At 60.6% G+C, this 56021-nt stretch carries 58 protein-coding genes and 1 pseudogene (2 of these 59 only partly in view); 18 read left to right on the top strand and 41 right to left on the bottom strand.

What is annotated here, in order from left to right:
* The 4 genes from C8K63_RS11425 to C8K63_RS11410 form a co-directional block, all read right to left on the bottom strand.
* Positions 1–195, bottom strand: the 5' end (the start) of a protein-coding gene (locus tag C8K63_RS11425; RefSeq protein ID WP_108216798.1) for a DUF4142 domain-containing protein. Its footprint begins 309 nt before the window's first position; only the first 195 of its 504 coding nucleotides appear in the window; its start codon is at positions 193–195; its stop codon lies beyond the left edge, outside the window.
* A gap of 72 nt (positions 196–267) precedes the next feature.
* The gene (locus C8K63_RS11420; RefSeq protein ID WP_108216797.1) at positions 268–426 is read right to left on the bottom strand and encodes a KGG domain-containing protein; all 159 of its coding nucleotides are present in this window, start codon (positions 424–426) and stop codon (positions 268–270) included.
* Between the two features lie 117 nt (positions 427–543).
* Positions 544–1890 carry a GGDEF domain-containing protein gene (locus C8K63_RS11415; protein ID WP_108216796.1) on the bottom strand — a complete coding sequence of 449 codons (1347 nt, stop codon included), beginning with the start codon at positions 1888–1890 and terminating at the stop codon, positions 544–546.
* Positions 1891–1969: 79 nt separating this feature from the next.
* Positions 1970–2608, bottom strand: a complete 639-nt coding sequence (locus tag C8K63_RS11410; RefSeq protein WP_108216795.1) for a LysE family translocator — start codon at positions 2606–2608, stop codon at positions 1970–1972.
* Between the two features lie 153 nt (positions 2609–2761).
* Here C8K63_RS11410 and C8K63_RS11405 point away from each other — a divergent pair, with 153 nt between their 5' ends.
* Positions 2762–3001, top strand: coding sequence for a CopG family ribbon-helix-helix protein (locus tag C8K63_RS11405; RefSeq protein WP_108216794.1), 240 nt, complete (start codon positions 2762–2764; stop codon positions 2999–3001).
* Positions 2991–3275, top strand: a complete 285-nt coding sequence (locus C8K63_RS11400) for a type II toxin-antitoxin system RelE/ParE family toxin (protein ID WP_108216793.1) — start codon at positions 2991–2993, stop codon at positions 3273–3275. The genes C8K63_RS11405 and C8K63_RS11400 overlap by 11 nt, the downstream gene beginning before the upstream one ends.
* Here C8K63_RS11400 and C8K63_RS30770 read toward each other — a convergent pair.
* From C8K63_RS30770 to C8K63_RS11375, 5 genes and pseudogenes are all read right to left on the bottom strand, one after another.
* Positions 3231–3473 (bottom strand): annotated as a pseudogene (locus tag C8K63_RS30770) (hypothetical protein); the annotation flags it as partial. The gene C8K63_RS11400 and the pseudogene C8K63_RS30770 overlap by 45 nt on opposite strands.
* 111 nt (positions 3474–3584) lie before the next feature.
* Positions 3585–4916 (bottom strand): MFS transporter, encoded by a 1332-nt coding sequence (locus tag C8K63_RS11390; protein ID WP_108216792.1) that lies wholly within the window; start codon positions 4914–4916, stop codon positions 3585–3587.
* A 170-nt stretch (positions 4917–5086) separates the two neighbouring features.
* The gene (locus C8K63_RS11385) at positions 5087–6013 is read right to left on the bottom strand and encodes a hydroxymethylglutaryl-CoA lyase (RefSeq protein ID WP_108216791.1); all 927 of its coding nucleotides are present in this window, start codon (positions 6011–6013) and stop codon (positions 5087–5089) included.
* Positions 6010–7203, bottom strand: a complete 1194-nt coding sequence (locus C8K63_RS11380; RefSeq protein ID WP_108216790.1) for a CaiB/BaiF CoA-transferase family protein — start codon at positions 7201–7203, stop codon at positions 6010–6012. Before C8K63_RS11380 ends, C8K63_RS11385 begins: the two co-directional genes overlap by 4 nt.
* Before the next feature lie 239 nt (positions 7204–7442).
* Positions 7443–8351, bottom strand: coding sequence for a LysR family transcriptional regulator (locus tag C8K63_RS11375; protein WP_108216789.1), 909 nt, complete (start codon positions 8349–8351; stop codon positions 7443–7445).
* A gap of 131 nt (positions 8352–8482) precedes the next feature.
* On the opposite strand from C8K63_RS11375, the gene C8K63_RS11370 reads away from it, so the two are divergent.
* Positions 8483–9502, top strand: coding sequence for a DUF4917 family protein (locus C8K63_RS11370; protein WP_108216788.1), 1020 nt, complete (start codon positions 8483–8485; stop codon positions 9500–9502).
* Between the two features lie 71 nt (positions 9503–9573).
* On the opposite strand, the gene C8K63_RS11365 is transcribed toward C8K63_RS11370, so the two are convergent.
* The 3 genes from C8K63_RS11365 to C8K63_RS11355 form a co-directional block, all read right to left on the bottom strand.
* The gene (locus C8K63_RS11365; protein ID WP_108216787.1) at positions 9574–9918 is read right to left on the bottom strand and encodes a YegP family protein; all 345 of its coding nucleotides are present in this window, start codon (positions 9916–9918) and stop codon (positions 9574–9576) included.
* A 164-nt stretch (positions 9919–10082) separates the two neighbouring features.
* Positions 10083–10388: a ribbon-helix-helix domain-containing protein gene (locus C8K63_RS11360; protein WP_108216786.1), complete on the bottom strand. Its 306-nt coding sequence runs from the start codon at positions 10386–10388 to the stop codon at positions 10083–10085.
* A 14-nt stretch (positions 10389–10402) separates the two neighbouring features.
* Complete coding sequence (locus C8K63_RS11355; protein WP_108216785.1) at positions 10403–10984, bottom strand: DJ-1/PfpI family protein; 582 nt, start codon at positions 10982–10984, stop codon at positions 10403–10405.
* A 335-nt stretch (positions 10985–11319) separates the two neighbouring features.
* On the opposite strand from C8K63_RS11355, the gene C8K63_RS11350 reads away from it, so the two are divergent.
* A complete protein-coding gene (locus C8K63_RS11350; RefSeq protein WP_108216784.1) occupies positions 11320–12237 on the top strand; it encodes a DMT family transporter in 918 nt (305 codons plus the stop codon).
* Between the two features lie 60 nt (positions 12238–12297).
* Here C8K63_RS11350 and C8K63_RS11345 read toward each other — a convergent pair whose 3' ends face one another.
* From C8K63_RS11345 to C8K63_RS11335, 3 genes are all read right to left on the bottom strand, one after another.
* On the bottom strand, positions 12298–13512 hold the full coding sequence (locus C8K63_RS11345; RefSeq protein ID WP_108216783.1) for an SAM-dependent methyltransferase: 1215 nt from the start codon (positions 13510–13512) through the stop codon (positions 12298–12300).
* A gap of 132 nt (positions 13513–13644) precedes the next feature.
* Complete coding sequence (locus tag C8K63_RS11340) at positions 13645–14007, bottom strand: hypothetical protein (RefSeq protein WP_108216782.1); 363 nt, start codon at positions 14005–14007, stop codon at positions 13645–13647.
* Between the two features lie 2 nt (positions 14008–14009).
* Positions 14010–14288, bottom strand: a complete 279-nt coding sequence (locus C8K63_RS11335; RefSeq protein WP_108216781.1) for an ogr/Delta-like zinc finger family protein — start codon at positions 14286–14288, stop codon at positions 14010–14012.
* Positions 14289–14588: 300 nt separating this feature from the next.
* Here C8K63_RS11335 and C8K63_RS11330 point away from each other — a divergent pair, with 300 nt between their 5' ends.
* Entirely contained in the window at positions 14589–15014 is a 426-nt protein-coding gene (locus C8K63_RS11330) for a helix-turn-helix domain-containing protein (protein WP_178086784.1), read from the top strand.
* Positions 15015–15095: 81 nt separating this feature from the next.
* Here C8K63_RS11330 and C8K63_RS11325 read toward each other — a convergent pair whose 3' ends face one another.
* The 5 genes from C8K63_RS11325 to C8K63_RS11305 form a co-directional block, all read right to left on the bottom strand.
* Positions 15096–15452, bottom strand: coding sequence for a putative holin (locus C8K63_RS11325; RefSeq protein ID WP_108216780.1), 357 nt, complete (start codon positions 15450–15452; stop codon positions 15096–15098).
* The gene (locus tag C8K63_RS11320) at positions 15439–15741 is read right to left on the bottom strand and encodes a helix-turn-helix domain-containing protein (protein WP_108216779.1); all 303 of its coding nucleotides are present in this window, start codon (positions 15739–15741) and stop codon (positions 15439–15441) included. The genes C8K63_RS11325 and C8K63_RS11320 overlap by 14 nt, the downstream gene beginning before the upstream one ends.
* A gap of 130 nt (positions 15742–15871) precedes the next feature.
* A complete protein-coding gene (locus C8K63_RS11315; protein WP_108216778.1) occupies positions 15872–16489 on the bottom strand; it encodes a TPM domain-containing protein in 618 nt (205 codons plus the stop codon).
* Positions 16490–16517: 28 nt separating this feature from the next.
* Complete coding sequence (locus C8K63_RS11310; protein ID WP_108216777.1) at positions 16518–17273, bottom strand: YgcG family protein; 756 nt, start codon at positions 17271–17273, stop codon at positions 16518–16520.
* A 37-nt stretch (positions 17274–17310) separates the two neighbouring features.
* Entirely contained in the window at positions 17311–17916 is a 606-nt protein-coding gene (locus C8K63_RS11305) for a LemA family protein (protein WP_108216776.1), read from the bottom strand.
* Between the two features lie 262 nt (positions 17917–18178).
* On the opposite strand from C8K63_RS11305, the gene bglX reads away from it, so the two are divergent.
* Positions 18179–20470 carry a beta-glucosidase BglX gene (gene bglX, locus C8K63_RS11300; protein WP_108216775.1) on the top strand — a complete coding sequence of 764 codons (2292 nt, stop codon included), beginning with the start codon at positions 18179–18181 and terminating at the stop codon, positions 20468–20470.
* Positions 20471–20602: 132 nt separating this feature from the next.
* Here the strand turns inward: bglX and C8K63_RS11295 are convergent, their stop codons facing one another.
* From C8K63_RS11295 to C8K63_RS11275, 5 genes are all read right to left on the bottom strand, one after another.
* Positions 20603–21760: a phosphatidylserine/phosphatidylglycerophosphate/cardiolipin synthase family protein gene (locus C8K63_RS11295; protein ID WP_108216774.1), complete on the bottom strand. Its 1158-nt coding sequence runs from the start codon at positions 21758–21760 to the stop codon at positions 20603–20605.
* 1 nt (position 21761) lies between these two features.
* Positions 21762–22352: a YceI family protein gene (locus tag C8K63_RS11290; RefSeq protein WP_108216773.1), complete on the bottom strand. Its 591-nt coding sequence runs from the start codon at positions 22350–22352 to the stop codon at positions 21762–21764.
* Between the two features lie 118 nt (positions 22353–22470).
* The gene (locus C8K63_RS11285) at positions 22471–22794 is read right to left on the bottom strand and encodes an amidase (protein WP_108216772.1); all 324 of its coding nucleotides are present in this window, start codon (positions 22792–22794) and stop codon (positions 22471–22473) included.
* On the bottom strand, positions 22791–23885 hold the full coding sequence (locus C8K63_RS11280; protein WP_108216771.1) for a serine hydrolase: 1095 nt from the start codon (positions 23883–23885) through the stop codon (positions 22791–22793). The genes C8K63_RS11285 and C8K63_RS11280 overlap by 4 nt, the downstream gene beginning before the upstream one ends.
* 186 nt (positions 23886–24071) lie before the next feature.
* Positions 24072–24950: an acyl-CoA dehydrogenase family protein gene (locus C8K63_RS11275; protein ID WP_108216770.1), complete on the bottom strand. Its 879-nt coding sequence runs from the start codon at positions 24948–24950 to the stop codon at positions 24072–24074.
* 155 nt (positions 24951–25105) lie between these two features.
* Here C8K63_RS11275 and olsB point away from each other — a divergent pair, with 155 nt between their 5' ends.
* Together olsB and C8K63_RS11265 are read left to right on the top strand one after the other, a co-directional pair.
* Complete coding sequence (gene olsB, locus C8K63_RS11270) at positions 25106–25861, top strand: L-ornithine N(alpha)-acyltransferase (RefSeq protein ID WP_108216769.1); 756 nt, start codon at positions 25106–25108, stop codon at positions 25859–25861.
* Complete coding sequence (locus C8K63_RS11265; protein WP_108216768.1) at positions 25861–26652, top strand: 1-acyl-sn-glycerol-3-phosphate acyltransferase; 792 nt, start codon at positions 25861–25863, stop codon at positions 26650–26652. Before olsB ends, C8K63_RS11265 begins: the two co-directional genes overlap by 1 nt.
* A gap of 110 nt (positions 26653–26762) precedes the next feature.
* Here C8K63_RS11265 and C8K63_RS11260 read toward each other — a convergent pair whose 3' ends face one another.
* On the bottom strand, positions 26763–27341 hold the full coding sequence (locus tag C8K63_RS11260) for an ACP phosphodiesterase (RefSeq protein WP_108216767.1): 579 nt from the start codon (positions 27339–27341) through the stop codon (positions 26763–26765).
* Between the two features lie 170 nt (positions 27342–27511).
* Between C8K63_RS11260 and C8K63_RS11255 the strand changes: the two genes are divergently transcribed.
* From C8K63_RS11255 to C8K63_RS11245, 3 genes are read left to right on the top strand one after another with little or no spacing between them, the layout of a single operon-like run.
* Positions 27512–27814, top strand: coding sequence for a helix-turn-helix transcriptional regulator (locus C8K63_RS11255; RefSeq protein WP_108216766.1), 303 nt, complete (start codon positions 27512–27514; stop codon positions 27812–27814).
* 46 nt (positions 27815–27860) lie between these two features.
* A complete protein-coding gene (locus C8K63_RS11250) occupies positions 27861–29027 on the top strand; it encodes an MFS transporter (protein ID WP_108216765.1) in 1167 nt (388 codons plus the stop codon).
* A gap of 21 nt (positions 29028–29048) precedes the next feature.
* On the top strand, positions 29049–30098 hold the full coding sequence (locus C8K63_RS11245; RefSeq protein WP_108216764.1) for an alkene reductase: 1050 nt from the start codon (positions 29049–29051) through the stop codon (positions 30096–30098).
* A 362-nt stretch (positions 30099–30460) separates the two neighbouring features.
* Here C8K63_RS11245 and emhR read toward each other — a convergent pair whose 3' ends face one another.
* Positions 30461–31093, bottom strand: a complete 633-nt coding sequence (gene emhR / locus C8K63_RS11235; protein ID WP_108216762.1) for an efflux system transcriptional repressor EmhR — start codon at positions 31091–31093, stop codon at positions 30461–30463.
* Between the two features lie 266 nt (positions 31094–31359).
* Between emhR and C8K63_RS11230 the strand changes: the two genes are divergently transcribed.
* From C8K63_RS11230 to C8K63_RS11215, 4 genes are all read left to right on the top strand, one after another.
* The gene (locus C8K63_RS11230; RefSeq protein WP_108216761.1) at positions 31360–32517 is read left to right on the top strand and encodes an efflux RND transporter periplasmic adaptor subunit; all 1158 of its coding nucleotides are present in this window, start codon (positions 31360–31362) and stop codon (positions 32515–32517) included.
* A 3-nt stretch (positions 32518–32520) separates the two neighbouring features.
* Positions 32521–35682, top strand: a complete 3162-nt coding sequence (gene emhB, locus C8K63_RS11225) for an efflux RND transporter permease subunit EmhB (protein WP_108216760.1) — start codon at positions 32521–32523, stop codon at positions 35680–35682.
* Entirely contained in the window at positions 35682–37142 is a 1461-nt protein-coding gene (gene emhC, locus C8K63_RS11220; protein WP_108216759.1) for an efflux RND transporter outer membrane subunit EmhC, read from the top strand. The genes emhB and emhC overlap by 1 nt, the downstream gene beginning before the upstream one ends.
* 361 nt (positions 37143–37503) lie before the next feature.
* Positions 37504–38763 (top strand): OprD family porin, encoded by a 1260-nt coding sequence (locus C8K63_RS11215; protein WP_108216758.1) that lies wholly within the window; start codon positions 37504–37506, stop codon positions 38761–38763.
* 66 nt (positions 38764–38829) lie between these two features.
* Here C8K63_RS11215 and pcaC read toward each other — a convergent pair whose 3' ends face one another.
* From pcaC to pcaR, 11 genes are all read right to left on the bottom strand, one after another.
* Entirely contained in the window at positions 38830–39222 is a 393-nt protein-coding gene (gene pcaC / locus C8K63_RS11210) for a 4-carboxymuconolactone decarboxylase (protein ID WP_108216757.1), read from the bottom strand.
* A gap of 10 nt (positions 39223–39232) precedes the next feature.
* Entirely contained in the window at positions 39233–40024 is a 792-nt protein-coding gene (gene pcaD, locus C8K63_RS11205; protein ID WP_108216756.1) for a 3-oxoadipate enol-lactonase, read from the bottom strand.
* An 11-nt stretch (positions 40025–40035) separates the two neighbouring features.
* Entirely contained in the window at positions 40036–41400 is a 1365-nt protein-coding gene (locus tag C8K63_RS11200) for a 3-carboxy-cis,cis-muconate cycloisomerase (protein ID WP_108216755.1), read from the bottom strand.
* A gap of 43 nt (positions 41401–41443) precedes the next feature.
* Entirely contained in the window at positions 41444–42748 is a 1305-nt protein-coding gene (locus tag C8K63_RS11195; RefSeq protein ID WP_108216754.1) for an MFS family transporter, read from the bottom strand.
* 193 nt (positions 42749–42941) lie between these two features.
* Positions 42942–43508: a protocatechuate 3,4-dioxygenase subunit alpha gene (gene pcaG / locus C8K63_RS11190; protein ID WP_108216753.1), complete on the bottom strand. Its 567-nt coding sequence runs from the start codon at positions 43506–43508 to the stop codon at positions 42942–42944.
* A 1-nt stretch (position 43509) separates the two neighbouring features.
* The gene (gene pcaH, locus C8K63_RS11185) at positions 43510–44214 is read right to left on the bottom strand and encodes a protocatechuate 3,4-dioxygenase subunit beta (protein ID WP_108216752.1); all 705 of its coding nucleotides are present in this window, start codon (positions 44212–44214) and stop codon (positions 43510–43512) included.
* A gap of 37 nt (positions 44215–44251) precedes the next feature.
* Entirely contained in the window at positions 44252–45457 is a 1206-nt protein-coding gene (gene pcaF / locus C8K63_RS11180; protein WP_177413311.1) for a 3-oxoadipyl-CoA thiolase, read from the bottom strand.
* The gene (locus tag C8K63_RS11175; protein ID WP_108216750.1) at positions 45454–46233 is read right to left on the bottom strand and encodes a CoA-transferase subunit beta; all 780 of its coding nucleotides are present in this window, start codon (positions 46231–46233) and stop codon (positions 45454–45456) included. The genes pcaF and C8K63_RS11175 overlap by 4 nt, the downstream gene beginning before the upstream one ends.
* Positions 46233–47090 carry a CoA transferase subunit A gene (locus C8K63_RS11170; RefSeq protein ID WP_020798340.1) on the bottom strand — a complete coding sequence of 286 codons (858 nt, stop codon included), beginning with the start codon at positions 47088–47090 and terminating at the stop codon, positions 46233–46235. The genes C8K63_RS11175 and C8K63_RS11170 overlap by 1 nt, the downstream gene beginning before the upstream one ends.
* Positions 47091–47310: 220 nt before the next feature.
* The gene (locus C8K63_RS11165) at positions 47311–48657 is read right to left on the bottom strand and encodes an MFS transporter (protein WP_108216749.1); all 1347 of its coding nucleotides are present in this window, start codon (positions 48655–48657) and stop codon (positions 47311–47313) included.
* A gap of 123 nt (positions 48658–48780) precedes the next feature.
* A complete protein-coding gene (gene pcaR, locus C8K63_RS11160) occupies positions 48781–49623 on the bottom strand; it encodes a pca regulon transcriptional regulator PcaR (protein WP_108216748.1) in 843 nt (280 codons plus the stop codon).
* Between the two features lie 690 nt (positions 49624–50313).
* Here pcaR and C8K63_RS11155 point away from each other — a divergent pair.
* The gene (locus C8K63_RS11155; protein WP_007986337.1) at positions 50314–50514 is read left to right on the top strand and encodes a hypothetical protein; all 201 of its coding nucleotides are present in this window, start codon (positions 50314–50316) and stop codon (positions 50512–50514) included.
* Positions 50515–50891: 377 nt separating this feature from the next.
* The gene (locus C8K63_RS11150; protein ID WP_108216747.1) at positions 50892–52367 is read left to right on the top strand and encodes an inorganic phosphate transporter; all 1476 of its coding nucleotides are present in this window, start codon (positions 50892–50894) and stop codon (positions 52365–52367) included.
* A gap of 271 nt (positions 52368–52638) precedes the next feature.
* Here the strand turns inward: C8K63_RS11150 and ccoM are convergent, their stop codons facing one another.
* The 3 genes from ccoM to C8K63_RS11145 all read right to left on the bottom strand — a co-directional run bounded on the left by ccoM (position 52639) and on the right by C8K63_RS11145 (position 53502).
* Positions 52639–52755, bottom strand: coding sequence for a cytochrome c oxidase subunit CcoM (gene ccoM, locus C8K63_RS31100; protein WP_305729722.1), 117 nt, complete (start codon positions 52753–52755; stop codon positions 52639–52641).
* Between the two features lie 144 nt (positions 52756–52899).
* Positions 52900–53061, bottom strand: coding sequence for a hypothetical protein (locus C8K63_RS30465; RefSeq protein ID WP_177413310.1), 162 nt, complete (start codon positions 53059–53061; stop codon positions 52900–52902).
* Between the two features lie 99 nt (positions 53062–53160).
* Complete coding sequence (locus C8K63_RS11145) at positions 53161–53502, bottom strand: aspartate-semialdehyde dehydrogenase (RefSeq protein ID WP_108216746.1); 342 nt, start codon at positions 53500–53502, stop codon at positions 53161–53163.
* A 216-nt stretch (positions 53503–53718) separates the two neighbouring features.
* Between C8K63_RS11145 and rapA the strand changes: the two genes are divergently transcribed.
* Positions 53719–56021, top strand: the 5' portion of a protein-coding gene (rapA, locus tag C8K63_RS11140) for an RNA polymerase-associated protein RapA (protein WP_108216745.1). Its footprint extends 544 nt past the window's final position; 2303 of the gene's 2847 nt are visible here — the first part of the coding sequence; it begins with the start codon at positions 53719–53721; its stop codon lies beyond the right edge, outside the window.

The raw sequence follows: 56021 nt of genomic DNA, 5'->3' as shown, positions 1-56021 counted from the left end.
GACGATGGTGTAGTCCTTGACCTCTTTGGACTCGGATTTCTGGTGCGCCAGGCGGCTCGCTTCGATATCGGCGATACCTTTTGCCGAGGCCTCGTCGATGAATTCGGCGGGCGACTGGGCAAAGGCGCTGCTGGCAATCAGGCCCAGTAACGTGGCAAAACTGGCATTACATAATCGGGTGGCCATCCGGTTCATGGTCGCGCCCTCCTTGAAAAGTTCAAACGGGAGCGTTCGCCCCCGCCTCTCAATCAAAACCACCTGCATCCTTTAGCGGGTTTTCTGACCGCCCTTGCGGCTCATGTCGGGTTTCGCCGGGTCTTTATCGACGGTCGTGGTGGTGGTTTTCCCACCCTTGCGACCGGCTTCAGAGGCCTTCGTTCGATCGTTAGCGAAATTCCCCGAGTTCGAGTTTCTTGAATTAGGCATGATTCTCTTCCTCCTGGTGATGATCGCGGCGAGCTGTAGCCCCCATAGAATCTGAAGTTGCGCGTCCCAAAAGGTTTAGAAAATTGCATGGATACCACGACGAACGGTGCCCGGTTTTCAGACCAGTCGCAGGTGATGCTCGCGTTTGGCGCAGTACATTGCCTCGTCGGCATGCCGGAACAATTGCTTCTCTTCGGTGCCGTGATCGGGGTATCGGGCGACGCCGATACTTGGCTGGATGTTCACGCTGTGCCCGTCCAGGCGCAGGGGCTGGACCAGGACCTGACGGATTTTCTCGACCACGATGTCGGTATCGCCCGCAGCGCGAATGCTGTGCAACAACACCACGAATTCATCGCCGCCGATGCGGGCCACGGTATCGGTTTCCCGCACGCAGCCCTTGAGCCGGTTGGCCACCGCTTGCAGCAGCATGTCGCCGACCGCGTGGCCATGGGTGTCGTTGACTTGCTTGAAGCGGTCGAGGTCGACGTACAACAGCGCCATGCGCCCGCGGTCCTCCCGGGCCGCTTGCAGTGATGCCTTGAGCCGGTCGCGCAGCAATTCGCGATTGGGTAACTGGGTCAATTGGTCGTACTGGGCCATGTATTGCAGGCGGGCATGCAGTTGCTTGCGCTCGATGGCGGTTGCGACCTGGGCGCAGACGTATTGCAGCAGTTCCTTGTCTTGCTCGGTGTAGCGCTCGCCGCCCGGAATGCTTTTGACGATCAACGCGCCAATGGTGCCGTTTTGCGAGTTCAGCGGCACCCCCAGCCAACACGGGGCGTTCTGCCCGGTCAACAGCACTTCGAAGCCGGCAGGCGGTGTGTTCTGGTCCGGGGTCAACAGGATCGGCTGCCCCGTGCGGATCACTTCGGTGCACAGGCGCCCGGTCATGGTTCCGGGCTGTTCGGGCTGTGGCTCGTGGTCATCGACGTGATAAGGGAAATTCAACTGCGCGCAGCGCTCGTCGTACAGCGCCACGGAAAAATTCAGTGCCGGCAGCCATTCGCCGATGATCATGTGGATGCGCTTGAACAACGCCAGCAGATCCTCCGCCGCGTGGGCCGCTTCGGAAATCGCATACAGCGCGGCCTGCCGGGATTCGGCCTGCTTGCGTTCGGTGATGTCGCGGGCCACCGCGATGCGCAATTGATCGTCCTCGGACCAACGTGCCGACCAGAGGATGTGCACCACGCGACCATCCTTGCGCAGGTAGCGGTTTTCGAAGTTGAGCTTGGGTTCGCCGCCCATGATTTCCCGGGCGGCGTCGAGGGTGCGCTGGCGATCGGCCGGGTGCACCATATCGATCATCGTCTCTCCGATCATTTCATCGGCGCTGTAGCCGAAAATGCGCTCGCACGCCGCACTGACAAAGACGAAACGGCCTTGTTTATCCACCGCGCAGACGGCGTCCAGCAACAGATCGATATAGCTCGCCAGCGGCGCGGAGTTTCGGTTTTCCATGGTTCAGCGTGGGTGTCCCGATTATGCAGTGCTCATCAATCATCCCTGCCCTGTCGGCCTTGCGTCCTTGTGATCACATTCAAGCCTTGTTCGGCATCAGCCCCGGCAACGCATGGACCAGCGCGTTGATGGCAAACCCGATGAACATCACCCCGCACAACCGGGTAATTGCCAGTTCATGACGCTGGTACAGGCTGCGCACTCGCCGCGCACCGACAACGCCAATGAGAATAGCGTAGGCGAGCAACCCGCCGACGAAACTCAGAGCGATCAGCGCCGGCAGCATTGACCAGTGGAGCAGTTCCGCGCGGCTCGACAACAGTGCCGTGAACGTCGCCACCGCCACCGGATAGGCCTTCGGATTGGTCAAACCGAACAGAATGCCGTGCCAGAACGGTTGCCGCGCCGGCCCCTGTGGCGCATCAACGCTGCTGCGCCGGGCGCGCACCGCACGCCAGCCGAGCCAGAACAGGTACAGGCCGCTGAGCACACCGAGCACGTCGAACGCGGTACTGCCGATCTCCCGCGCACCGACAATCGCGATCAGCGCCGTGCTGCACCAGAGCACATCGCCGAGCAAATGCCCGCACAGAAACCCCGCCCCGGCCCGTCGCCCATGGGCCGCACCAATGCCGAACACCGCCAGCACACCCGGCCCCGGGGTGATGCCGTAGATAAAACCCGAGGCAAGCACGGCCATTAGCAACGATGGGGTCATGGGGAATCCTTTTGAACGGCTTGGTAAATGGTGGCCAGTCTATATCAGGTCATTGCCTGTCGACTGAAACATCTCGACAGACGAACGGGCTGGCCCCGCCCCACAGATGACGGTGTAGTATGTTGTATTACAAACCACTACATCGAGACCACCATGTCAGTTATGTCCCTGCGCATACCAGACGATATCGCCGATACCCTCGCGAGTCTTTCCAAAGCAACGGGCCGCAGTAAATCATTTCTGGCCGTGGATGCGCTGCGTGAATACCTGGCCCGTGAAGCGTGGCAAATCGAGGAAATTCAGAAAGCCTTGAAAGAAGCCGATGAAGGTGACTTCGCGACACAAGAAGAAGTGAACGCAATGGCTGACAAGTGGACGGCGAATGCGCGTTGAGTGGTTGCGTACGGCGTTAAAGAATCTGGATGACGAAGCCGCGTACATCGCCATCGAGAACCCAAAAGCTGCTGCAGATTTTGTCCAGGCAATTCTCGCCAGTGTCGATCACCGTGCCCGATTTCCAGCGACAGGTCGTGAAGGACGCTTACCCGGTACCCGGGAATGGATCATGCCTGATCGCCCCTATTTGATTCCCTACCGGGTTCGCCAAGGTCGGCTTCAGGTACTACGAATTTTTCATACGCGTCGCCTGCCACCTTCCAATTGGTAAAGGCCATTTTAGAAAAGCCTCTAGCGATCGCTCCCCCTCCTCAATCCTGCGATTCAACCAGTTCAACGCCTGATCCCCGCCCCGCCGCTTGTGCCAGACCAGTACAAAGGTGAACGACGGAATCTGAAAGGGTGGCGGCACAACGACCAATGTCGACTCATGGATATCGCGCAGACCTCGAGAAGCGCAACTCGTGACGCTGCGGAAAAAGCGATGACAGCGACTTCTTGAAGATCAAAAGATCGCAGCCTCCGGCAGCTCCTACGGGGATGCGTGGTCCGAGTAGGAGCTGCCGAAGGCTGCGATCTTTTAAAACTTGTCGAGTGTGCGCAACTTCTGCGGCAACCCCCACAGCAGCAACGCCACCGCGATCAGCGCACAGACACCAATGACATACAGCGCCGGCGTGGTGCTGCCGGTCAGGTCCTTGATCCGGCCGACCATCACCGGGCTGACGATGCCGCCGAACTGGCCCAGGGTGTTGATCACCGCAATCCCGCCGGCAGCGCCCGCGCCGGCACCGGCCAGCAGTTTCGGCGGCAGGGTCCAGAAGCTCGGGATAGAGGCGATGATCCCGGCACCGAGCAGGCCCAACGCGACAATCAGGAAGGTCGTGTGGTTGGCGAAAATCCCTGCACAGAAGAAACCGATCGCGCCGACCGCCACCAGACCGGCGACAAACTTGCGCCGCTCGCCAGAAGCATCGGACAGGCGTCCGATCACCACCATGCTGATGGCACCGCAGATGTACGGGATGGCCGTGAGCAAGCCGATCATCACCGGACTTTCGGTGCCGGCGCTGCGGATCAGTTGCGGCGCCCAGAAATTCAAGCCGTAGGACGCCACCTGAATCAGGAAATAGATCAGGCCCAAGGTCAGGAAACCTGGAATCCGCAGCGCGGCGAGCAGCGACCCACCGCTCTTGTGCGGCTCATGCCGGGCGATGCGGCTAGCCAGCAGGGTCTTCTCCGAAGACGTCAGCCAATGGGCGTCTTCGATGCGGTCCTTGAGCAGGGTCAGCACCAGCAAACCAAGGCCGATGCACGGCACGCCACCGAGCAGGAACAGCCAGTGCCAGCCACGCATTTGCAGGAAGCCGTCGAGGTGTTGCAGCACCAGCCCGGAGAACGGCGCGCCCACCAGGCCGGCAAATGCCGACGACAGGAACAGCATCGAGGTGATGCGCCCGCGGTAGTGCTGCGGGAACCACAGTGTCAGGTAATACAGCACGCCCGGGGCGAAACCCGCCTCCATCGCACCGATCACGAAGCGCAGCACGTAGAACTGCCATTCGCTGTTGACGAACACCATGGCCGCCGTGGCCAGGCCCCAGGACATCATGATCCGGGCGATCCAGCGGCGGGCGCCGACCTTGTACAGCATCATGTTGCTCGGCACTTCGAAAATCACATAACCGACCACGAACAACCCGGCGCCGAGGCCGTAAGCGGTGTCGCTCAGGCTCAGGTCGGTCTGCAGCTGAAACTTGGCGAAGCTGATGTTGATGCGGTCGAAAAAGGCGAACAGGTAGCAGACCATGATCAGCGGCATCAGACGCCAGGCGACTTTGCTGACCAAGGCTTTTTCGGTGTCGTGGCTAACGGCCGGGCTCGCGCCCGCCTCCAGTGCATTAAGGCTCATTGCGGTTCTCCAGGCGGACTTCCCGTGGGTGTCCGATTGTTTTTGTTGTCTGGTTGAGGTGCTTTTTACTGTAGGAGCGAGCCTGCTCGCGATGGCTGAGTCACATCCAACATTGATGTTGACTGACCCACCGCTATCGCGAGCAGGCTCGCTCCTACAAGGGATTGGTGTCAGGTGGGGATCGGGTGCAGATCGCAATTGCGCCCGGCCTTGACCAGTTGCCCCGGTACTTCGTGGCCGAGCAGCGCCGGAAGTCCTCGGGACAGTTTCAGCAGCAGCGGCAGATCGATACCGGTATGAATGCCGACTTCATCGCACAGGTTTACCAGATCCTCGGTGCAGATGTTTCCCGATGCCCCCGGTGCAAACGGACAGCCACCGAGGCCGCCGAGGGCCGCGTCGAAGCGTCGGGCACCGGCCTCGTAGGCCGCCAGCACGTTGCACAGGCCAAGGCCGCGGGTGTTGTGAAAATGCAGGGTCAGGTCCGCCGGGGAGACCCGTTGCAGCACCCGACGCACCAGCCGGTCGACCTGACGCGGGTTGGCCATGCCCGTGGTATCGGCCAGGGTGATGCCCTGGATGCCGAGTTCCTGATACGCCTCGACGATTTGCAGTACACGGTCCTCATCGATCTTGCCTTCGAACGGACAGCCGAAGGTGGTGGCGATGCTGCCGTTGAGTCGCACGGGACCGTCGTCAACGAACTGCACAATCTCGCCGAACGCGGCCAACGAATCCTCACAACGCATGCGCATGTTCGCCAGGTTGTGGGTCTGGCTAGCGGACATCACCAGGTTCAGCTCATCGGCACGGCACGCCAGTGCCCGTTGCGCGCCTTTGAGGTTGGGGATTAGCGCAACGTAGATCACCCCCGGTTGCCGGGCGATGCCCTTGAATACCAGTTCACCGTCGCGCAGCGCAGGAATGGCCTTGGGTGACACGAACGAACCGGCTTCGATGCGGCTGAATCCGGCCTGCGACAATTGATCGATCAGGGCAATCTTGTCGTTGGTTTCAACCCAGGTCGGCTCGATTTGCAAGCCGTCGCGCGGGGAGACTTCCTGCACGATAAGGCTATCGGAATAGTCGGTGATCATTGCACCACTCCTTCGACTTTCAGGCGCTCTATGTCGGCAACGGTAAGACCCAGTTGCGCGAGGATGCCATCGGTGTGCTGGCCCAGCCCGGGGCCGGACCAGTTCACGCCGCCGGGTGTCTCGGAGAGTTTCGGCACGATGCCCGGCATCTTCACCGTGGCGCCACCGGGCAGCTCGGCATTGAGCAGCATGTCCCGCGCCTGATAGTGCGGATCGGCGACGATGTCGGCCACCGAATAGATGCGTCCGGCCGGGACTTCAGCAGCCTCCAGCGCGGCCAGTACCTCGTCGATGGGCAGGCTGCTGGTCCAGTGGGTGATGGCGGCGTCTAGCACATTGCTTTTGGCTGCACGCCCGTCGTTATGGGCGAACTCCGGGGCTTCGGCCAAATCAGGGCGGCCGATGGTTTGCATCAGGCGCTTGTAGATCGGATCGCTGTTGCCGGCAATCACCACGTAGGCGCCATCGGCGGTCAGATAGGTGTTGGACGGCGCGATTCCCGGCAAGGCGCCGCCGCTGCGTTCACGCACATGGCCCAGCATGTCGTATTCCGGCACCAGGCTTTCCATGACGTTGAACACGCTTTCGGCCAAGGACACATCAACGATTTGCCCGCCACCCTGCCCGGTCTTGACCCGCAGCAGCGACATCAGCGCACCGATCACCGCATGCAGCGAAGCCAGGGAATCGCCAAGGCTCACGCCGACCCGCGCCGGCGGCGAACCGGGCGTGCCAGTGGTGTAGCGGATGCCGCCCATGGCCTCGCCGATGGCGCCAAAACCCGGACGATCGCGGTACGGGCCGGTCTGGCCGTAACCGGAAATCCGCACCAGCGTCAGGTTGGGATTGAGCGCGTGCAATACCTCCCAACCGAGGCCCAGTTTCTCCAGGGCGCCGGGGCGCAGGTTTTCGATCAGTACATCGGCGCTGGTTGCCAGTTGCTTGACCAGTTCGATGCCTTCGGGGGATTTGAGGTTCAGCGCCAGGGACTTCTTGTTGCGCGATTGCAGGTACCACCACAGCGAGGTGCCTTCGTGCAGCTTGCGCCATTTGCGCAGGGGATCGCCCTGGCCCATGGCTTCGATCTTGATCACCTCGGCGCCGAACTCGGCCAGCATGCGCGCCGCAAACGGCGCGGCGATCAGCGTACCGATCTCGATCACTTTGATCGCACTCAAGGGGGCAGTCATCGCGGGGTACCTCTTGTTCTTGGAATATGTGCCAAGGCTAGAGGACAGGGGGCTCGGGAATCCAACCTTCAGTTGGCAACGGGCGTTCGCCAAACGCGAACGCTCGACAAGAGGATTATCGCGACCTTCAGTCCGCCATCGCGAGCAGGCTCACTCCTACAGTTGATTCGTGGCGATCACACATCCCCTGTAGGAGCGAGCCTGCTCGCGATGAGGCCCGCCCATTCAGCCGAGAACTATCAGGCTGAACCCCGCAAATGCTCAAACAACATCCGGCTCACCGGCGACAGCAACGCCTCATCGCGCACCACCAGAATCAACGCCCGATCGGACCATTCGTCCGTCAATGGCACCGCGTGCAAACCCAGCGCCCGGCCAAACAATTCATAGGCCCGCTGCGGAAGGATGCCGATCCCCATGTTGGCCTGGATCATCCGGCACATCGCATCGAACCCCGGAACATGAATACGCACCCGCAACACCTTGCCGGCCTCACGGGCTGCGGCATGGGTACGCATGTTGATCGAACTGGCGGCATGCAAGCCGACGTAATCGCTGTCCAGCGTATCGGCGAACGCCACGCTCGAGCGGCTCGCCAATGGATGGTGCGGCGGCATCAACACCACCAGTTTGTCCTGGCGATACAGCTCGCTGTGCAGGCCCTTGATGTCACTGTCGATGGAACAGATCCCGAGGTCGGCCACCCCGTCGAGCACGCCCTGAATCACCCCGGCGCTGGGCCGTTCTTCGAGGTCGGTCTTGACCTGTGGATGACGTTCGGAAAAATCCCGCAGGTCCTCGGGCAAAAACTGAATGATCGCCGACAGGTTGGCGAGCATCCGCACATAGCCGCGCACACCGTGGCTGTGCTCGCCCAGTTCAAGCCCGATTTTCTCGACGTTGAACAGCATCTGCCGGGCATGGTGCAGCAAGGTTTCACCGGCCGGCGTCAGGGACATGCCCTTGGCCTGGCGCACGAACAGGCTGATGCCCAACGCCTCCTCCAGCTCCATCAAGCGCTTGCTCGCCGCCGAGACGGCAATCGCTTCGCGCGAGGCTGCACGGGTCAGCGTGCCCTCTTCATGCACGGCGACGAACAGTTGCAGAGTGATCAGGTCGAGACGGCGGATCAGGCTTTTTTGCAGCATCGGGTACTCGGCGAAGTCGGCTCAGGCGAAGTCGCAGCATAGCGTTCTTCACCCGCGTCGTGCCGTGGTCCGGGCACCGGTCGTGATAAAGTCGCCGCCCACAGACCTTTTGCCGTGAGACGAAGACCGCAATGACCGATTTCCAGGATGTCGATGCCCAACTTGAAGACTGGAACGTCTTGCGCAGCACCACTTCGTTCAGTGGCTTGCTGGTGGGCAACGGCGCCAGTCGCGCGGTGTGGGACGATTTCGGCTACGAGTCGCTGTTCGAAAACGCCCGCACCGTTGAAGAGAAACCCCTGAGCCCGTCCGAGCTGAGTGTGTTCGATGCGCTGCAGACCCGCAGTTTCGAGCAGGTACTGAGCGCCCTGAAAACCACCAGCCGGGTCAACAAGGCCCTGGCTGTCAGCTCCGCCGCCCCGCGCAATCGCTACTACGCGATCAAGGAAGCGCTGATCAACACCGTGCATGCGGTGCATATCCCGTGGCGGCTGGTGGTGCCTTCGACGCTGGTTACCATCAATCAGGAACTGGCCAGCTACCGCACGGTGTTCACCACCAACTACGACTTGCTCAACTACTGGGCGGTGCAACACCAGCCAGAGGCGATCACCGACCTGTTCCAGGGCGCCGAACCCGGTTTCGACCTGAGCGACACGGCCACCGACAAAACCCGTTTGCTGTACCTGCACGGCGGTCTGCACCTGGTGCGCAACCAGGACGGCACGGCGCGCAAGCTGATGTCGACCGAGGGCACGTTGCTGGGCAGTTTCGCCATCAACAACACGATCAAGACCCTCGACGACGTGCCGCTGTTCGTCAACGAAGGGCCGAGTGCGGACAAGCTCAAGACCATCCGCAGTTCGGACTATCTGTCGTTCTGCTACGAGCAACTACTCGGTCACGGCCAGGCGCTGTGCATCTTCGGCCATGCGTTGGGGGAGCAGGACAGCCACATCATCCACGCCCTGCGCCTGGCAAAACCGCAGGTGGTGGCGATCTCGATTTACCCACGCAGCAAGGCATTCATCCAGCACCAGAAGCGGCATTACGCGAAGGTGTTTGAGGGGACGGGGGTTGAGTTGCGGTTTTTTGATTCCAAGAGCCATGCGTTGGGTGGCCCGAAGCTGGCGGTTCCGGTCGAGGTTTAGCGGCGACTGATCTGACGCTTTCGCGAGCAGGCTCGCTCCCACAGGGATATCGGTGAAGTTGAAACGTTGATTCAAAGCACCGGCAACGTCTTGTCCTTGACCACCTTGGACGGGCCATTAGCCTTCACGCTGGCGATACCTTTCTCCATGGCTGCAGCGGAGGAAAAGGCCTCGCTGCTGCCGATGATCTCGTGGTTGCCCGCCTTGAGGTTGAAATACGGGTGGCCATCCTTGGTGGTTTTCTTCTCGTAACGCTCATCCAGCGGGCTGTTGGCCTGGACCGAGGCGATGCCGTTGTCGGCGGCGGCGTGGGTGGTGTACAGCTCGCTGGTCAGAATGGTCTCGGCGTTGGCTGCCTTGAGGACAAACCTGAACTGGCCATTGCTGCTTTTGCTCACTTCATACCATCCGGACATGCTCTTTCTCCTGGGCGATTGAGAGGTTGCGCGCTTCACAGTAAAGACCAGCCTGGTGTTTCTGTCGCCTGTACCGGCCCCATCGCGAGCAGGCTCGCTCCCACAGGTTCAGCGTGATCCCTGTGGGAGCGAGCCTGCTCGCGATGGAGTCGACACAATCTTCCTTACTTGGCCGCAGCCCGCACCACCGACAACTCCGGCGCCGACGCCCGCCGCTGGCTCAGATACCGCGTACAACTGACCCGCAGGAACGAAGCGAAATTGACCACCTCGCCACGATAATCCATCACCTCATCATACAGCTTGGCGATCAATTGGTTGGTGGTCATGCCGTCGACCTCGGCGATTTCACTGAGGATGTCCCAGAACTGATTCTCCAGCCGCAAGGTGGTGACCACCCCGCAGATGCGCAGCGAGCGGGAGCGCGATTCGTAGAGTATCGGGTCGGCTTTGACGTACAGCTCGCACATGGATATGTCCCTCGTTACAGCGTGATTTGGGTGCCCAGCAACCCCAGGAAACCGGCCAGCCAGTTCGGGTGCGCAGGCCAGGCCGGAGCCGTGGCCAGATTGCCTTGAACGTGGCCGTCCGTCACCGGAATGTCGATATACGTACCGCCCGCCAGGCGCACTTCCGGGGCGCAGGCCGGATAAGCGCTGCATTCGCGACCTTCGAGAACACCCGCTGCCGCCAGCAACTGCGCACCATGGCACACGGCGGCGATAGGTTTGCCGGCCTTGTCGAATGCGCGTACCAGTTCCAGGACTTTTTCGTTCAGGCGCAGATACTCCGGCGCACGGCCGCCCGGAATCAGCACGGCGTCATAATCGGCGGCGTTGACCTTGGCGAAATCAAAGTTCAGGGCAAACAGGTGACCGGGTTTTTCACTGTAGGTCTGGTCGCCTTCAAAGTCATGGATCGCCGTGCGCACAGTCTGGCCGGCGGCCTTGTCCGGGCAAACGGCGTGCACCGTGTGGCCGACCATCAGCAGCGCCTGGAACGGCACCATCACTTCATAGTCTTCGACGTAATCACCAACCAGCATCAGGATTTTTTTCGCAGCCATGGGGAGGACTCCTCTGGAAGTGGGCGTGCAAGAGTATTCAAGGTAGTCCGATTCCGGCGGGTCGGGTAACAACCGGCTACTACGAATGCACAGAACCACTGTAGGAGCTGCCGAAGGCTGCGATCTTTTGATCTCGATCTTGATCTTTGGATTTATTGGATTTGTTGGATTTGTGGCGCGACGGGTAAAAGATCGCAGCCTTCGGCAGCTCCTACGCGTTGCTCGCATTACTCGCAACTGTACGGATAACTCTGCACCCAGCTGTAACAGCGGCTTGCACCCGGTTTATGGCTAGATAACACCACCTCCCATCACCCACGATTCTGGTTGCCATCATGTCCTCGCGCGAAAACACCGGCATGGCCCTGGGCCTGCTCGGCGTTGTGATCTTCAGCCTCACCCTGCCCTTCACGCGGATCGTCGTGCAGGAGCTGCACCCGCTGCTCAATGGCCTGGGCCGGGCACTGTTTGCAGCGGTACCGGCGGCGTTGCTGTTGCTGTGGCACCGGGAAAAATGGCCGACCTGGAAGCAGGTCAAAGGCCTGACGCTGGTGATGGCCGGGGTGATCCTCGGTTTCCCGGTATTGTCGGCCTGGGCCATGCAAACCTTGCCGGCGTCCCACGGTGCGCTGGTCAACGGTTTGCAGCCGCTGTGCGTGGCGCTGTATGCCGCGTGGTTGTCCCATGAACGGCCGTCGAAAGCCTTCTGGGCCTGCGCCGCATTGGGCAGCGCGTTGGTGCTCGGTTATGCACTGATCAGCGGTGCCGGCAGCATTCAGGCCGGTGATTGGCTGATGCTTGGTGCCATTGCAGTGGGCGGATTGGGCTACGCCGAGGGAGGCCGACTGGCCAGGGAGATGGGCGGCTGGCAGGTGATCTGCTGGGCACTGGTGCTATCGACGCCCCTGCTGATCGGGCCTGTGGTGTATCTGGCGCTGCAGCATCAGGGCGAGATCTCGGCCAAGACTTGGTGGGCCTTCGGTTATGTCTCGCTATTTTCGCAGTTCATCGGCTTCTTCGCCTGGTACGCCGGGCTGGCCATGGGCGGCATTGCCCGGGTCAGTCAGATCCAGTTGCTGCAGATTTTCTTCACCATCGCCTTCTCGGCGCTGTTCTTTGGTGAACATGTGGAGCCGATTACCTGGCTGTTTGCGGGCGGGGTGATCGTGACGGTGATGCTGGGACGCAAGACCGCGATCAGCCGCCCTGTAGGAGCGAGCTCGCTCGCGAAGGACTTGAAACCGACGCGTTGATTCAGAAAGTACGCGTTGTTGTTGACGTCCCTCGCGAGCTAGCTCGCTCCAACAACAGGATTAGAGGTAACCGTCAGCGCGCAGCAACGTTTCCAGGCAATGCTCGCTGATGTGATAGAAGTCCTTCAGCTCCTGAATCTTCGCCAACAACCGGGCCGGGGCCACCGGCTCGGCGCGTTTGACCGCCAGGATCATCTTGTTCTTGTTGGTGTGGTCCAGGGAGATGAACTCGAACACCTTGGTCTCGTAGCCGCAGGCCTCAAGGAACAACGCGCGTAAACTGTCGGTGACCATTTCCGCCTGCTGGCCAAGGTGCAAGCCGTATTGCAGCATCGGCTTGAGCAGCGCCGGGCTCTGGATTTGCAGGCGGATCTGTTTGTGGCAGCACGGCGAGCACATGATGATCGCCGCACCGGAGCGGATGCCGGTGTGGATCGCATAGTCGGTGGCGATGTCGCAGGCATGCAGGGCAATCATCACGTCCAGCTCGCTCGGCGCCACGCTGCGCACGTCACCGCACTTGAACACCAGGCCTGGGTGCTCAAGCTTGGCGGCCGCTGCGTTGCACAGGGTGACCATGTCTTCACGCAGCTCGACGCCAGTCACTTCGCCTTCGGCCTTCAAGGTGTTGCGCAGATAGTCGTGGATGGCGAAGGTCAGGTAACCCTTGCCCGATCCGAAGTCCGCCACACGCACCGGTTTGTCCAGCGCCAGGGGCGACGAGGTCAGCGCATGGCTGAACACTTCGATGAACTTGTTGATCTGCTTCCACTTGCGCGACATCGCCGGGATCAGTTCATGCTGCTTGTTGGTCACACCCAGGTCGGCGAGAAACGGCCGGCTCAGGTCCAGAAAACGGTTTTTTTCACGGTTGTGCTCGGTCGACGGCACTTCGCGCAATTGTTGAGGTTTGCTCTTGAACAGCGATGACTTGCCCTTTTTGCTGTATTCGAGCTGGGCTTCGTCGGTCAACGCCAACAAATGCGCATTTTTGAACGACGCGGGCAGCAGCTCGGCAATGCTCGCCACGCCTTCGGCCAGCGGCAGGTTCTTGGTGATGTCGCGGGTCTTGTAGCGGTAGACGAAGGATAGGCAAGGCAGCGTCTTGACCGTCACCGGTTTGATGATGATCCGCTGCAGGTCCGTTTCATCGCCCACGTACTTGGCCAGCACCAGTTTGATGAACGCATTGTGCTCGAGGCTGGTTTGCACCAGGTCGATGAACTGGGCGTGATGATCCGGCGCGAGGCTGGCGGGAGTGGCGGTGACGGACATGGAAAAACGGCCTCAGGCGATGCAAATCGGAGAATGCCGGTATTTTAAGGGGGACGAAGACTTTGGGCACGGGGTTATTTTGCGGCAGGTCCCAGTCATGGTGCCCAGGACCTCAATACCACCGCTGAAAACTCAGGGTTCCACCAGGCGAAGCCTGCGGTTGTTCGGCGAGTTGATGATGTGTTTGACGATCAGCCCCACTGGCACCGCCCACGTCAGGCCATTGGCAGGGTCAGTCACCACGGCGACCGTTTCGGAACTTGCCTCGATATCCAGGCGCCGCCGGTCGTCGCACGACTTGAGTACGCCGTAGGCACGGCTAACCAGCCTTTCCGCCAGGTACATCGGTACATCCAGATTCTGCAGATGCTTCACCGCGCGACAAAACAGGACTTGATCATCGTTCCCCCCTTCACTTTCATGGCGTCCCAGAAACGCCTGGGCTATAGCCAATAGTTCCTCATTCATATCTGCATTTTCATCGATGACCTTCATGCTCACGTCTCCTGCGGCACGTCTGTGGTGGCAGGACTGACTGCTACGGGCCGGGCGGCACGACGCAAATCGGGGCCGGCGCAAGGCAGGCGTACGGCCGGATTGGGCATGCCACTGGGCGAAAGTTCATGGGTCATTTCAAATTCGGCACGCACGGACCAACCGCAAGCTTCCGACGTGCATTGCAGATACGCCACCCGCAGGAAAATATGTCGGCCTTCGCTGGTGCGGATGCGCATCCTGTTCAAGCAGTGCGGGCACACCATTTTATAGGTACTCATGCTTGATTCCCGACGGTCATTGGGTGGCAATCAACCTGATCAAACGCAATACTGCTTGAGAGTTTCATCGCGGCGCTCCGGTCTTGCGAACAGTGTCTGCCAGACATAAGGAAGTGCATCGGGCAGACGCGTAATGGGTTCGAGCCATGCTCGTAGGAAATCACCCTGATAGCATTAGGAAGTTTCGACATCGTATTCTTCTGACTCATCTTTGATGATTGATTAGTTACAAGAAAAAAAGTACTCATTACGCATAAATTAGGCACTCAAAAAGCATATGTCAAAAGGAAGAGGCTCAAATTGCGTAGCAAAAAATCACAAGCTGTTCTGGCTCGTTTAAAGCAAGTTACAGGTACTAAAACCGATATTTCTTTATCTTCGGCGCTAAAGATCAGCCCGCAAACCCTTAGTAGCTGGAAAGGCCGTGACAGCACGCCGTACTCATTATGCGTAGAAATTGCTCAAACTCGGGGTATCTCCCTTGACTGGTTGCTGCTGGGCGAAGGTCCGATTTTGAGACAAACAGTTACTAATTCTTCGGAAGCCAATCAGGAAAGCACAACACGGGAAAACACCATTCTCACGCTCTGGCGATTGCTCGACGAAGATGATCGCTGCGCGATACAAAACGCACTCGTGGAAAAGCAGCGACTGCGTGATATGGAACTCAGGCTTTGCGAAATGGCCTCCATTCTGGCAACACTTAAACCTTCGAATGAAACTTGATGACCCATGTAATCCGAAGTTTCATTGCTTCAAGACATGCCGCGCCCGCCACCCACACCAGAGCAACCCATTCACGGACCCTCATCTTCGCCCTCGCAGGTGTCGAATGATTTCGCCGATACCGACGCTATCGATCCATTGCATGAGCTTGATGCTGATAGGAATAACAACCAGTGCGCAAAGAAAGGCTGTCACGCCTGCGGTCAGAAAAGGCACCAGCGGATGTGCGACAGGCGTGAAGAGGTAACCGACACCTGCAGACAGCAACCAGGAACCGATGCGCTGCCAGGCCTTGAAGTCAGTGCGAGTGGTTGTGACCAGCCACGCGCCGAGCATTGCACCGAACAGTACCTCGCCATCAACCACTGGCAGCGATGCAATCCCCATTCCCAACATGAGCCCACTGATACCGTTGTAGGTCGAATCAGTCAGGCTCATGCGCACCTCGCGCAACGACCGAATCCACGATGATCGCTCCCGACTCGATCGCCTTGAGCAGGGCGGAACTGCGAGAGCTGACGTCGAACTTTCGGCGAATATTGGCGAAGTGAAAATTGACGGTAGATTCCGCGCAATTCTCGATCCTGGCGATTTCCCAGGAAGTCTTGCCCTTGAAACACCACATCAGGATTTGTGTTTCTTTCGCCGTCAGCTTCGCCGTTGGTGTACTTGCCTCTGCGCCGGGCGCCACCCGTGCCAAAGAGTCATTCGATTGTTGGGTTGTCATAAGAATCCCTCTTCGCGGGAACACCCGTCGCTGGGCGTCCACTGTTAGAGAGAAATACTGACGATCAGGCCGAACCCGGACAATCGACGGGAGTTGTAGCGATGGGCGCTACACAACGCCATGGCAAGACTTAGCCGAGCACCACCAACCGGTTCGGCAACTCATTGCGTACATGGGTCACTGGCACATGCACCTTGAGTAGCTCGCCGCAGGCTTCGATGCAGCTGACAAACCCTTGCAGCGTCTGCCCCTGCTTCACCTGCTGGGTGAATGTGGCGACGATGGCGTCCCAGTTCTTGTTGTCCAGGCGACTGGAAATCCCTTCATCCACCAGGATCTCCACGTAACGCTCGGCTTCGGAAACGAAAATCAGCACGCCAGTGCTGCCCTCGGTGTGGTGCAGGTTCTGCTCCAGGAATTGCCGGCGCGCCAGGTTCGAGGCGCGCCAGTGGCGCACCGAGCGCGGGATCAGATGGGTGGTGACTTTCGGCAGACGGAACACCAGGCACAGCACAATGAAGAGCGCCCATTGCACCATCAGCAGGCTGTGCAGGGTCAGCCAACCGGTGAGGTAATGCACGATGCCCGGCACCAGCAGCGCCAGCAGGCTGGCCCACAGCAACGGGATGTACACATAGTCATCGGCGCGGGCCGCGAGCACGGTCACCAGTTCCGCGTCAGTATCGCGCTCGACCCGGGCAATGGCCTCGGCGACTTTGCGTTGTTCGTGTTCAGTCAGTAATGCCATGTCGTGAATTGCCTGCTCGTTATTATTATCACCAGCCGCCGGACGAACCGCCCCCGCCGAAACTGCCCCCGCCGCCGCTGAAGCCTCCACCTCCACCGCCGCCGCCAAATCCACCACCGCCGAAGCCGCCCCCGGATCCACCGGAGCCGCCCCGGCCGACAGGAAGGATACCGAGCATCTGGCACACAAAAACAGTCAGGATGAACAACATCAGCAAAAACACGAACAACCCGGGGTGGCGCGAAACGAAATCGTCCCCCGGATCGCCTCTGGATTCATACGCCGTGGAGGGTTCGTCCAAGGGGTTGCCGCCCAACACCAGCAGCATCGCCGCCACGCCGTCACTGATGCCCTTGCTGAAGTTGCCGGTCTTGAACGCCGGGGTGATGACCTGGTTGATGATCACCGAACTCTGGGCATCGGTCAGGCGATCCTCCAGGCCGTAGCCGACTTCGATGCGAAGTTTACGCTCGTCACGGGCGACGATCAGCAAGGCGCCGTTGTTCTTGTCCTTCTGTCCGATGCCCCAGTGGCGGCCGAGCCGGTAACCGAAGTCGGCGATGTCGGTGCCTTGCAAATCCGGCAAAGTCACTACCACAAGCTGCTCGCCGGTGGCTTGCTCATGGGCCTGAAGTTGCCGGGTGAGTTGCTCGCGCACCGATGGCTCGATCATCTGCGCGTTGTCGACCACCCGTCCGGTCAGCGCCGGGAAACTCAGCTCGGCCCGGGCCGTGATCGCCACCACCCACAACAACAGCAACAGGCCTGCTTTCAACACATGCATTGGCAACCTCTTGCGTAGTGACGCCGATGACCGCTGTTCAGAATTTGACCTCGGGAGCCTTTTCCGACCCCGGTGTGGCTTCGAAGGTCTCGCGCACCGGCAGGTTGCTGTACATCACGCTGTGCCACAGGCGACCAGGGAACGTGCGGATCTCGGTGTTGTATTTCTGCACCGCCAGGATGAAATCGCGCCGGGCCACGCTGATCCGGTTTTCGGTACCTTCCAGCTGCGATTGCAGGGCGAGGAAGTTCTGGTTGGCCTTCAGGTCCGGATATCGCTCGGAGACCACCATCAAACGACTCAAGGCGCCACTGAGCTGATCCTGAGCCTGCTGGTACTGCTTGAGTTTTTCCGGGTTGTCGAGGGTCGAGGCATCCACCTGGATCGACGTGGCCTTGGCTCGCGCTTCAATCACCGCGGTCAGGGTCTGTTCCTCATGTTTGGCGTACCCCTTGACGGTTTCCACCAGATTGGGAATCAGGTCGGCACGGCGCTGATACTGGTTCTGCACCTGGCCCCAGGCGGCCTTGGCCTGTTCGTCGAGGGTCGGGATATTGTTGATACCGCAGGCGGTCAGCAGCGTGGCCAGCATCAGTAGCGTGGCGACCTGCAGGCGCGAACGGTAGGTTGGACTTACATTCATCAGGTTGACGCTCCCTTGTACATGTCATGAAAAGACCGACCGTAAAACCTACTGAGCCGGCTTTGGGGCATAATCGCCCGCGCCTCTGGATTGCAACGGGCCGATGGGCTAAAAAGAGGCCCTGCGCGAAACCGCATCCGCCATCTTGCGGTCGTATCCTGGCTCTGGTTTTTTGAGCCGGCGCCCGAACAACAATAGACGCTCCCTAAATTTTGGCTGGCCGGCGTGTACATCGCCGTTTGGGCCCTTGAGAAAACTATTCATGAAGAAGCTGTGTTTGCTGGGCCTGTTCGTCAGCCTGGCCAGTCATAACGTATTGGCCGCCACGACCCCCGCACCCTTGGAGAACAAGGAAGCCTTCGTCAGCAACCTGATGAAGCAAATGACCCTCGATGAAAAAATCGGCCAGTTGCGCCTGATCAGCATCGGCCCGGAAATGCCGCGCGAAATGATCCGCAAGGAAATCGCGGCGGGCAACATCGGCGGTACGTTCAACTCGATCACCCGTCCGGAAAACCGGCCGATGCAGGACGCGGCCATGCGCAGCCGTCTGAAGATCCCGATGTTCTTCGCCTACGACGTGATCCACGGCCACCGCACCATTTTCCCGATCCCGCTAGCCCTGGCCTCGAGCTGGGACATGGACGCCATCGGCCTGTCCGGGCGCATTGCCGCCAAGGAAGCCGCGGCTGACAGCCTCGACATCACCTTCGCGCCGATGGTCGACATCTCTCGCGACCCGCGCTGGGGCCGTACTTCCGAAGGCTTCGGCGAAGACACCTACCTGGTGTCGCGCATTGCCGGCGTGATGGTCAAGGCGTTCCAGGGCACGGGTGCCAACGCGGCCGACAGCATCATGGCCAGCGTCAAGCACTTCGCCCTGTATGGCGCGGTCGAGGGTGGCCGCGACTACAACATCGTCGACATGAGCCCGGTCAAGATGTACCAGGACTATCTGCCACCGTACCGCGCAGCCATCGATGCCGGCGCTGGCGGGGTCATGGTCGCGCTGAACTCGATCAACGGCGTGCCGGCCACCGCCAACACCTGGCTGATGAACGACCTGCTGCGCAAGCAGTGGGGCTTCAAGGGCCTGGCGGTCAGCGACCACGGGGCGATCTTCGAGCTGATCAAGCACGGCGTTGCCGCCGACGGTCGCGAAGCGGCGAAGCTGGCGATCAAGGCCGGCATCCACATGAGCATGAACGACACCCTCTACGGCAAAGAGCTGCCAGGGCTGCTGAAGGCCGGCGAGATCCAGCAGAGCGACATCGACAACGCCGTGCGTGCGGTGCTCGGCGCCAAGTACGACATGGGCCTGTTCAAGGACCCGTACCTGCGCATCGGCAAGGCCGAGGACGATCCGGTCGACACCTACGCCGACAGCCGCCTGCACCGCGCCGAGGCCCGTGATGTGGCACGCCGCGGCCAGGTGCTGTTGAAAAACCGCAACGCAACCCTGCCACTGAAGAAGACCGCGAAAATCGCCCTGGTCGGCCCGCTGGCCAAGGCGCCCATCGACATGATGGGCAGTTGGGCTGCCGCCGGTAAGCCGGCGCAGTCGGTGACCCTGTTCGACGGCATGACCAACGCCCTGGGCGACAAATCGACACTGATCTACGCCCGTGGCGCCAACATCACCAGCGACCCGAAAATCCTCGGTTACCTGAACTTCCTCAACTTCGACGCCCCGGAAGTGGTGGATGACCCTCGCCCGGCGAACGTGCTGATCGACGAAGCGGTGAAAGCCGCCAAGGACGCTGACGTAGTGGTTGCTGCCGTCGGAGAGTCCCGTGGCATGTCCCACGAATCGTCGAGCCGCACCGATCTGAACATCCCGGAAAACCAGCGCGAGTTGATCCGAGCCCTGAAAGCCACCGGCAAGCCGCTGGTACTGGTGTTGATGAACGGCCGTCCACTGACGATCCTCGAAGAGAAAGAACAGGCGGACGCGATCCTGGAAACCTGGTTCACCGGCACCGAGGGCGGCAACGCCATCGCCGACGTGCTGTTCGGCGACTACAACCCGTCGGGCAAACTGCCGATCAGTATCCCGCGCTCGGTCGGCCAGATTCCGACCTACTACAACCACCTGACCATTGGCCGGCCGTTCACCCCGGGCAAACCGGGCAACTACACCTCGCAATATTTCGATGACACCACCGGTCCCCTGTACCCGTTCGGCTATGGCCTGAGCTACACCGAGTTCAGCCTGAGCGACATGGCCCTGTCGTCGACCACGCTGAACAAGACCGGCAAGCTCGACGCCAGCGTCACGGTGAAGAACACCGGCAAGCGAGATGGCGAAACCGTGGTGCAGTTGTACATCCAGGACGTGGCCGGCTCGATGATCCGCCCGATCAAGGAGCTGAGAAACTTCCAGAAAGTGATGATCAAGGCCGGCGAACAGAAGGTCGTGCACTTCACCATCACCGAGGACGACCTGAAGTTCTACAACTCCCAGCTCAAATACGCGGCGGAGCCAGGCAAGTTCAACGTGCAGATTGGCCTGGATTCCCAGGACGTGACGCAGCAGAGTTTTGAGTTGCTCTAAACCCCACTCCCCCCTGTAGGAGCTGGCTTGCCAGCGAAAGCGGTCTGTCATTCGACACAGTGTCGACTGACCCGACGCCTTCGCTGGCAAGCCAGCTCCTACAGGGGTTTCAGGGTGTTCGGAAGATCGGGTTCAACCCCTTCGATCCAGCAGATTCACCACCACCCGATCCACCCATCCCCACACCCGCTGCTTGACCCGACGCCACAATGGCCGACGCTTCCACTCCTCCAGACTGACTTGCTGGCTCAGGGCGAAATCGTGCTCGAAACTCGCAGCCACCGACCGGGTCAACCCGGGGTCCAGCGCTTCCAGATTGGCTTCCAGGTTGAAGCGCAGATTCCAGTGATCGAAGTTGCACGAGCCGATGCTCACCCAGTCATCGATCAAGACCATTTTCAAGTGCAGGAAACACGGCTGGTACTCGAAGATCTTCACCCCGGCCCTGAGCAGTCGCGGGTAGTAACGATGCCCGGCGTAGCGCACGGACGGGTGATCGGTACGGGGGCCGGTCAGCAGCAACCGCACATCGATGCCCCGGGCAGCCGCCCGGCGCAGGGAACGGCGGACTTTCCAGGTCGGCAAAAAGTACGGCGTGGCCAGCCAGATTCGTCGCTGGCCGCTGTTCAACGCGCGCACCAGCGATTGCAGAATGTCCCGGTGTTGGCGGGCGTCGGCATAGGCCACCCGGCCCATGCCCTCGCCCATCGATGGCACCCGCGGCAGGCGCGGCAAGCCAAAATGCGAGGCCGGTCGCCAGGCGCGGCGATGGCGGTTGGCAATCCACTGACGATCGAACAGCAACTGCCAGTCGAGCACCAGTGGCCCGGTGATTTCCACCATCACCTCATGCCATTCGCTGACATCTTCCCCCGGGGTCCAGAACTCATCAGTGACACCGGTGCCGCCGACGACCGCCAGGCTCTGATCCACCAGCAACAATTTGCGGTGATCGCGATAGAAGTTGCCGACCCAACGCCGCCAGCTCAGGCGATTGTAAAAACGCAGCTCCACGCCGGCAGCCGTCAGCCGCTGACGCGAGGTCAGGGTGAAGGCGAGGCTGCCATAGTCATCGAACAGGCAGCGCACTCGCACACCGCGCTCGGCGGCCTGCACCAATGCCTGGACCATGGCTTCGGCACAGGCGCCCGCTTCCACCAGATACAGCTCCAGCTCGACCTGTTCTTCGGCGCGGGCAATCGCCACCAGCATGCGCGGGAAAAACTGCGGACCATCGACCAGCAGTTCGAAGTGGTTGCCTTCACGCCAGGGAAAAATCGCTCCGGCCATGTCAGCGCGCCGTGAAAATCAGCACCGCACCCACCGGCACCGACAGACTGATCGCCGAGAGGCCGGCCATTTTGCGTAACGTTTCCAACCCTGGAGCCAAATCAAAATCCTCGGCGTTGATCACCAACGGTTCGAGGGTCACCACCTGAAAGCGCCGGTCATCGAGACGGGTTGCCAGCAACTGTGCGTTGTATTCGTGTTGCTTGCCATGCAGGTCGACGGTCAGTGGCAGGCGCAATTCCAGCTGTGCGCCGGGAGCGAGATCGTTGATCGGGCGCAGATCGATTTTCGTGGTGATCATGGCGTCGGGAAACCTGTCGATCTGGAACAGTTCCTTGCGCATGCGCTCATCACGCAACGGGATGCCGCTGTTGATCGACTCCAGCTCGACTTCGACCTGCGCCAGTCCTTCGGGATCGACCTTGCCGTGCAGCACCAGAAAGCGCTGCACTTCGCAGACATTGGCATTTTTGGTGCTGACGAATGACAGACGCGAGGACTCGCCATCCAGGTACCAATCGGCACGGGCCGACAACGCGGCACCGGCCAACAACAGGAAAGCCAGGGATTGAAGGGTGGAGCGCTTGAACATAGAGACTCGTGGGGCAGATAAACCTGTGCTGAACCTTAACCGGCCTTCAGCGCATTGCAAGCTATCCGTTACACCCCCGCTACAAAAGCCCTCCCCTCACCCAGGCACTTCATCGTACTCACGGCTGCAAGCGACAGCCCTGGCGCTCGCCGGTCCACACGGCGCTGTTGCTGCGGCCCATGCCGCTGACCGTTACGCGCTTGTCGGTAGCGTCATCGGTAAAGCCGCTGGCGGGCAGCCACTGCTTCACATAACCGTGGCAGTACTCGGCGTCGTTGTTCATCACGTAGCGGCACGAACAGTATTCCTTGGCGGTGTAGGCGCTGATGATGTCGGGGAACGCCCACAGCGCCACCCGCTCGTGCCAGATCCAGCCGAGCAAGGCGATCAACAGGATCAGCAATAGAGAACCGAGCGGTCGACGACGAATGAAACCGGTCATGGCTGCACCTTCCCGGCAAAGGCCTTGAGCGCGAGCTGGAGCAATTGGTTGTGCCGGTAGCTGCCGTCGCGGTCATCGCCATAGCGGACGATCACCAGGTGTTCGCTGGGGATCACATACATTGCCTGCCCCCAATGACCCAATGCGGCGAAGGTGTCGGCGGGGGCATCGGGCCAGGGTCGTGCCGCGCCCTCGACGGCTCGATTGAGCCACCATTGGCCGCCGGGGACGGCATCGTCTTCGTGTGCGTGATAGTGAGCGAACGGCTCGCGGTTGAACGCCACCCAATCCTTGGGCAATAGCTGCTTGTCTCCCCAACGACCTTCGCGAGCCATCAACAGACCGACCCGGGCCAGGTCCCGTGCAGTGAGGTAGGCATAGGACGACGCGACGAAAGTGCCCGTGGCATCGGTTTCCCAGATCGCGTGGCGAATGCCCAGCGGTTCGAACAATGCAGTCCACGGAAAGTCGGGATAACGGCCGGGACCGACGATGGTTTTCAGCGCGGCGGACAGCAGGTTGCTGTCACCGCTGGAGTAGCGGAACGCCTGGCCTGGCGCCGCATAAGCATCATGGGCCGCAGTGAACGCGGCCATGTCGTGGTGACCACGGGTGTAGAGCATGGCCACCACCGAAGACTTCAGCGGTGCGTATTCGTAGTCTTCTTGCCAATCCAGGCCCGAGGCCCAGTGCAGCAGGTCGGCCATGGTCATGTCGGGGTGTTTTTGCAGGGGCGGATAAAACTTCGCCACTGGGTCGCCGAGCTTGAACAAGCCTTCGCCGTAGGCCACGCCGAGGATCGTGGCCATCAGGCTCTTGCTGATCGACCAGATCAGGTGCGGCGTCTCGGCCGTCGTCGGACCGGCGTAGCGTTCGTAGAGCAACTGGCCGTCGCGAATGACCAACAAGGCATCGGTGCGAATGCCCTGGCGGGTGGTGTCATCACGGGATGGGAAAGCGTAGGCCTCCAAGGCTTGAAGCGCCGGGCCCGTCGGCGTCGGGGTGGTCGGCCATTGCTCGGCGGGCCAGTTTTCGGCTTGGGCCGTGAAGCTGAGCAACAGCAGGAAAATCAGGAACAAGCCTTTGGGCATGGCGGGGGCTCACAGGGAATAACCGGGTCAGCCTAGTCCAGTTAAATGACACTCACGCGACCCTTACCCTTGGAGCTGCCGAAGGCTAGGGCCGCGTTCGGACGATCTTTTGATTTTGCTCTTTGGCCATACCGAAAAGAACAGGATCAAAAGATCGCAGCCTTCGGCAGCTCCTACCCGGAATCGTCAGAGGTCTGCCAATGCCTTGGCCAACCGCTTGCCCCGCGCCCCGGCCGCCAAATCCATCACCGCCTGATCCCGCTGCCACATCGTCGCCCACTCCGCAGGCCCTCCGGCCAACGCCTCATTGACCTCAGCCTTGAGCCCTTCGAACTGTGCAAACAACCCGCCAAGCAACACATGCCCGGCCGGATGGGTCGGTGGCTGGCGGCTGGTTTCCGCGCACCCCGCCAACAACCCCAGCAAGCGCAATTGCAAGCCTTGCGGCCAATCGCATTCCTGGCTAATGCCATACAACCACGCCGACATGGCGCTCAGCACATAGATGTCTTCCAGGGTGCGGAATGGTTTGACATAGGCATCCCAGCCGTCCCCGGCGAGCAATTCGCACAAGGCATTGTCCAGAAACAATCGGCCATGACTGATGTCCGGCATCAACGGGATCGGCGCCAGTTTTTCCACCCGCACGCCCGGCTCATCACGATAGATCACCGCCAGGCTCAAGCGCGGATCGGAGCCAGGCTCCTCGCTGCGCGCTGCCACCAGCAGCCAGTCGGCGGCATCGCCTGCGGTGACGAAATCCTTGCGTCCGCTCAGACGCAAACCGCTCAGTCGGGTTTGCATGTCGGCCGGGCGCAGGCTGCGCTTTTCGGTGGCGCACAGCGCACCGAGGCTCAGCGGCGCACTCGGCCAAAGCATGCGCAATGCCGCTTGATACCCCACCAGAAACGCCAGCCCCGGCGTCGCCATCAACCGCCCGCCAAGCACGGCCAATTCGAACGGCGAGACCGTGCCCAACTGCTGCAACAAGGTCGCGAAACCTTCAGCCAGATCCGGGTTGGCGGGCAAGCGATCACGGCGGTTCAACAGGGTTTGCCAGGGCATAAGAGGCTCCTCGAGGGCTGTCATATAAGCATCACCAAAGCTTAATGGCGATGACACCGGGGCTACATAGCCTGACTTTGCACAACACGGCTAGACAAAGAAAGTCGATTCGCTGTAGCCCAAAGACGGGTGAGCAGCCCGCACGGAGATTCGCCATGACTCAGATCGCCCGCATCAGCGACACCGGCAACGAACGCCGCCTGCAAGCCGAACGCCTGGTGGGCGCCGAGGCGTTGCAGCAAGCCCAGGCCTTGCGCTTCAACGTGTTCAGCGGCGAATTCAACGCCAGGCTCAAGGGTGCTGAACTGGGTCTGGACATGGACGACTACGACGTTCACTGCGCCCACATCGGCGTGCGCGACCTGAACACCGGGCGTCTGGTGGCGACCACACGTTTGCTCGACCACACGGCTGCCAGCAGCCTGGGCAAGTTCTACAGCGAAGAAGAATTCAGCCTCCACGGCCTGGTGCACCTGCAAGGCCCGATCCTGGAAATCGGTCGCACCTGCGTCGACCCGGCCTACCGCAACGGCGGCACCATCGCCGTGCTCTGGGGCGAACTGGCCGAAGTCCTGAACCAGGGCGGCTATAGCTATCTGATGGGTTGCGCGAGCATTCCAATGCAGGATGGTGGCGTGCAGGCCCACGCCATCATGCAGCGTCTGCGCGAACGCTACCTGTGCACCGAACACCTGCGCGCCGAGCCGAAAAACCCGCTGCCAAGCCTGGACATCCCGTCGAACGTGATCGCCGAAATGCCACCGCTGCTCAAGGCCTACATGCGCCTGGGCGCGAAGATCTGCGGCGAGCCATGCTGGGACGAAGACTTCCAGGTCGCCGACGTGTTCATTCTGCTCAAGCGCGACGAACTCTGCCCGCGCTACGCCAAACACTTCAAGGCGGCTGTCTGATGAGCCGGTTGCGGGTGTACGCGCGAATCGCGCGAGTGCTGTTGGTGGTGATGCTGGGCCTGGGCATGGCCAGCGTGTTCGGGGTGTTCGAGCGCCTGGGCATGGCCCATTCGATGGCGCGTCGCCAGCGCTGGTCGCGTTTTTTCATGGCCCGCCTGAGCAACGCCCTGCCCTTTGACGTGACCGTCCACGGCGAGCTGCCGAAGGCCCCGATGCTCTGGGTCAGCAACCACGTGTCCTGGACCGACATCCCGCTGCTGGGCATGCTCACGCCGCTGTCGTTCCTGTCCAAGGCCGAAGTCCGCACCTGGCCAGTAGCCGGCTGGTTGGCGGCCAAGGCCGGCAGCCTGTTTATCCGCCGTGGCTCGGGTGACAGCCAGTTGATCCGCAAGCAGATGACCCGTCACCTGGAACAGGCACACCCACTGCTGATGTTCCCGGAAGGCACCACCACCGATGGCCGTTCGCTGCGTACCTTCCATGGTCGCCTGCTGTCCGCCGCCATCGATTCCGAAGTGGCGATGCAGCCGGTAGCGATTCGTTATGTGCGTGACGGCGAGCCTTGCGCGCTGGCGCCGTTCATTGGCGACGATGATCTGCTCTCGCACTTGATGCGTCTGTTCACCAACGACCGTGGCGGTGTGGAGATCCATCTGCTCAAGCCAATCGCTTGCGAAGGTCGGGAACGCGCGGCGCTGGCGTTCGAGGCGCAGCAGGCGGTGCAGAAGGTTTTGTTTGGTGAGATTGTCGAACCGCAACGAGCACCAATGCGCCCCGCTATCGCAGCGTAAACACACATCCCCTGTGGGAGCGAGCCTGCTCGCGAATGCGGTGCGACAGCCAACGATAATGTTGGATGTGATGGCCCCTTCGCGAGCAGGCTCGCTCCCACATTTGGGTTTTATGGTGTTGGATAGTTCCGGGCAAAATCCTGCAGCTGCGGATAGAACAACCTGAAGTCCTCGCTCAACGGTTCATACAACCGCCGCAATTCCTGCATCGCCGGCGCCAGCTCTTCCGGCCGGGTCAAGCGCCGCGAGATCCCGCGCAACACTTGCTCCAGCACTTCGAATTCCTGATACGAGCCCAACCAGTCATTGGCCACCATGTGCGGCGCTATCTTCGCCAGCCGCTCCGGCAATTGCCGTTCGCTGGACAGCACCCGGTAAACGTCCGAGGTGAACAACGCCAGGGGCCGGTCGGCATACAACGTCCAGTCCCGGGCCAGGCAGTGGTCGAAAAACACGTCGAGCACGATCCCCGCATAGCGACGACGGGTCAGGGAAAAACGCGACAACGCGACGTCCACCAGCGGATGGCGATCGGTGAACACGTCGATGCTGCGGTGCAGCTGGATAGCCCCCTCGATTTCCGGAGCGAACTGCCCTTGCAGCCGTCCCTTGACGAAATCGCCATACAGACTGCCGAGCAATTGACCGGGACGCTGACCACCGAGGTGAAGATGTGCGAGATAGTTCATGGGCGCAGCTTAGCACTGCCCTCTTGTCTTGTTACACTCACCATATCGCTATAACTCGATATACCGAAATGTGAGCGGGTCAGAGCCAAATCATATTTGTATATCGCGAAATACCGATTTAAAGTTCGCCTCATCGCGATATAGCGTTTTACACATCACGAGCCCACATCATGACCATGAATTTCGACGAAATAATAAAAGCCTTGGCGCACCCGGTACGGCGAGACATTCTGCGCTGGCTCAAGGACCCGACCGTCGAATTCCCTGACCAGTCCCATAGCAACGAGCACGGCGTTTGCGCCGGGCAGATCGATCAACGTTGCGGCCTGTCGCAGTCCACGGTGTCCGCACACCTGGCGACCCTGCAACGCGCCGGCCTGATCAGCAGCCGCAAAGTCGGCCAGTGGCATTTCTTCAAACGCAATGAGGAAACCATCCAGGAGTTCCTCAAAACCTTCAGTAAAGAGCTCTGACCCTGAGAACGCCCCCAACGTCAGCCAGCCGAAAAGGAATTGAACAATGCCCCTCTCGCTACTCATCCTGGCCTTGAGCGCCTTCGCCATCGGCACCACCGAGTTCGTCATCATGGGCCTGCTGCCCAACGTGGCGGCTGACCTCGGTGTGTCGATTCCCGGTGCCGGCTGGCTGGTGACCGGTTACGCCCTGGGCGTGGCCATCGGCGCACCATTCATGGCGCTGGCCACCGCCCGACTGCCGCGCAAGGCCGCCCTGGTGGCGTTGATGGGCATCTTCATTGTCGGCAACCTGCTCTGCGCAGTGGCCGGCGACTACAACGTGCTGATGTTCGCCCGTGTGGTCACCGCCCTGTGCCATGGCGCCTTCTTCGGTATCGGTTCAGTCGTAGCCGCCGGCCTGGTGCCTGCGAACAAACGCGCTTCGGCCGTGGCCCTGATGTTCACCGGCCTGACCCTGGCCAACGTCCTCGGCGTACCGCTGGGCACCGCCCTCGGTCAGGCAGCCGGCTGGCGTTCGACCTTCTGGGCCGTGACCGTGATCGGTGTGATCGCACTGATCGGTTTGATCCGCTTCCTGCCGGCCAAGCGCGATGAAGAAAAACTCGACATGCGCGCCGAACTGGCCGCACTCAAGGGCGGCGGTATCTGGCTGTCCCTGAGCATGACCGCGCTGTTCGCCGCCTCGGTGTTCACCCTGTTCACCTACATTGCGCCGCTGCTGGGCGAAGTCACCGGCGTCTCGCCCCGTGGCGTGACCTGGACCCTGATGCTCATCGGCCTGGGCCTGACGGTCGGCAACATCATCGGCGGCAAGCTGGCCGACAAAGGCATGGCCGCGACGCTGATCGGCGTGTTCATCACCATGGCCGTGGTGTCCACCGTGCTGACCTGGACCAGCGTCGCGCTGATCCCGACCGAAATCACCCTGTTCCTCTGGGCCACCGCGTGCTTCGCCGCGGTACCGGCGCTGCAAGTGAACGTGGTGACCTTCGGCAACGCCGCACCGAACCTGGTGTCGACCCTGAATATCGGCGCTTTCAACATCGGCAACGCCCTGGGTGCCTGGGTCGGCGGTAGCGTGATCGCACACGGCTTCGGCCTGACCAGCGTGCCGCTCGCCGCAGCCGCACTGGCGGTACTCGCCCTGCTGGTGACCCTGATTACTTTCCGTCAGAGCGGCAATCCCGATCTGGCTCCCGTTACTAATTGATCTTCAAAAGAGAGCTACTAAATGACGACTATTTTCGATCCGATCAAACTGGGCGACCTCGAGTTGGCCAACCGCATCATCATGGCGCCACTGACCCGCTGCCGCGCCGACGAAGGTCGCGTACCCAACGCGCTGATGGCCGAGTACTACGTACAGCGCGCTTCGGCAGGCCTGATCCTCAGCGAGGCCACCTCGGTGACGCCGATGGGCGTCGGCTACCCGGACACCCCGGGCATCTGGTCCAATGATCAGGTGCGTGGCTGGTCCAACGTGACCAAGGCGATCCATGGCGCGGGCGGCAAGATCTTCCTGCAACTGTGGCACGTGGGTCGCATTTCCCACGGTTTGTACCTGAACGATGAAGCCCCGGTCGCCCCGAGTGCCATCCAGCCCAAAGGCCACGTCAGCCTCGTTCGTCCGTTGGCCGACTTCCCGGTGCCGCGCGCCCTGGAAACCGCTGAAATCGCCGATATCGTCGACGCTTACCGTGTCGGCGCCGAGAACGCCAAGGCGGCCGGCTTCGACGGTGTGGAAATCCATGCCGCCAACGGTTACCTGCTCGACCAGTTCCTGCAAAGCAGCACCAACCAGCGCACCGACAACTACGGCGGCGCCCTGGAAAACCGTGCTCGCCTGCTACTGGAAGTGACTGACGCGGCGATCGAAATCTGGGGTGCCGGCCGTGTGGGCGTACACCTGTCGCCACGCGCCGACCTGCATGACATGGGCGACGACAACCTGGCCGAAACCTTCACCTACGTCGCTCGCGAACTGGGCAAGCGTGGCATCGCCTTCATCTGCTCGCGGGAGAAAGAAGGTGCCGACAGCCTCGGCCCTCAACTCAAGGAAGCCTTCGGCGGCCCTTACATTGCCAACGAGCGTTTCACCAAGGACAGCGCCAACGCGTTGCTCGCCAGTGGCAAGGCCGATGCAGTCGCCTTCGGCGTACCTTTCATTGCCAACCCTGACCTGCCAGCGCGTTTGCAGGCTGACGCGCCGCTGAACGACGCGCGCCCGGAACTGTTCTACGCCAAGGGCCCGGCCGGTTACATCGACTACCCGACGCTGTAATCAGCAACCGTTGAAACGCAAAAGCCCCGACTTGAAAGAGCCGGGGCTTTTTGTTATCTGGACGGTTAACACTATCCACACTGTAGGAGCGAGCTTGCTCGCGATGGTCGTTAACGATAACGCGTGGTTACTGGTTAAACGCGACGCTATCGAGTCCATCGCGAGCAAGCTCGCTCCTACAGGGGCAATAGGTGGCCTTCTCACAGACTCGACACAAAATTCCTACAAATTACTGAGCTTGCTACCTGTCCACCTGCCGAGTGTAAGTATATAAAAGCACCCCATTGTCGGAGGGCGCGTGAAGAACTGTTCATCTTCGGTTTCAATGGTTGACACACAAGGCGCCAATTACGCATTTTGCTTTATTTACGCAGGCTGGGGCTGAAGCGCAACAGATCCAGCCCGGTGTCGACCCAACGCTCGGCTTCGGCGTGCAATTGAAAACTGTCCGGGGCCAGCAACCACTGGTACAGGATGCCATCAATAAAAGCGTGCAAGCTGATGGCGGCGCGGGCGGTGTCGAGGTTTTCCGGCAACTGGCCGCGATTCACCGCATTACTCAGGGCCAGGCCGATCCGCACATTGCATTCGAGGCTGGCTGACACCCGTTGTTGGCGCAGGTCGCACATTTCATCGGTGAATTCACACTTATGAAAAAGAATCTCATTGATGCGGCGGGTTTTCGGGTCCAGCGCAATTTGATGAAACAAATGAATCAACAGTTTGCGCATGCAGCCCAGGGGATCGAGTTCGTCTTCGCTCTCGCTGGCCTTGGCCATTTCTTCCAGCGGCTCATGCAAGGTGTCGAGCATGGCCTGCACCAGGTCCGCCTTGTTGCTGAAGTGCCAGTAAATGGCCCCTCGAGTGACACCGGCCAGGGTCGCGATGTCCGCCAGGGTCGTGCGCGCCACGCCTCGCTCGAAAAAGGCCTTTTCGGCCGCCTCGAGAATTTGTGCGCGGGTTTCCTGAGCTTCCTCTTTGGTACGACGGACCATGGCAGTACAACCTCAATCGGGGTGCTTCAGCGATGTCTGAATATCAGCTGAATAAAAAGTGGGGCGAACGTTCTGGGGGGGCGTCCCCAGCCTGCATTTCCAACCGTTCAACGGCTTGTGTAACGACGTTGATACGCAGCCTGGGTATTTACAAACAGCCATGTACGTAAGTATATTCATTAGCAAGCTACTTATCCACTCGGTAACCATTTTTCAACCTTCCACCTTTCTAGTGCGCTCCTTGCGCGCCTGACCCGAGGATTTTCATGCAATTCAAGCCAGCTGTTACCGCTCTGGTCGCCGCCGTCGCCCTGGCATCGCTGCTCAGCGGATGCAAAAAGGAAGAGGCAGCACCGGCCGCCCCACCGCCTCAGGTCGGCGTCGTGACTCTGCAACCGCAAGCTTTCACCCTGACGTCCGATCTGCCTGGTCGGACCAGTGCGTACCGCATTGCCGAAGTCCGTCCTCAGGTCAACGGCATCATTCTCAAGCGCTTGTTCAAGGAGGGTAGCGACGTCAAGGCCGGCCAGCAGCTCTATCAGATCGATCCGTCAATCTATGAAGCCACGCTCGCCAGCGCCGAAGCCAACCTGCGTTCGACCAAATCGATTTCCGACCGCTACAAGCAACTGGTCGACGAACAAGCGGTAAGCCGTCAGGAATACGACACCGCCTTGGCCAACCGCCTGCAATCGGAAGCCGCACTGCAAACTGCCCAGATCAATGTGCGCTACACCAAGGTCAATGCCCCGCTGACCGGCCGCATCGGCCGCTCCTCGGTGACCGAAGGCGCACTGGTGAGCAATGCTCAGGTCGATGCGATGGCGGTGATTCAGCAAATCGACCCGATCTACGTCGACGTGACGCAGTCCTCGGTCGAGCTGTTGCAACTGCGCCGTGAGCTGGAAAGCGGTCGCCTGCAAAAGGCTGGCGATAACGCAGCCTCGGTCAAGCTGACCCTCGAAGACGGCAGCGAGTACAAGCTGGATGGCAAGCTGGAGTTCTCCGAAATCTCGGTTGACCAGACCACCGGCTCCGTCACCCTGCGCGCGATTTTCCCGAACCCTGATCACACCCTTCTGCCAGGCATGTTCGTGCACGCCAAATTGCTGACCGGAGTGAACAGCGCGGCGATCCTGGCCCCGCAGCAAGGCGTGACTCGTGACCTCAAAGGCACCCCGACCGCTCTGGTCGTCGGCCCGGACAACAAGGTCGAACTGCGTCAACTCAAGGCCAACCGCACTGTCGGTAACCAATGGCTGATCGAAGATGGCCTGAAGGCCGGCGATCGCCTGATTACCGAAGGTCTGCAATTCGTCAAACCTGGCATCGAAGTCAAGACCAGTGAAGCGACCAACGTAGCCGTAAGGAACCCGGCCCCCGCCCAGGTAGCTGATAAAGCCTCCGGCGGCGAAGGGGAGTAAACCATGTCGAAATTTTTTATCGACCGTCCGATTTTCGCCTGGGTAATTGCCTTGGTGATCATGTTGGTCGGGGCACTATCGATCCTCAGACTGCCGATCAACCAGTACCCGAGCATTGCGCCTCCAGCGATCGCCATCTCCGTGGCCTACCCGGGTGCTTCGGCGCAAACGGTACAGGACACCGTGGTTCAGGTGATCGAGCAACAGCTCAACGGTATCGACCACCTGCGTTATGTCTCGTCGGAAAGTAACTCCGACGGCACCATGACCATTACCGCGACCTTCGAGCAAGGCACCAACTCCGATACCGCGCAGGTTCAGGTCCAGAACAAGCTGAACCTGGCCACCCCACTGCTGCCGCAAGAAGTGCAACAGCAGGGTATCCGCGTCACCAAGGCGGTGAAGAACTTCCTGTTGGTGATCGGCGTGGTGTCGCGTGACGGCAGCATGACCAAGGACGACCTGTCCAACTACATCGTGTCGAACATGCAGGACCCGATCTCGCGGACCGCCGGTGTCGGCGACTTCCAGGTGTTCGGTTCCCAGTACGCCATGCGTATCTGGCTCGACCCGGCCAAGTTGAACAACTACAACCTGACGCCGATCGACGTCAGAACCGCCATCGCTGCGCAAAACGTCCAGGTGTCGTCCGGCCAGCTCGGCGGCCTGCCGGCCCTGCCCGGCACCCAGTTGAACGCGACGATCATCGGCAAGACCCGCCTGCAGACCGCGGAGCAATTCGACAAGATCCTGCTCAAGGTCAACAAGGACGGTTCCCAGGTTCGCTTGAAAGATGTTGCCGAAGTCGGTCTGGGGGGTGAGAACTACAGCATCAACGCCCAGTTCAACGGCGCCCCGGCTTCCGGTCTGGCGGTGAAACTGGCCACCGGTGCCAACGCTCTGGATACCGCCAAAGCCCTGCGCACGACCATCGACAGCCTCAAACCGTTCTTCCCGCAAGGGATGGAAGTGGTGTTCCCGTATGACACCACGCCGGTAGTAACGGAATCGATCAAGGGCGTGGTTCACACCCTGGTCGAAGCGGTCGCCCTGGTGTTCCTGGTGATGTTCCTGTTCCTGCAGAACTTCCGTGCCACCATCATCACCACGATGACCGTGCCGGTGGTATTGCTCGGTACGTTCGGGATCCTCGCGGCAGCCGGTTTCAGCATCAACACCCTGACCATGTTCGGTATGGTGCTGGCCATCGGCTTGCTGGTGGACGACGCCATCGTCGTGGTGGAAAACGTCGAACGGGTGATGAGCGAAGAAGGCCTGTCACCCAAGGAAGCCACCAAGAAATCCATGGGCCAGATCCAGGGCGCACTGGTCGGTATCGCCCTGGTGCTGTCGGCGGTGCTGCTGCCAATGGCGTTCTTCAGCGGTTCCACCGGTGTGATCTACAAGCAGTTCTCGATCACCATCGTCTCGGCCATGGCCCTGTCGGTTCTGGTTGCGCTGATCTTCACCCCGGCGCTTTGCGCGACCATGCTCAAGCCGATCCGCAAAGGCGAGCACGGCGTACCGAAGCGCGGTTTCTTTGGCTGGTTCAACCGCAACTTCGACCGCGGCGTACGCAGCTACGAGCGTGGCGTGGGCAACATGCTTGCGCAAAAGGCCCCGTACCTGCTGGCCTACCTGATCATCGTCGTCGGCATGATCTGGCTGTTCACCCGTATTCCAACGGCGTTCCTGCCTGAAGAGGACCAGGGTGTCCTGTTCGCCCAGGTGCAAACCCCGGCCGGTTCGACATCCCAGCGTACCCAGGTGGTCGTGGACGAAATGCGTGAATTCCTGCTGCGTCCGGGCAAGGATGGCGGCGAAGGCGATGCGGTGAACTCGGTGTTTACCGTGACCGGCTTCAACTTCGCCGGCCGTGGCCAGAGTTCGGGCATGGCGTTCATCATGCTCAGACCGTGGGATGAGCGTAACGCCGACAACAACGTGTTCAAGGTGGCGGCCCGTGCCCAGCAGCACTTCTTCACCTTCCGCGATGCCATGGTGTTCGCCTTCGCGCCACCGGCGGTACTGGAACTGGGTAACGCCACCGGTTTCGACGTGTTCCTGCAGGACCGCGCCGGTATCGGCCACGAAAAACTGATGGCCGCGCGTAACCAGTTCCTCGGTATGGCCGCACAAAGCAAGATTCTGGCTCAGGTGCGACCGAACGGCCTGAACGACGAACCGCAATACCAGCTGGAAATCGATGACGAGAAGGCCAGTGCCCTGGGCATTACCATCGCCGACATCAACAACACCCTGTCGATTGCCTTGGGCAGTAGCTACGTCAACGACTTCATCGACCGTGGTCGGGTGAAAAAGGTGTACGTGCAAGGCCAGCCAGGCGCTCGAATGGGCCCTGAAGACCTGCAGAAGTGGTACGTGCGCAATCGCGTCGGCACCATGGTTCCGTTCTCGGCGTTCGCCAAGGGCGAGTGGATCTACGGCTCGCCGAAACTGGCCCGTTACAACGGCGTGGAAGCGATGGAAATCCTCGGTGCCCCGGCGCCAGGCTATTCCACCGGTGAAGCCATGGCCGAAGTCGAAGCCATTGCCAAGAAACTGCCGGCGGGTGTCGGTATTTCCTGGACCGGCCTGTCGTACGAAGAACGTCTGTCCGGTTCGCAAGCACCAGCGCTGTATGCCCTGTCGCTGCTGATGGTGTTCCTGTGCCTGGCGGCGTTGTATGAAAGCTGGTCGATTCCGATCGCGGTGATGTTGGTGGTGCCGCTGGGGATCATCGGTGCATTGATGGCCACCAGCCTGCGCGGTTTGTCCAACGACGTGTACTTCCAGGTAGGTCTGTTGACGACTATCGGTCTGGCGGCAAAAAACGCCATCCTGATTGTCGAATTTGCCAAGGAGCTGCACGAACAAGGGCGTAGCCTGCGCGATGCGGCAATCGAAGCCAGTCGCATGCGTCTGCGACCGATCATCATGACCTCGCTCGCCTTCGTTCTGGGTGTGGTACCACTGGCGATATCCACCGGCGCGGGCTCCGGTAGCCAGCATGCAATCGGCACCGGTGTGATTGGCGGTATGATCACGGCCACTGTGCTGGCGATTTTCTGGGTCCCGCTGTTCTTCGTCACCGTGTCGTCCATAGGCCAGCGTAAAATCGCCGACCAGGATGACGCCATTGAAACTCCTCAAGAGGCTGGCTAATGAGCAAGTCGCTACTCTCCCTGGCAGTCGCCGCCTTCGTGCTCGGTGGCTGCTCGCTGATACCTGATTATCAGCAGCCCGAAGCGCCGGTGGCGGGCCAATACCCGCAGGGCCCGGCGTACTCGCCGGCCCAGGCACCGGCGCAAGCGGCTGCCGAGCAAGGCTGGAAGCAGTTTTTCCATGATCCGGCGCTGCAACAGCTGATTCAGGTTGCCCTGGAAAACAACCGTGACCTGCGTGTCGCAGCCCTGAACATCGACGCGTTTGCGGCTCAATACCGCATCTCCCGTGCCGATCTGTTCCCGGCCGTCTCGGCCAACGGCACCGGCAGCCGTCAGCGCGTTCCGGCTGACGCTTCGCAGACCGGCCAGACCGGCATCGTCAGTTCCAACTCGGCCACGGTCGGGGTCAGCGCCTACGAACTCGACCTGTTCGGTCGGGTCCGCAGCCTGAACGAAGAAGCGTTGCAGAAGTACTTCGCCACTGAAGAAGGTCGCCGCAGCACGCAGATCAGCCTGGTGGCCAGTGTGGCCAACGCCTACCTGACCTGGCAGGCGGACAAGGAACTGTACAAGCTGACCCAGGACACCCTGGCCACCTTCGAGGAGAGCTATAAGCTCACCGCTCGCAGCAACGAAGTCGGGGTCGCCTCGGCCCTGGACCTGGCACAGTCGCGCACCTCGGTGGAAAACGCCCGGGCGCAACTGGCCAAGTACACCCGTCAGGTCGCCCAGGACGAGAACAGCCTGGTGCTGCTGCTCGGCACCGGTATCCCGGCCAACCTGCAAGCGGCCAAACCACTTGACGACGACCTGCTGAGCGACGTGCCGCCCGGCCTGCCGTCGGACTTGCTGCAACGTCGTCCGGACATCCTTCAGGCCGAGTACAACCTGAAGGCCGCCAACGCCAACATCGGCGCGGCGCGGGCTGCGTTCTTCCCGAGCATCAGCCTCACGGCCAATGCCGGCACCTTGAGCACGGACCTGTCAGGCCTGTTCAAGGGTGGTTCGGGCACCTGGCTGTTCCAGCCGCAGATCAATCTGCCGATCTTCAACGCCGGCAGCCTGCGCGCCAGTCTGGACTTATCGAAAATCCAGAAAGACATCGGCGTGGCGAACTACGAGAAGTCCATTCAAACGGCCTTCCAGGAAGTCGCCGACGGCCTGGCCGCGCGCCAGACCTATGTCCAGCAGTTGCAGGCACAGAAAGATTTCGTCAGTGCCAACCAGGTCTACTACCGCCTGGCCGAGCGTCGTTACCTCATCGGTGTCGACAGCAACCTGACCTTCCTCGATGCCCAGCGTCAGCTGTTCAGTGCGCAGCAGGTGTTGATCACCGATCGCCTGGCGCAGCTGGTCAGCCAGGTCAACCTGTACAAGGCCCTGGGTGGTGGCTGGAACGAACAGACGGCGAAGAACGAGCCGTTGAAAGAAGAAGCGCCGAAGATGAAGTACTTCTGATAGTGCTGTGAAAACACGAAGCCCACCGATTGGTGGGCTTTTTGTTGCCTAAAATCAAAAGATCGCAGCCTTCGGCAGCTCCTACGCGGAAATTCGCGTTCCCTTGTAGGAGCTGCCGAAGGCTGCGATCTTTTGCCGTTCGATAATCGCCCAAAACCCGATTTTTACGATTGAACCATCCAGTACATTCCACGCACCATCCGAACCACAAAACCAATAACAACAGGTTCGACACTATGCCCCCGCGCCTTGCCCTCTCCGGCTGATTCGCTTCGTTTGTACTGATTTCGAAAATTCGTCTGCAACCCCGGGTTGCGGCATCACCCCGCTTCATCCCCAAGAATTAGAGAGACCCGAGCTCATGACGCCTTCCACCGCGCAGTATTTCGTTCCCAGCCTGATTGCCATTGCCCTGGCCAGCGCGGCCCTGCCCGCCAGCGCCGAAGAGTCGGGCTTCGTCGATGGGGCCAAGGTCAACCTGAACCTGCGTAACTTCTACATCAACCGCAACTTCACCAACCCGACCAAGGCCCAGGGCAAGGCTGAAGAGTGGACGCAAAGTTTCATCCTCGACGCCAAATCCGGGTTCACCCAGGGCACCGTCGGGTTCGGCATGGATGTGCTCGGTTTGTATTCACTGAAGCTTGATGGCGGCAAAGGCACCGGCGGCACGCAACTGCTGCCGCTGGATCACGACGGTCGCCCGGCGGACAATTTCGGACGCACCAACGTGGCGTTCAAAGCCAAGCTGTCGCAGACCGAAGTGAAAGTCGGCGAGTGGATGCCGGTGCTGCCAATCCTGCGTTCGGACGACGGTCGCTCGCTGCCGCAAACCTTCCGCGGCGGGCAGATCACCTCGAAGGAAATCAATGGCCTGACGATCTACGGCGGCCAGTTCCGCCAGAACAGCCCGCGCGACGACAGCAGCATGAACGACATGTCGATGACCGGCAAAGCGGCGTTCACCTCTGACCGTTTCAACTTCGAGGGCGGCGAGTACCTGTTCAATGACAAGCGCACCCAGATCGGTCTGTGGAACGCCGAGCTCAAGGACATCTACAGCCAGCAATTCGTCAACTTGACCCACAGCCAACCGCTTGGCGACTGGACCCTGGGCGCCAACCTGGGTTTCTTCTACGGCAAGGATGACGGCAGCGCCCGGGCTGGCGAGCTGGACAACAAAACCCTGTACGGCTTGTTCTCGGCCAAGTACGGCGGCAACACGTTCTATGTCGGCCTGCAGAAACTCACTGGCGACAACGCCTGGATGCGGGTCAACGGCACCAGCGGCGGCACCCTGGCCAACGACAGCTACAACTCCAGCTACGACAATGCCCAGGAACGCTCCTGGCAGGTACGCCACGACTACAACTTCGTTGCCCTCGGCGTACCGGGCCTGACCCTGATGAACCGCTATATCAGCGGCGACAATGTGCACACCGGTAGCATCACCGATGGCAAGGAATGGGGGCGTGAAAGTGAACTGGGCTACACCGTGCAGAGCGGTGCACTGAAAGACCTGAACCTGAAATGGCGCAACTCGACCATGCGCCGGGATTACAGCAATAACGAGTTCGACGAGAACCGCTTGATCATCAGCTATCCGATCAGCTTGCTGTAAACCTCACCACCGCCATCGCGAGCAGGCTCGCGATGGCGTCAGCAAAGACACCGCAAATCGCCAGATCTACTCCCGCGACTCGATCCCCAACTCATCCCACACCGACTCGGCCAGGTGGAACGTCGCATTGGCCGCCGGGATCCCGCAGTAGATGGCGCTCTGCATGATCACTTCCTTGATCTCGCCACGGCTCACGCCGTTGTTGGCGGCAGCGCGCAGGTGCAGTTTCAATTCTTCGTTGCGATTCATACCGATCAACATGGCGATGGTGATCAGGCTGCGGGTATGGCGCGGCAGGCCCGGGCGGGTCCAGATGTCGCCCCAGGCGTGACGGGTGATCATCTCCTGAAACTCCGAGTTGAACTCGGTCAAGGCATTCAGGCTGCGGTCGACGTGGGCATCGCCCAAGACCGCGCGACGGACCTTCAGGCCCTCGTCATAACGTTGTTTCTCGTCCACGAAAACCCCCTCAATCAGCCGACAGAAACGCCAGCACACGCTCGCTGAACGCATTGCCTGCCTGGACGTTGGACAAGTGCGCCGCATAGAACTCGGCGTACTCGGCCCCGTGCACATGCTCCTGGATGAAATGCCCACCGGACGGTGGCGTCACCGCATCTTCACTTCCAGCGATCACCAATAGCGGCGCCTTGATCGAGGACAGTTGATCGCGGAAATCGGCATCGCGCACCGCTGCGCAATTGGCTGCATAGCCTTCGGGCGAAGTGGCCGCGAGCATGTCGGTGATTTGCTTGGCTGCTGCCGGGTTGGCGGCGGAGAAGTCCGGGGTGAACCAGCGGGCAATCGACGCATCGCGCAGGGCAACCATGGCCGCCTGACCATCACGCAGCACCATTTCGATACGCGGGTTCCACACCGACGGATCGCCGATTTTCGCCGCGGTGTTGCACACGATCAGCTTGTTCAGTCGCTCGCCGGCGTTGATACCCAGCCACTGGCCGATCAACCCGCCCATGGACAATCCACAGAAATGCGCGCGTTCGATGTGCAAGGCATCCAGCAGTGCAAGCACGTCGCGGCCCAGTTGCTCGATGCTGTATGGCCCCGGCGTCACCAATGACTGGCCATGGCCACGGGTGTCGAAACGCAACACGCGGAAATGCCCGGAGAACGCCGGGATTTGCGCGTCCCACATATGCAGGTCGGTGCCCAGGGAGTTGGACAGCACCAGTACCGGCGCATCGACCGGTCCATCGAGTTGGTAATGCAGTTCGCCCTCGGCGAGTTGTACAAAAGCCACAGCAGTCTCCTTCAGGCAGTCAATGCAGAATGTTCAGCCACCGCCCGCTCGACCCAGGTTTTGGCCTGACCGAGGTAATGGGCGGGGTCCAGCAGATGATCGAGTTCAGCCGCCGACAGCTCGACGGTCACTTGCGGTTCGTCGCCCAGGATCGCACGCAGGTGACGCTGTTCGGCCACCGCGCGCTTGCAGCATTGCTCCAGCAGATGATGCGCGGCATCGCGCCCTACCCGTTGCGCGAGGACGATGCTCACCGCTTCGGCAAGCACCAGGCCCTGGGTCAAATCGAGGTTGCGCGCCATGCGCTTGGCATCCACTTCCAGGTCGTCGGCGATCAACAACGCCTGCTGCAGGCTGCCCGACACCAGGCAGCAAATTTCCGGCAGGGTTTCCCACTCGGCATGCCACAGACCGAGGCTGCGTTCGTGTTCCTGGGGCATGGCGCTGAACAGCGTCGAGAGCAAACCGGGTACGCGAGTCGCCGCGCCGATCAGCACCGCCGCGCCCACCGGATTGCGCTTGTGCGGCATGGTCGAAGAACCGCCCTTGCCCGGCGCTGAAGGTTCGAACACTTCGCCAGCCTCGGTTTGCATCAGCAGGCTGATGTCGCGGCCGAGTTTGCCGAGACTGCCGGCGATCAGGCCGAGTGCGGCACCGAACTCCACCACGCGATCGCGCTGGGTATGCCACGGCTGATCGGGCAAGGTCAGTTGCAGTTCTTCGGCCAGCGCCTGGGCAATCGGCATGGCCTGCTCACCCAGGGCTGCAAGGGTTCCGGACGCGCCGCCGAATTGCAGCACCAGCAGGCGCGGCTTGAGTTCGGCCAAGCGTTGGCGACTGCGCGTCACCGCCCCCAGCCAACCGGCGATTTTCATGCCGAGGGTGACCGGCGTCGCATGCTGCAGCCAGGTGCGTCCGGCCAATGGCGTGGTCGCGTAGCGCTGGGCCTGGGACGCGAGCGTCTGCCCCAGTTGCGCCAGATGGTTTTCGATCAGTTCCAGTGCGCGGCGCAGTTGCAGCACCAGGCCGCTGTCCATCACGTCCTGACTGGTCGCGCCCAGATGCACATAGCGCTCGGCTTCGGCATCGGTGGCCGCGATCTGTTTGCCCAGTGCCTTGACCAACGGAATCGCCGAGTTACCCGCCGTGGCAATCGCCTCGCCCAACGCCGCGAAGTCATAAAGTCCGGCGCGGCAAGCCGCTTCAATTGGCGCGACAGCACTCGGCGGAATCAACCCGACCCGCGCTTCGGCCCGGGCCAGTGCCGCTTCGAAATCGAGCATGGCCTGGACCCGGCCCTGATCGCAGAACACCTCACGCATTTCGCGGGCAGTGAAATAGGCATCGAACAATTGATTGCCCGGTCGCTGGTTCATAAAAAATTCCTGGAGGCGCGGGCCTGCGGTCCGCGCGTGAAGATCAAAGATCGTGATGCAGATACTTCGCCTGTTTCGGCAGACGCAGGCTGAACAGGAACGCTATCGCCATCATCACCGTCACGTACCAGTAGAAGGAGTTTTCCATGCCCACGGCCTTGAGGCTCAAGGCCACGTATTCCGCCGAACCACCGAAGATCGCATTCGCCACCGCATACGCCAGGCCGACACCCAGCGCACGCACTTCCGGCGGGAACATCTCGGCTTTTACCAGACCGCTGATCGAGGTGTAGAAACTGACGATCGAGAGCGCCAGGGTAATCAGCACGAAGGCCAGAAACGGACTTGTCACGCTTTTCAGGCTCAACAGGATCGGCACGGTGAACAGCGTGCCGAGGGCGCCGAACCAGAGCATCGAGTTACGCCGGCCGATCTTGTCGGCGAGCATGCCGAAAATCGGCTGCATGCACATATAGAGGAACAGCGCGCCGGTCATGATGTAGCTGGCGGTCTTGGCCGGCATGCCGGCGGTATTCACCAGGTACTTCTGCATGTACGTGGTGAAAGTGTAGAAAATCAGCGAACCACCGGCGGTGTAACCCAGTACGGTGATGAACGCGGCTTTGTGGTCGCGAAATAGCGCGCCGATGCTGCCGGCGTCCTTGTTTTCGCGCATTTCCTTGCTGGAAGTTTCTTTAAGCGAACGACGCAAATACAGCGAAACCAACGCCGCCATGGCACCGACCACAAAGGGGATCCGCCAGCCGTAGGCACGCAGGTCGTCCTCGGTGAGGAACTGTTGCAGGATCACCACCAATGACACCGCGAGCAACTGGCCGCCAATCAGGGTCACGTACTGGAACGAGGCGAAGAAACCGCGCTGGCCCTTGAGCGCCACTTCGCTCATGTAAGTCGCGGTGGTGCCGTACTCACCGCCCACCGACAAGCCTTGCAGCAAACGGGCGAACAGCAGCAGGATCGGCGCCCAGACCCCGATACTGTTGTAGGTCGGCAAGCAGGCAATCAGCAAAGAGCCGAAGCACATCATCAGAATCGAGATCAGCATCGAGTTCTTGCGCCCGTGCTTGTCCGCCAAGCGCCCGAAAATCCAGCCACCAATCGGGCGCATCAGGAAGCCGGCGGCAAACACGCCTGCGGTGTTGACCAACTGCACCGTGGGGTTGTCGGACGGAAAAAAGGCCGGCGCGAAATAGATCGCACAGAAGGCATAGACATAGAAGTCGAACCATTCGACCAGGTTGCCGGACGAAGCACCGACAATGGCGAAGATCCGCTTGTTGCGTTCTTCGCCCGTATAAAGAGCTATAGGAGCCGTGGGTGTTGTCATTGTTTTTTCACTCTGTGGGGACAGTGAGAGTCTAGACACGCTTTGAAACAATCCCGTTCCGCAGATGCATCAGCGATACGCAACCCCTGTAGGAGCGAGCCTGCTCGCGATAGCAGTGTGTCAGACGACATCGACAGTGAATGTACCGACGCCATCGCGAGCAGGCTCGCTCCTACAGGTGAACGGTGTTCACTCAATAGTCGAAGAATACCGTCTCGGCATCAGTGCCCTGCAAAATCACGTTCCACTGGTACACGCCCGACGCATCCTGCTTCGCCATCAGCGTATTACGACGCTCGGCCGGCACGCACTCCAGCAATGGATCATTCACGTTAGCCGCCTCGCCATCAAAATAAATCCGCGTCAGCAAGTGCTTCACCAGGCCACGGGCAAACACCAGCACCACCAGGTGCGGCGCCTGGGTCGTACCTTTGAGCCCCTCAACCGTGCCCGGCTTGATGGTGGTGAAGCGAAACCGTCCTTCGGCATCCACCGGCACCCGGCCAAAACCTTCGAAGTTCGGGTCCAGGGGTTTGTCCTGGTCATCTTCCGGGTGATCGTATTTGCCGGCCGCGTTGGCCTGCCAGACTTCCAGCATTGCGTCGTTGACGACATCACCGTTGCCATCGACCACTTGCCCGGTGATCGCCACGCGTTCGCCCAGGGTTTGTTCGACAGTCAGGTTTTCGCGGTTCAGCCAGGTCAGGCCGATGTGGTAGTACGGCCCGACGGTGTGGGACGTGGTTGCAGTCAGCGTCATCTTATTTCTCCATCGGCGTGGCGTCGCGGCCGCGCAAAACGATGTCCCAGCGATAACCGAGGGCATAGGAAGGAATGGTTTTTTCCAGATCGAAGGTGGCGATCAAACGCTCTTTGGCGCTGGTATCGGGCACGCAGTTGTAGATCGGGTCGTACGCCAGCAGCGGGTCACCCGGAAAATACATCTGCGTCACCAGGCGCGTCAGGATGCTCGGCCCGAACAGCGAAAAGTGGATGTGCGCCGGGCGCCAGGCGTTGTGGTGGTTGCCCCATGGATAGGCGCCGGGCTTGATGGTCTGGAACTGATACCAGCCATCGGCGTCGGTCACGGTACGGCCGGTACCGGTGAAGTTCGGGTCCAGCGGCGCGTCGTGCAGGTCGCGAGCATGGGCGTAGCGACCGGCGGCGTTGGCCTGCCAGATCTCCACCAGAATCCCCGGCACCGGCAGACCGTTTTCATCCAGTACACGACCGTGAATGATGATGCGCTCACCCTGTGGCTGCCCCTCATGCTGGGCGGTCAGGTCGTTGTCCTTCTCGTTGACGCGCTCGGCGCCGATGGTCGGCCCGGTGATTTCCGACAACGAATGGGGCAGAAACACCAACGGCTTGGACGGCGAGCGCAGGTTGGTGGATTGATAGGTCGGGTGCAGGTATTCCGGCTGAGTGCCCGCCTGCGGGCGACGGTATCCAGGCTTGTCAGTCATGAAGCATTCCTCAGTTCTTATAAGTCTTCAGAGCGCGTCAGACGCGCTCGATCGCCAGGGCCAGACCCTGACCGACGCCGACGCACATGGTCGCCAGAGCTTTCTTCCCACCGGTTTTTTCCAGCTGATGCAACGCGGTCAACACCAGTCGCGCGCCGCTCATGCCCAACGGGTGACCCAAGGCAATCGCGCCACCGTTGGGGTTGACCTGGGCCGCATCGTCGGCGATCCCCAGTTCACGCAGCACTGCCAAACCCTGGCTGGCGAAGGCTTCGTTGAGTTCGATCACGTCGAAATCGCTGACCGCCACACCAAGGCGTTCGGTCAGTTTACGTACCGCAGGCACCGGGCCAATGCCCATCACCCGCGGCGCAACACCGGCGCTGGCCATGCCCAGCACTTTGGCGCGAGCGGTCAGGCCGTGTTTCTTCACGGCTTCGGCCGAGGCCAGGATCAACGCTGCCGCGCCATCGTTCACTCCGGAGGCGTTGCCGGCAGTGACAGTTTTGTCGGGGCCGTTGACCGGTTTGAGTTTGGTCAGGGCTTGCAGGGTGGTGTCGGCGCGAGGATGCTCGTCCTGGCTGACCACGGTTTCACCCTTCTTGTGGGCAATGCGCACTTCGACGATTTCTTCCGCGAAAAAACCTGCGGCTTGCGCGGCGGCCGTACGCTGCTGGCTGCGCAAGGCAAAGGCGTCCTGATCGGCTCGGGACACTTTGTAATCATCGGCGACGTTGTCAGCGGTCTGCGGCATCGCATCCACACCGTACTGGGCTTTCATCAATGGGTTGATAAAACGCCAGCCAATGGTGGTGTCTTCCAGTTTCATGTTGCGCGAGAACGCGGCATCCGCTTTGCCCATCACGAACGGCGCACGGGACATCGACTCGACGCCACCGGCAATCGCCAGCTCCATCTCGCCGCTGGCGATGGCGCGGAACGCGGTGCCGATGGCGTCCATGCCCGAAGCGCAGAGGCGATTGAGGGTCACGCCGGGAATGGTTTGCGGCAACCCGGCCAGCAACAGCGCCATGCGCGCGACGTTGCGGTTGTCTTCACCGGCTTGGTTGGCGCAGCCGAGGAACACTTCGTCCACGGCGTTCCAGTCCACCGACGGGTTGCGCGCCATCAAGGCTTTGATCGGCACGGCAGCCAGATCGTCGGCACGCACCGTCGACAGACCGCCGCCGAAACGGCCGATGGGGGTACGAATCGCGTCGCAGATATAAACGTCACGCATCAGGCTTCTCCGGGGGCTTGGCCGTGGGCGGCGGCGGTGCGGGCTTCAAGATCACGCAGCGCGGTCAACTCCACGATGGTTGGCTGCGCGGTGGTCGCAACACTGTCGGCAAAGCGAATCGGCCAACCGGTGGCGGCGATCACTTGCTCGCGGGTCACGCCTGGATGCAGTGCGGTGACCACGAACTCGTGGGTGCCCTCCTCTGGCTCCATGGTGCACAGGTCAGTGATGATCCCGACCGGACCGGCGCCCGGCAGACCGAGACGCTTGCGCGAATCACCGCCCTCGCCATGGCCGACCGAAGTAATGAAGTCGAGCTTGTCGACAAAGGAGCGCGCCGACTGCTTGAGGATGATCAGTACGCTCTTGGCGGAACCTGCAATCTCCGGCGCGCCACCGGCACCTGGCAGGCGCACTTTCGGCGCGTGGTAATCGCCGACCACCGTGGTGTTGATGTTGCCGAAACGGTCGACCTGTGCCGCACCAAGGAAGCCGACGTCGATGCGTCCGCCCTGCAGCCAGTAACGGAAAATCTCGCCGGTCGGGACCACGGTGTCGGCAGTTTCCGCCAGTTCACCGTCGCCGATCGACAACGGCAGTACGCTCGGCTTGGCACCGATCGGACCCGATTCGTAGATCAGAACGACATCAGGCGAGGAAGTCAGGCGCGCCAGGTTGGCCGCTTTCGACGGCAGGCCGATGCCGACGAAGCACACCGAACCGTTCTTCAGACGGCGAGCGGCGGCGACGGTCATCATTTCATTGGTGGTGTAAGTCATTACTTCGCCTCCGAAGCGGCGGCCAGTTTGGCCTGAAACTCGCTGAAGTCAGCGCTGCCGTGGATGTATTCGTTGATCCACGCGGTGAAGGTTTCACGGTCGCGGGCAATCGGGTCCCAGGCCTGGTAGAAGCGGTTGTCGCGCTCGTTGTAACCGTGGGCGTAGGACGGATGCGCACCGCCAGGTACGTGGCAAACCGCGCTCAAGGCCCAGGTTGGCAATACACAGGAATTCATCGGTGCATTGAGGTCGTCGACGATTTCCTCAACGGTGACGATGCAGCGCTTGGCGGCCAGTGCGGCTTCTTTCTGCACGCCGAGGATGCCCCAGAGCAGCACGTTGCCCTTGCGGTCGGCTTTCTGCGCGTGAATCACGGTAATGTCCGGACGTACCGAAGGCACGGCGGCCAACACTTCGCCAGTGAACGGGCAGGTGACGGATTTGATCAGCGGGTTGACCTTCGGCAAGTCGGAACCGGCGTAGGCACGCAGGACCGCGAACGGCAGGCCGGAAGCGCCGGCAACGTAGGCATTGGCCAGGTCAGCGTGGCTGTGCTCTTCGATTTCCAGCGGGTGCGGCCACTGCTTCTCAACGGCGTCACGCAGGCGATGCAGAGAGCCGACACCCGGGTTGCCGCCCCAGGAGAAAATCAGCTTGCGGGCACAACCGGCACCGATCAACTGGTCGTAGATCAAGTCAGGGGTCATCCGCACCAGGGTCAGATCTTTCTTGCCCTGGCGAATGATTTCGTGACCCGCCGCCGTCGGGATCAGGTGGGTAAAGCCTTCGAGCGCGACCGTATCGCCGTCGTTTACGAATTGCTTCACCGCGTCGTGCAGCGAAAGGATTTCAGCCATTGGGGCAGGCTCCCATTTATTGTTAACCGACAGTGGAAGAAGGCGCCGATGCGCAGCGCCTGGATGACTGAAGATTAAGCCCGTGCAAAACGCCAAACAATCCGATAATCGACTAACCGTTCGATTATCGAACATATTGTTGCTTGGCTACCGATCTCTGTAGGAGCGGGCTTGCCCGCGAAGAGGCCCGATAACTCACCGTAAAACTCGGCAACCAACCTCAGGTCGCATCCGCATGACTGACCATGCCCTTGATCACCACTGCCGTGGTCGCCACGGCCGCCGGAATCACCAGCGCTGTCAGCACTTGCTCGAAATTCCAGCCCAGCCCTAACAGCGTTGCACCCATCCACGCCCCGAGAATGGCGCCGAAGCGGCCGATGCCAAGCATCCACGACACGCCAGTGGCCCGCCCCTGAGTCGGATAGAACCGCGCCGCCAGTGACGGCATCGCCGATTGCGCACCGTTGACACACATCCCGGCCACCAGCACCAGGGTCGCCAGGATTGTGATGTTGCCCAGGCTCTGCCCTACCGCGTAGGCAAACACCCCGGCCAGCAGGTAAAAAATGCCGATGACCTTGTGCGGATTGAACCGGTCCATTGCCCAGCCCACGCCCACCGCACTCAGTACGCCACCGAACTGGAACAGCGCGCCGATAAAAGCGGCTTGCTCCATGCTCGCGCCACTGTCACGCATCAGCGTCGGAAGCCAGCTGGTCAGCAGGTAAACGATCACCAGGCCCATGAAGTAGGTCAGCCACAGCAGCAAGGTGCCGGTGCTATAGGTGCCGGAGAAGATCACCGCAAACACATTGCGCGCCTTCACGGTTTTCTGTTCCGGCACGCTGAAACTGGACGCCTGGGCCACCACCGTCGGATCAATCGGCGCCAGTGCCTTGCGCACTTTGTCCGTACCGCGATTGCGTACCACCAGGTAACGCGCCGACTCCGGCAACCAGAACAGCAAAACGACGGCGAGGATCAGCGGCAGAATCCCGCCGATCAGCAGCAGGCTGTGCCAGCCAAAGGCCGGAATCAGCTTGGCCGAGATGAATCCGCCGCCAGCCATGCCCAGGTTGAAACCGCAGAACATGCTGGTCACCAGCAGTGACTTCTTGCGCTCCGGTGTGTACTCCGACAGCAGCGTGGTGGCATTCGGCATGCCGGCGCCCAGACCCAGGCCGGTCAGGAAGCGCAACACCAGCAACTGATCGACATTGCTGCTGTAGGCCGAGGCCAGGCTGAAGGCACCGAACAACAGCACCGCACCGACCAGTACGACTTTTCGTCCGAAGCGGTCAGCCAATGGCCCTGAACCGAGTGCGCCGAATACCATGCCGATCAAGGCGGCACTCATCACCGGGCCAAGGCTGGCACGATCGATCCCCCAATCCTGAGACAGCGCCGGCGCAATGAACCCCATGGCCGCGGTATCGAGGCCATCGAGGAAGACAATCAGGAAACACAGGATCACCACCCGCCATTGGTAGCGCGAAATGGGTTGAGCATTGATGAAGGACTGCACGTCGAGGCAGTTACCTACAGCAGACTGAGGCTGGTTCATTATTTTTATTCCATGGATCGCAGTCGAACGGTGTCAGCAGATGCTGACGAAGCCGCGACAGTAATGATCCGCAGGAAACAGCGTCAATTCGATAAACGCGACTCTGTGCGTTTATCGAACAGCTTAGGCAAACAGCTGAGCGCTGAGGTCGCGACTGGCACTCAGCAGGCCAGGCAGAAATCGTTGTTGCAGCTCATTACGGCTGACTCGCCCGGCGTGAGTGCTGACGTTGAGGGCCGCAACTACCTGGCCGGAGGCGTCATACACAGGAACGGCAATTGAACGCAGCCCTTGCTCAAGTTCCTGGTCAACGATGCACCAGCCTTGCTGTCGCACCTCTTGCAGGCATTCGAGCAATGCCTCGGGGGTGTGAATCGTACGGCTGGTCTTGGCTTGCAATTCGGCGTGATCGAGGTATTCGCCCAGCGACGTGTCATCCAGCGCGGCCAGCAGAATCCGCCCCATCGACGTGCAATAGGCCGGCAGGCGCCCGCCCACCGACAGGTCCACCGAAATCAGGCGCTGGGTGGTTGCGGAGCGGGCGATGTACAAAATGTCGTCACCTTCCAGCGTGGCCATGTTGCAGGCCTCGTGCAGTTGCTCGCTCATGCGGTCCAGATAAGGCTGGGCGGACACCGCCAGTGGCGTCGATGACACGTAGGCATGGCCGAGGGTCAGCACTTTGGGCAGCAACGAATAGGTGCGGCCGTCGGTGGTGGCGTAGCCGAGTTTGATCAGGGTGTGCAGGCAACGGCGCACGGCGGCGCGGGGAATTTCCGTTCGGTGACTGATTTGGGCGATGGTCAGGTGTCGTTTGCGCTCCTGGAACGCTTGCACCACGGCCAGACCACGGGCCAGGGACGTCATGAAGTCCGGGTCGCCGGTCAGTGCCTGGATCCGTTTGGCCGGTGAAGCAACGATGGGGGGAGCCACTGAAGTGAAGGAATTACGCATTTGATCGTTCATACAAGGTCCTTTTACCCACTCGGATCAGCGACTATTACAAAGGGCTACCGCCTGGCGCTCAAGCCTGGATCGCCATCTTCGGGCGATTATCGAACACTCGACCGATAATCGCAATCCACCGTCCCAATCACCCGATTCGCGGGTGTCCGGCTTTTCGCTGACTCACGAACCGCTGCTTACATCGACTCGACACAGGACTTTATGGGGCAATCCAAATACCGTAACTTGTTCGAACTAAATGGCGTCAGGCAGGCATCGCTGCAATGTGGTACCCGTCGGCGTTCCAGTTAATCGTAAAGTTTCGAGCAACAAAACGGTTACACACCGGGATCCGCTTTTAACTCTTTGGAGATAGTGTTCTTCAAATCGGCCGCTATAATACAATTCAGTAGCGCTTCGGTTTTTTACTTGCCGAACCCGCTGCCCGGCAATGCGATGTTCCATCGCCGTTGCCCGTTGCAAGCGCCAGGCTCGCATTCAACCGCCTTGCCAGTGCGCTTGCCGATACAGGAAACTGAAGCTACGTCAGCTGTTTATATCTGGTGCCGTGGCCGCCTGTGACATGGAAGTATTGATCACCCTGTTGCCAAAACGATGCCTTGACGGCATTGCCCATTCGACGAACGTGATCAATCGATTTGATGCAGCGCGTGTTCACCAGAATTTATCCCAACTCAATCAGGTAGCACTGTGACGAAAGACGAACTGCGCGCGGAACTAGAGCGCCAGGAACAACGCTACAAGGAAGTTTACGGCGGAGAAGTCACCACTTACGCCGCTCAACCCGAACCGGAACGCAAACCCTGGCGTAAACGCGCCACCGTTCAGGACCAGGTTTTCCAGCAAGAACTTCAAAAAATGGAAAAGGAACTCAAAGCCGAAGAGCCGTGACTGCTTTGGCCTGATCCTTACAAAGGCCTGCCTCTGCACCCGTTAAAAGCGGGGGTGTATTGATGTTGCCTTTCGCGCCCGCCATGAGCGGGCAGCGGCCATCACCGTCGTCGAATCCGGCAGATTTTCGGTATCTGACCTATTTCTCAGATTTTTCTCACAACCATTCAAGCACCCCTTACCGGGTCGCAAAGGTTTTGTGATGGTATCTTTTTTCTATAAAATCAATGACTTATAAAACACAGCAAAACCGTGGGTTTTCAGGTGCTGCGGCAAAAAAAATCGTTGAAGTATGTTACCGATGAGCAGCTAGTGCATTGATTAGCAGTCTTTTCTGGCATAATCGCGCCCCCTTATGACCGGGTCAGAAAACCTTCATGATCGATTTATTCAGCGGACTGGATGCTTGGGTGCTTGTGAGCCTCTTGCTCGCCCTGGCCTTTGTCCTCGCCTTCGAGTTCATCAACGGCTTTCATGACACCGCTAACGCGGTGGCGACCGTTATCTACACCAAAGCCATGCCGCCTCACCTGGCGGTGTTTTTCTCCGGTGTGTTCAACTTCCTCGGCGTGCTGCTGGGCGGGGTCGGCGTGGCGTATGCCATCGTCCACCTGCTACCGGTAGAACTGCTGATCAATGTGAACACCGGGCACGGACTGGCCATGGTGTTCTCGTTGCTCGCCGCCGCCATCACCTGGAACCTGGGCACCTGGTACTTCGGTATTCCCGCTTCCAGCTCCCACACGCTGATCGGTTCGATCCTCGGTGTCGGCCTGGCCAACGCCCTGATCAACGATATTCCGCTGGCTGACGGTGTGAACTGGCAGAAAGCGATCGATATCGGCGCTTCCCTGGTGTTCTCGCCAATGGCCGGTTTCCTGATCGCCGCGCTGATCCTGATCGGTCTTAAATGGTGGCGTCCGCTGTCGAAGATGCACAAGACGCCGGAACAGCGCCGCAAGATCGATGACAAGAAACACCCGCCGTTCTGGAATCGCCTGGTACTGGTGATCTCGGCCATGGCCGTGAGTTTCGTGCACGGCTCCAACGATGGCCAGAAAGGTATCGGCCTGATCATGCTGGTCCTGATCGGTATCGTGCCGGCCCAGTTCGTCCTCGACCTGAACAGCACGACCTACCAGATCGAGCGGACTCGCGACGCCACGCTGCACCTGAGCCAGTTCTACCAGCGTAATTCCGAAACCCTGGGCGAGTTCCTGGCCCTGGGCAAGAGCCTGGATGGCGATCTGCCGGAGAAATTCCGTTGCAACCCGCAACAGACCGAACCGACCATCGCCGCCCTGCTCGGCACTCTAAAGGGTGTAGCCGACTACCACTCGCTGCCGTCGGAAAGCCGCATCGAAGTACGTCGTTACCTGCTCTGCCTGGACGACACGGCGAAGAAAGTCAGCAAGTTGCCAACGCTCGGTGCCCGTGAAAAGGCTGACCTGGACAAGCTGCGCAAGGACCTGACCACCACCACTGAATACGCTCCGTTCTGGGTGATCCTGGCGGTTGCACTGGCCTTGGGCCTGGGCACCATGGTCGGCTGGAAACGCGTGGTACTGACCATTGGCGAGAAGATCGGCAAGCAAGGCATGACCTACTCCCAAGGCATGTCGGCGCAGATCACCACTGCCAGCCTGATCGGCATGGCGAACATCTTCAGCCTGCCGGTTTCCACCACCCACGTGCTGTCCTCGGGCGTGGCGGGCACCATGGTTGCCAACAAAAGCGGCCTGCAAAGCGGCACCGTCAGAACCATCCTGCTGGCCTGGGTATTGACCCTGCCAGCCACCGTGGCCCTGTCGGCCGGGTTGTTCTGGCTGGCTTCGAAGGCTCTTGGCAGCTGATAGGCAGCCAAACGAAAAAAGGCGCGCTCCGCAAGGACCGCGCCTTTTTTATTGCTGCCAATCGCAAAAAATCACTGTAGGAGCGAGCTCTGCTCGCGATGACCGCAAGGACAACGCGTACATTCAGGCAGCCCGCGTCATCGTTGGCGTCCATCGCGAGCAGAGCTTGCTCCTACAGGGTTACGTGTTTACCGATAGTTTTTCGCAGACAAAAAAAAGGGCAACCGAAGTTGCCCAAAATGCCTTGCGTGCTCATTACATCCAGAAAGAACTACGGTTTTTTCCGCTTGTGCGAATCCTTCCAGATAAAAAGTCCGAATCCTGCAAAAAACACAAACATGAGGCCGACAGTCAGCACTCCGGCGATCACCACGTTGTCGAAAAACATGACGCGTCTCCTGCACTTGGCCTGTTGCGATAGGGCTAAGTTAACCAAACGGGCAGGAGAGAACATTGACCAGGATCAATGTCGCCCGAGACTGGGCAAGAGGAAGGGGAAAGCTTGACCCGCATCAATGAATGCGGGGGGATTTCAGCGCTTTTTCGGTTTGTTTTTCGGCTTTTTCCTGGCCTTGCCCAACGGCATGGCCTGCTCGAACGCCTGGCGAACTTCATTGAGTCGCTTGTCGTTGAGGTCATGGATACGTTTGGCGCGTTCAGCGTTGAGGTCAATCAGTTTTTCGTCTTGGCTCATGGCAGTCAGTGCATCGCTTGAAATGAATTTCAGCCACCGTAGCGTTCGGCAACCCTGCGCCAATAATGCGGCCTGAAGGGCGCGCTGACCAGCCTGCGCTCAAATCTCGATATCGACCCACAGCCCCTGCCGCGGCTGATCTTCCATCAGCGGCGCCACCGGCACGGTGTTGTCGGCATTGAGTTCATCACCGGGAATCGCCAAGTGCGCCTCGGGGTCATGATCAGCCTCGCGGCGACGTCTTTGCTGCTCCTGCTTGCGGCGCTGTTCCTCGCGCAGCACTAACCCGTCCTCTTCAGGATTGCGCTTTTGCAGGTCAATGGTGCTTTCACTGGAGCTTTCCTGCACCGGCACCACCGGTGGAATGTCCGGACGCTGGCGGATCGGGTCGGTTTGCGAAGTGATCGGCACGGCACTCAGGGGGAGCATCGGTGGCAGCATGGTTTCGGTCTCCTGTCAGCAGGCTGTCGGCTGCGGGGATGGCGACTTGAGCCATCGGTCGCAAACTGTGACCCGATTGGCACTCATTAGTGCACCGGGCGGCGCGCCATGCACAGGTGGGCTAACGTATGACTGTGAGTTTTTCTGAGAGTCCTTTGGCCCTGAAGCCCTCATTCCGTTAAGATAGCCGGCTTTTTCAGGTGGGAGTCAGGCAGCATGGCGCAGCAGTATCAACCGGGGCAACGCTGGATCAGTGACAGCGAAGCCGAGCTGGGTTTAGGCACCGTTCTGGCACAGGACGGTCGCTTGTTGACCGTGCTCTACCCGGCCACTGGCGACACCCGCCAGTACGCGCTACGGAATGCGCCTCTGACCCGCGTGCGGTTTTCGCCGGGCGACTCCATCACTCACTTCGAAGGCTGGAAGCTGACCGTCCGCGAAGTCGACGACATTGATGGCCTGCTGGTTTACCACGGCCTCAACGGGCAGAACGAAGTGGTCACCCTGCCGGAAACCCAACTGTCGAACTTCATCCAGTTCCGCCTGGCCAGCGACCGTCTGTTCGCCGGCCAGATCGACCCGCTGGCCTGGTTCTCCCTGCGTTATCACACTCTGGAACACACCAGCCGCCAGTTGCAGTCCTCCCTTTGGGGTTTGGGCGGCGTGCGTGCGCAACCGATCGCGCACCAGTTGCACATTGCCCGCGAAGTCGCCGACCGCATTGCGCCACGGGTTCTGCTGGCCGATGAAGTGGGCCTGGGCAAAACCATCGAAGCCGGCCTGGTGATCCATCGCCAATTGCTCTCGGGCCGCGCCAGCCGTGTGCTGATCCTGGTTCCGGAAAACCTGCAGCACCAATGGCTGGTCGAGATGCGCCGCCGTTTCAACCTGCAGGTCGCGCTGTTCGACGAAGAGCGCTTCATCGAAAGCGATGCCAGCAACCCGTTCGAAGATACCCAGCTCGCGCTGGTCGCGCTCGAGTGGCTGGTGGACGACGAGAAAGCCCAGGACGCGCTGTTCGCGGCCGGCTGGGACTTGCTGGTGGTCGACGAAGCTCACCACCTGGTGTGGCACGAAGATCAGGTCAGCCCTGAATACTCGCTGGTCGAGCAACTTGCCGAAACCATTCCCGGCGTGCTGCTGTTGACCGCCACCCCGGAACAACTGGGCCAGGACAGCCACTTCGCTCGTCTGCGCCTGCTCGACCCGAACCGTTTCCATGACCTGCAAGCCTTCCGCGCCGAGAGCGAAAACTATCGCCCGGTGGCTGAAGCCGTTCAGGAGTTGCTGGACAAGGGAAGCCTGTCGCCGCAAGCCCACAAGACCATCCACGGTTTCCTCGGCAACGAAGGCGAAGCCCTGCTGGCCGCCGTCAATGATGGCGACACCGAAGCCAGCGCCCGCCTCGTGCGTGAGCTGCTCGACCGCCACGGCACCGGCCGTGTGCTGTTTCGCAACACCCGCGCCGCCGTCCAGGGTTTCCCGGAGCGCAAGCTGCACCCGTACCCGCTGCCGTGCCCGGATCAATACCTCGAACTGCCGTTGGGCGATCACGCCGAGTTGTACCCGGAAGTCAGCTTCCAGGCCCAGCCGGACACCAGCGAAGAAGAACGCTGGTGGAAATTCGACCCTCGCGTCGAGTGGCTGATCGATCAGCTGAAGATGCTCAAGCGCACCAAAGTGTTGGTGATCTGCGCCCACGCCGAAACCGCCATGGATCTGGAAGACGCCCTGCGCGTGCGTTCCGGCATCCCGGCCACGGTGTTCCACGAAGGCATGAACATCCTCGAGCGTGACCGCGCCGCCGCCTACTTCGCCGATGAAGAATTTGGCGCGCAAGTGCTGATCTGCTCGGAAATCGGCAGTGAAGGTCGCAACTTCCAGTTCTCCCATCACCTGGTGCTGTTCGACCTGCCGTCCCACCCGGACCTGCTGGAGCAACGCATCGGTCGTCTGGACCGGATCGGCCAGAAGCACATCATCGAACTGCACGTGCCGTATCTGGAAACCAGCCCGCAAGAGCGTCTGTTCCAGTGGTACCACGAAGCACTGAACGCATTCCTCAACACCTGCCCGACCGGCAACGCCTTGCAGCATCAGTTCGGCCCGCGCCTGCTGCCGCTGCTGGAAGAGGCCGACGACGGCGAGTGGCAAGCGCTGATCGACGAAGCCCGCGCCGAGCGTGAGCGTCTGGAAGACGAGCTGCACACCGGCCGTGACCGTTTGCTGGAGCTGAACTCCGGTGGCGCGGGAGAAGGCGATGCGCTGGTGGAGGATATCCTTGAGCAAGACGATCAGTTCGCCCTGCCGATCTACATGGAAACCCTGTTCGACGCCTTCGGCATCGACAGCGAAGACCACTCGGAAAACGCGCTGATCCTCAAGCCCAGCGAAAAAATGCTCGACGCCAGCTTCCCGCTGGGCGACGACGAAGGCGTGACCATCACCTACGACCGCAACCAGGCGCTGTCTCGCGAAGACATGCAGTTCATCACCTGGGAACACCCGATGGTTCAGGG

Origin of the sequence: Pseudomonas sp. GV085 (genome assembly GCF_003050925.1) — a bacterium.
Taxonomy (GTDB): domain Bacteria; phylum Pseudomonadota; class Gammaproteobacteria; order Pseudomonadales; family Pseudomonadaceae; genus Aquipseudomonas.
Note: the sequence above shows the minus strand (reverse complement) of the source record. Positions and strands in the feature narration are given on the sequence as shown.

Coding starts and splice junctions, on each gene's coding strand:
- emhC (WP_108216759.1), top strand. CDS start 35,682: ATGAGCAAGTCGCTACTCTCCCTGGCAGTCGCCGCCTTCGTGCTCGGT.
- C8K63_RS11325 (WP_108216780.1), bottom strand. CDS start 15,452: ATGAGCCTGACTGATTCGACCTACAACGGTATCAGTGGGCTCATGTTG.
- C8K63_RS11370 (WP_108216788.1), top strand. CDS start 8,483: ATGACCGATTTCCAGGATGTCGATGCCCAACTTGAAGACTGGAACGTC.
- C8K63_RS11420 (WP_108216797.1), bottom strand. CDS start 426: ATGCCTAATTCAAGAAACTCGAACTCGGGGAATTTCGCTAACGATCGA.
- C8K63_RS11340 (WP_108216782.1), bottom strand. CDS start 14,007: ATGAAGGTCATCGATGAAAATGCAGATATGAATGAGGAACTATTGGCT.
- C8K63_RS11245 (WP_108216764.1), top strand. CDS start 29,049: ATGACGACTATTTTCGATCCGATCAAACTGGGCGACCTCGAGTTGGCC.
- C8K63_RS11400 (WP_108216793.1), top strand. CDS start 2,991: ATGCGCGTTGAGTGGTTGCGTACGGCGTTAAAGAATCTGGATGACGAA.
- C8K63_RS11390 (WP_108216792.1), bottom strand. CDS start 4,916: ATGAGCCTTAATGCACTGGAGGCGGGCGCGAGCCCGGCCGTTAGCCAC.
- C8K63_RS11360 (WP_108216786.1), bottom strand. CDS start 10,388: ATGTGCGAGCTGTACGTCAAAGCCGACCCGATACTCTACGAATCGCGC.
- pcaH (WP_108216752.1), bottom strand. CDS start 44,214: ATGACTGACAAGCCTGGATACCGTCGCCCGCAGGCGGGCACTCAGCCG.
- C8K63_RS30465 (WP_177413310.1), bottom strand. CDS start 53,061: ATGAGCCAAGACGAAAAACTGATTGACCTCAACGCTGAACGCGCCAAA.
- C8K63_RS11150 (WP_108216747.1), top strand. CDS start 50,892: ATGATCGATTTATTCAGCGGACTGGATGCTTGGGTGCTTGTGAGCCTC.
- C8K63_RS11415 (WP_108216796.1), bottom strand. CDS start 1,890: ATGGAAAACCGAAACTCCGCGCCGCTGGCGAGCTATATCGATCTGTTG.
- C8K63_RS11305 (WP_108216776.1), bottom strand. CDS start 17,916: ATGAATGTAAGTCCAACCTACCGTTCGCGCCTGCAGGTCGCCACGCTA.
- C8K63_RS11310 (WP_108216777.1), bottom strand. CDS start 17,273: ATGCATGTGTTGAAAGCAGGCCTGTTGCTGTTGTTGTGGGTGGTGGCG.
- C8K63_RS11365 (WP_108216787.1), bottom strand. CDS start 9,918: ATGTCCGGATGGTATGAAGTGAGCAAAAGCAGCAATGGCCAGTTCAGG.
- C8K63_RS11255 (WP_108216766.1), top strand. CDS start 27,512: ATGACCATGAATTTCGACGAAATAATAAAAGCCTTGGCGCACCCGGTA.
- C8K63_RS11280 (WP_108216771.1), bottom strand. CDS start 23,885: ATGCCCAAAGGCTTGTTCCTGATTTTCCTGCTGTTGCTCAGCTTCACG.
- C8K63_RS11355 (WP_108216785.1), bottom strand. CDS start 10,984: ATGGCTGCGAAAAAAATCCTGATGCTGGTTGGTGATTACGTCGAAGAC.
- C8K63_RS11315 (WP_108216778.1), bottom strand. CDS start 16,489: ATGGCATTACTGACTGAACACGAACAACGCAAAGTCGCCGAGGCCATT.
- C8K63_RS11230 (WP_108216761.1), top strand. CDS start 31,360: ATGCAATTCAAGCCAGCTGTTACCGCTCTGGTCGCCGCCGTCGCCCTG.
- ccoM (WP_305729722.1), bottom strand. CDS start 52,755: ATGTTTTTCGACAACGTGGTGATCGCCGGAGTGCTGACTGTCGGCCTC.
- C8K63_RS11295 (WP_108216774.1), bottom strand. CDS start 21,760: ATGGCCGGAGCGATTTTTCCCTGGCGTGAAGGCAACCACTTCGAACTG.
- C8K63_RS11170 (WP_020798340.1), bottom strand. CDS start 47,090: ATGGCTGAAATCCTTTCGCTGCACGACGCGGTGAAGCAATTCGTAAAC.
- C8K63_RS11195 (WP_108216754.1), bottom strand. CDS start 42,748: ATGACAACACCCACGGCTCCTATAGCTCTTTATACGGGCGAAGAACGC.
- C8K63_RS11165 (WP_108216749.1), bottom strand. CDS start 48,657: ATGAACCAGCCTCAGTCTGCTGTAGGTAACTGCCTCGACGTGCAGTCC.
- C8K63_RS11380 (WP_108216790.1), bottom strand. CDS start 7,203: ATGACTGCCCCCTTGAGTGCGATCAAAGTGATCGAGATCGGTACGCTG.
- C8K63_RS11335 (WP_108216781.1), bottom strand. CDS start 14,288: ATGAGTACCTATAAAATGGTGTGCCCGCACTGCTTGAACAGGATGCGC.
- olsB (WP_108216769.1), top strand. CDS start 25,106: ATGACTCAGATCGCCCGCATCAGCGACACCGGCAACGAACGCCGCCTG.
- C8K63_RS11285 (WP_108216772.1), bottom strand. CDS start 22,794: ATGACCGGTTTCATTCGTCGTCGACCGCTCGGTTCTCTATTGCTGATC.
- C8K63_RS11350 (WP_108216784.1), top strand. CDS start 11,320: ATGTCCTCGCGCGAAAACACCGGCATGGCCCTGGGCCTGCTCGGCGTT.
- C8K63_RS11250 (WP_108216765.1), top strand. CDS start 27,861: ATGCCCCTCTCGCTACTCATCCTGGCCTTGAGCGCCTTCGCCATCGGC.
- C8K63_RS11265 (WP_108216768.1), top strand. CDS start 25,861: ATGAGCCGGTTGCGGGTGTACGCGCGAATCGCGCGAGTGCTGTTGGTG.
- pcaR (WP_108216748.1), bottom strand. CDS start 49,623: ATGAACGATCAAATGCGTAATTCCTTCACTTCAGTGGCTCCCCCCATC.
- C8K63_RS11200 (WP_108216755.1), bottom strand. CDS start 41,400: ATGAACCAGCGACCGGGCAATCAATTGTTCGATGCCTATTTCACTGCC.
- C8K63_RS11215 (WP_108216758.1), top strand. CDS start 37,504: ATGACGCCTTCCACCGCGCAGTATTTCGTTCCCAGCCTGATTGCCATT.
- C8K63_RS11145 (WP_108216746.1), bottom strand. CDS start 53,502: ATGCTGCCACCGATGCTCCCCCTGAGTGCCGTGCCGATCACTTCGCAA.
- C8K63_RS11260 (WP_108216767.1), bottom strand. CDS start 27,341: ATGAACTATCTCGCACATCTTCACCTCGGTGGTCAGCGTCCCGGTCAA.
- C8K63_RS11290 (WP_108216773.1), bottom strand. CDS start 22,352: ATGTTCAAGCGCTCCACCCTTCAATCCCTGGCTTTCCTGTTGTTGGCC.
- emhR (WP_108216762.1), bottom strand. CDS start 31,093: ATGGTCCGTCGTACCAAAGAGGAAGCTCAGGAAACCCGCGCACAAATT.
- emhB (WP_108216760.1), top strand. CDS start 32,521: ATGTCGAAATTTTTTATCGACCGTCCGATTTTCGCCTGGGTAATTGCC.
- bglX (WP_108216775.1), top strand. CDS start 18,179: ATGAAGAAGCTGTGTTTGCTGGGCCTGTTCGTCAGCCTGGCCAGTCAT.
- C8K63_RS11385 (WP_108216791.1), bottom strand. CDS start 6,013: ATGATCACCGACTATTCCGATAGCCTTATCGTGCAGGAAGTCTCCCCG.
- C8K63_RS11405 (WP_108216794.1), top strand. CDS start 2,762: ATGTCAGTTATGTCCCTGCGCATACCAGACGATATCGCCGATACCCTC.
- pcaG (WP_108216753.1), bottom strand. CDS start 43,508: ATGACGCTGACTGCAACCACGTCCCACACCGTCGGGCCGTACTACCAC.
- C8K63_RS11345 (WP_108216783.1), bottom strand. CDS start 13,512: ATGTCCGTCACCGCCACTCCCGCCAGCCTCGCGCCGGATCATCACGCC.
- C8K63_RS11175 (WP_108216750.1), bottom strand. CDS start 46,233: ATGACTTACACCACCAATGAAATGATGACCGTCGCCGCCGCTCGCCGT.
- C8K63_RS11375 (WP_108216789.1), bottom strand. CDS start 8,351: ATGCTGCAAAAAAGCCTGATCCGCCGTCTCGACCTGATCACTCTGCAA.
- C8K63_RS11410 (WP_108216795.1), bottom strand. CDS start 2,608: ATGACCCCATCGTTGCTAATGGCCGTGCTTGCCTCGGGTTTTATCTAC.
- C8K63_RS11320 (WP_108216779.1), bottom strand. CDS start 15,741: ATGACAACCCAACAATCGAATGACTCTTTGGCACGGGTGGCGCCCGGC.
- C8K63_RS11275 (WP_108216770.1), bottom strand. CDS start 24,950: ATGCCCTGGCAAACCCTGTTGAACCGCCGTGATCGCTTGCCCGCCAAC.